Source organism: Undibacterium sp., assembly GCF_030683615.1.
GTDB lineage: Bacteria > Pseudomonadota > Gammaproteobacteria > Burkholderiales > Burkholderiaceae_D > Undibacterium > Undibacterium umbellatum.
Genome location: NZ_JAUXQE010000008.1, coordinates 1 through 57,671, shown reverse-complemented (window position 1 = coordinate 57,671; position 57,671 = coordinate 1). Strand labels below are relative to the sequence as shown.

Sequence of the window (57,671 nt, the reverse complement as noted above, 5' to 3'; positions counted from 1 at the left end):
GTACCAACTGCGCACTGTCATTATGCATGACCCATTGCTCGCTCTGGCCTTCCTTGCCGATCAGGAAGACATGATCCAGCTGCTGCGCATCGCGATACAGACACAGGCTTTCCAGTGAAAAATCTGGCGATGCCACGCTGGTCTGCAAACGCATTTTCCCGGTTTTCACATCTGCCACATAGGCATAGGTTTTTTGCGTATCGGCATCCATGAATACCGCCAGCATGCCATCTGGATGAGGGCGTGCGTCCAGGTGCTTTGCCCGCAGGCTGATTTTGCTGCGTTCCTTGCCAGCGGCGTCAAGCAGGCGAAGACCTTGTTTGTCGAGCAGGAGCCAGCCACCATCTGGTAGCGCGACAATTTCCGGCGCGCGACCGGCGACAGCGGGTGGCAGGCTGGCTGCCGAAGCGGATGTTCCGCAGGAAAAAGCTGTCAGAAAAGCCAGGCTGGATATCAGATATTTTGTTTTCATCATTTTCAATTTCATCAGAATACACTGGCTTTCAAGCTGATTTTATAAGTGCGGCCATACTGTTCGTATTGGGCATTGTATTGGTGTGATCCCTGATAGACATAGTATTTTTCATTGTTCAGGTTTGCCGCTTCAAAGATCAACTGGAAGCGTTTGTTGATCTGATATGCCAGAGAAAAATCCAGCTGCTTTTGGGCGTCAACAATACGGTCCTGATCAGCGCGTAAAATATCCGTTCCCAGTTCCAGCAGATAAGGAGATTTATAGTTGACTGCCAGGCGCGTACTGACGCGGCCGTGTTCGTAGCCCAGCATCAGATTCATGACCTGGTCAGACTGGCCCGGCAGATTGATGGAACGGCTGCGGAACTTGCCCAGGGCTGCATCATAGCGCGCTATGTCAGCACTTGAGCGGGTGAAGCTGGCATTTGCGCCAACGATCAGATATTTCCAGGGGGCTGGCAACATGCGCAGTGGCTGTGAGTAAGCCAGTTCTATGCCCTTGACCTTGGCGCTATCACCATTCGCATAAGTGACAGCACTGGTATAGCCTTGCCATGCGCCAGATCCGGCCAGATTGGTGGTGTAGGTGAAGTTCTTGATATCCTTATTGAACAGATAAGCCGACACGCTGCCATCATGGTCCAGTATTTTTTCTACACCGAAATCAAGATTGCTGGCTTTCAGCGGTTTCAGGTCCGGATTGCCGATGACAGCTTCAGTGGTACTGGTGAGATTGATGCCTGGTGCCAACTGGCTGAAGTTGGCGCGCACGACCGCATTTGTCCATGCAGCACGCACACTGGTTTTTTTATCCAGGTCATAACGCAGATGCAGGGATGGCAGCCAGTCTGAATAACTGCGCTGGCGATTGATGGCTTGCAGGCTGGTGCCGCCGGTCACTTTTGTACCAGCTGCGTCAAACTGTGTGCGTTCTACCCGGGCGCCAGCCAATATGTGTAGGGCATCAGTATCAAAACTGTTCTGCAGATAGGCTGCATCGATATTTTCGTTGATCTTGTAATCATTGATAGCAGATTCCAACGCCAGGCGAGCTGCATTCCTGTCCAGACCTGCGACGCGTGCGCGTACCAGATCAGCGCTGATGGCAGTGCCGATATTACCCAGTGGATAATCGAGAGCCTGGTTTTGCACAAAGCCTGTCATGGAGGTGGAACCCGGGCCCCAATAATTGCCACTGCTGGTTTTGTTGCTGTTATACGTCCATTGATTGGTGTCATTGGTTTTTTCCCGGCGGCTGGCCTTGGCACCGAATTTCAGATTCGATTCAAACTGCTCGAAATGGAATTTGCGTGCAAGATCAAATTTGAGGTGTTGCTCAGTATCTTTGGAAAAACGTTGTTGCAGGCTGATGGCATTGAGGCTGTAATTGGCCGCATCATACAGGCTGGCCGGACCGATGATCCTGGGCACTTCACCGTCGATAAAGCCGACGCCAGCAAAATTGGCATTGCCACGGAAGCGGCCATCGTTCAAGGCTTCTGGCGTATCTTCGCTGGCGCGGCTGGAAGCTGCTGTCAGATCGAGTTTCCATTCCTGGAATTTTTGTTCCGTACCCAGTACGAGAGAGCTGATGGTTTGAGTGTATTTACGCTGGCGGATACGGCGTTCTGCCCTGGCGGTAGTGCTTGCACCTTCTGTCAAAGTACCGCTGGAAAAATTACCCAGGGTGATGCGGTCGCGTACTTCGTCATCGCTGAAATCACTCAGGAAGCCGTGCAGGAAATAAGTTTGTGTGCTTGTAGGCTTGTAATCAAGATTCAGGGCGTAGGCATGACGTTCACGCACGGGCAGGTAATCGCGAAGTTCAAATCCGCCCAGCTTGCCGTTTTCCCAGGCACCACCGGTTTCTGCATTATCCGAGCCAAAACTGCGTTTCTCTGCGCTGATACCTGCAGCGATACCCAGCTTGCCGCCAGCAAAGCGGTCCGCCCACAAGAGACCGGCATTCGGGCTGGTTTTGCCTGTGACCTGGTCATAGCTGGCACCAGTATTCAATGTCAGGAATTTGCCCGGCAAATCAAAGGCGGTCAGGCTTTTGACCTCGACTGCACCACCGAGTGAACTGGCATCCTGTTCCGGGCGCAAGGTCTTGGTCACTTCCAGAGAACGTATCATCCCGGCTGGCAAGACATCCAGGGCCACAGCACGACGGCTGGCTTCGGGGGATGGCACCAGAGCACCGTTGATGCTCACGCTGTTGAGATCAGCGCCGAGGCCTCGCACCGAGATATAGCGGCCTTCACCCTGGTCACGCTGGACGGCGATGCCCGGCAGGCGGGCCAGTGCTTCAGCCGCATTTTTATCCGGCAAGCCGCCGATGTCATCGCTGCTGACTACGCTGACGATATTGTCAGCTTTTTCCTGCATTTCCAGTGCCTTGCGCAAGCTGGTGCGCTGACCGGTGATTGTGACAGTACTGGCATCACTGACGGTCACATTAGGGCCTTGGGCATGGGCACTCAGCATGGCCGAAATGCCCAGCATGATAATGGAGAGTTGAGGGATAGGTTTTTTCTTCAGGGTTTTCATGGATACGATTTCCGCAGGTAGTGAATGGCAAAAGAGTGGGCGGATTCTAGGGGACGTATATGTCGGTTCTGTGACAGATGGGAGCCGGATTTGCTCTTGCACAGGAATAATGAGATGAATGACGAGGATATGAGCTGAAATGACTTTTGCGTTTGGCGATAAATAGCTGATAACTGGTTTTTTGAAAAACAGACCAAAAAGCTCGCCACAGAGGCACAGAGGAAGGAAAAGAGGATACTCAAGACGAATTCATCCATTTTGGCAAAGAATTTTTCCTCTCTCTTGCTTTTCTATGTGTCTCTGTGTTGAGAGGTCTTTTGTGTTTTTAACATAAGCCGGTGAAAAAATGAGCCGTTTGCACCCCCGTTGTTTTCCATCCATAGGCCATATCAAAAAACACCCATGTCATCTTCTTGTCACGCACGTCAATTAGTCTCGCGCGACCTGACCTTTGGATGTGAATGCAATGTTAAAAAATTCCATGTTGCGCCTGCATAGAAATTTCATTATCTCTGCCTGCCTGGCACTGTGTGCCTTTATTTTTTTATATGCCTATATGGGCACGCCCAAGCCCTTGATTAGATGGAAGTGGATGGACATCGTTGGAGAGGGTGGTACTGCCATGATGGCTGGACTGTGGCTGCTGCTCATGCTCAGTAGCCGCCCCAGAGGACTGCTGACGCGCTTGTTCGCCTTTGGCCTGGCCGCCATCATGCTGGGTTCATGGGCGGATTGCCTGGATGAATTCTTTGTTATTCCCAAGGAAGATATTTGGGCTCACCTACTGGAATCCATGCTGGTATTTACCGGTATGCTGATCGTCACGGCTGGCATGTATTACTGGCGTGAAGAACAGTTTGCACTCAATGAGCACTTGCAAAAACGTGAACGCCTGTTTCGCGATCACCGTGCTTTTGATCGTGTGACCCAACTCAGCAATGCCGATTATTTGCGCCTGCAAATCAAGCTAGAGATGGACAATCATCCAGGCTTGCCTTGTGCTCTGGTGTTGCTGGACATAGATCAGTTTCATCTTATCAATCGTCAATATGGCCAGCATGAAGGCGATAAGGTCTTGCTGGCAGTCAGTCATATGCTCTTGCTGAACCTGCACAATAAGGATGTGCTTTGCCGCTATGCCGGAGACAGATTTGCTCTGGTCTTGCATGACCGCAGCCTGGAAGAGGCGCAGGCACTGGCTGTGCATCTATGCCATATGGTCAGGCAGATGCGGTATTGCGCGCAAGAGCAGACGCTGGAAATCAGCATGCGCCATGCCTGCACCATGGCAGATGACGTGCCTGATACCCTGCTGTCCAGACTGAGCCGAGCGCTTGAGAGCAGTGCACATGCCAGTGTCGAGCCGCCATTGCCAGCGGGAGCACTGTAATGCGTTTTCATCAGGCAGCCGATACCTGCCTGCCAGCGGAGTATCATGCTGCCCAGATACTGTCCTATGCGCGTGACCGCGAACTTGATGATGACCTGATCCTGCGGGGCAGCGATTTGATAGCCGAGCATATCACCCAGGGTCTATGCCGCATCAGCCCGCAGCAATACCTGCAACTACTGGGCAATGCCTTGCAAGCATTGCGTAGTGCAGACAGTAGTTTCATGCTTGGTCAGCAAATGTTGCCAGGACATTTTGGCAGCGTCAGTCACGCATTATTACAGGCGCAAAACTTGCGTCAGGCGCTGGATATTTTGTGCATGCATGCCACTCGTTTGTGTCCTTTGCTCAAACCCCGATATAGTGCAGGACAGGATTACAGTATTTTGTACTGGATGGACAGTTATGGCGCACCGAGCTTGCGTCCAGCCATTGTGGAAATGCATATGACAGCGGTAGTTGCCATGTGCCGCTGGCTGAGCGGCAGGCGCTTGCCGTGGCGGTTTTGCTTCAACCGCAGTGCTGCCCGTCATACCGAGCAACATGAAGTACATCTGGGCGGGGAGCTGCGTTTTAATTGCCATCTGGATGCCATGCTGATCGCCTCGGAATATCTGGATTTGCCCTGGCCACGTGGTAATGCACTGGCAGCAAACCTCGCTCTGCAACAAGCCAGGCAAGAAGCCTTGTTGATGGATGAAACACCTAGTCTGCTGAATGCTGTCTACGATTATCTGTTGGCCCATATACGTTGCAGCCCCAGTCTGGAACAACTGGCAGCGGCATTTGGCGTCAGCCCGGCCAGCATGAAACGTTATCTTGCCAGACAGGGTACGCATTTCCAGGCAGAGCTTGATCAGGTGCGCACCCATGTTGCTCTCTACTTATTCCAGAGCCTCCAATATGACAATGAAGCCGTCGCTCACCATCTGGGGTTTCATGATGCGAATAATTTCCGTCGCTCTTTCAAACGCTGGACGGGGGTAACACCGAGCTTATTGAAAGAGAAACTGGCAGATGATTTCCCCGGTTTAAGTTTGCATGCCTTGGGGTAATTGCAACTTGTTATTGTGCCCTGACTAGTGAGGCGATATAGTCCAGCCTATCGCTTAAAGATGGGAACTGGGTACCTCACTCAATGCATGCAGAGTTAAAAAAGCTGAAAATCCTCGTTGTTGAAGACAATCTGACGATAGCACGGCAGGTCACGGCTTTCCTTGAGGGCTTGTCATGGTCATGTGATTTTGCGCATGAGGGGAAATTGGCAGTCCATCTGGCTCAGGAAAATGTTTATGACGTAGTTTTACTGGATTTGAATTTACCCGACATGGATGGACTGGAAGTTTGTCGCCAGATGAAAGCGACTGCTGTTTGCAATATGCCTGTGCTGATGCTGACTGCGCGAGACGCGTTTGAAGACAAGGCAAACGGTTTTGCAGGTGGCGCTGATGATTACCTGACCAAACCTTTCGATTTGCGTGAACTGGCTTTGCGTTGCCAGGCATTGGCCCGTCGTCAGCAATTACACGTCCACAAGCAAATCAATCTGGGACCGCTGTTATTATTGCCACGTGAAATGCAGGCCAGGTACCAGGGGCAGGCACTGGGTTTGACGCAAATCGGCTTCAAAATTCTATTGATGCTGGTACAGCAATACCCGCGCGCAGTGTCCCGCTCCGTGTTGTTGCAGGCTATCTGGGGTGATGCCATCCCAGAGAGTGATGCGCTGAAGTCACATATATACAGCCTGCGCAAGCAATTGGAAGGGGTGAGTGGCCGCAAGATGTTGGCTACCATACACCAGATAGGCTATCAATTACAACTCGATGAGAATGACTGACAGTATCCAGCGCCGCTTGTTCATGATACTGGGCAGTTTCACGGCCCTGATTTGCATCGCCTATACCCTGATTGCGCTCTTGCTTGCCTATGTCACAGAAGACATGGTGCTGGAGAGTATGCTGGCGCAACAAGCCAAAGTGATGATCAGGAGCAGCACCAGTCATGAGACATTGCCCAGGCCAGACATGGATTTCATGCAATTGTATACTTCCGTCGATGCCATGCCAGCAGCCGTTAGCCAAGAAGTAAGAGAATCGCACGTAACAGGTGGCAAGAAACTGGAGATTTTTGGCAAGGATGGTAAACATTATCATGTGCTAAGGCTACAACTTGGTTCTGAACAGGAAGTGTATTTGCTCGCTGAAGTAAGTCCATTTCTGGTTGTCAGCCATTTGTCGACAAGAGTGGCAGGAATGATGTCGGCAGTCGCGCTGCTGATGCTGGTTGCAGCCTTGCTTCTGGCTTATTTTTTGGTGCGGCGCATTGCCTTGCCCTTGCAACAACTGGCTGAGGAAGTGAGCGCGACACCGGCAAAAGAGATACCGAATTTTAAAGCTAGCCTGCGCAGAGATGAAATCGGCTTCCTGGCCAAAAAGCTGGAAGACAGCCTGCATGCAAGGCACACTGCGCTTTTGCGTGAAACCAATTTCACTCGTGACTTAAGTCATGAGTTGCGTACCCCCATTACTATTCTCAATAATCTGCTGCTTGCTGGCCAGGGGCGCATTCTCGCTGAGGAAGATGCGTTGGTGGCGCGACAATCTGTCGATGATTTAATGCACACCTTGGACATTTTGCTGGCCTTAGCCAGGGCGGAAAACATGCTGCCCATCAAGCTAGACTTGATTGCATGCATAGAACAAAGTCTGCTCTTTGTACACTACAGTACGCCTGCCAAGCGTCATGAAGTGACGCTGGATTTACCCGCGCAATGGCTAGTGCTGGGCAACCCGCATTTGATTGGACTGCTGCTCAATAACCTGTTCAACAATGCCATGACGCATGGCGATGGGCAAGCCGCCATACACGTGTTCTTTGAACATCCCAAGCTCATACTCAGCAATGCAATCAGATCTGACAGACATAGTCATACTGCAGGCTTTGGTCATGGACGTAACCTGATGGAAAGAATCACTAGCGCCTTGGGTTGGGAAATTCGCTTTGAACACTCAGTAGACAAATTTCAAGTGGAAATCATTCCCCGGCAGGCAATACCTGGAAGCTGAATGCAAAAAAAGGCTGGCAATTTCACTTTGATTTCACCTTCTCTGAGCCAGACTGCAGGTCTTGGTAATTACAATTTGTCTACAGGTGAAGGTCAAAAATGAAAAAAATACTGAGTTTTATATTGCTGCTTGCACTGACTTTTTCCGCGCATGCTCAAGTGAAATCCTTGCAGTATAAAGAAGAAAAAAGAAGATATATCGTCTACATCCCGCCAGCTTATCATGAGGATATCAACAGGAAATTTCCTGTCGTCTTCAATTTTCATGGTGGCGGTATGACGATGGCAGAGCAGATGTTGTACACGCAAATGAACAAGACCGCAGACAAGCATGGCTTTATCGTCGTCTATCCGCAAGGTATCAAGCAAGACTGGAATGTCGGCTTTGGCATGAGCTATAAAGAGGGTAGTGACGATATCGGCTTTGTTGACGCACTTTTACAGCATATCCAGAAAGAGTATCGCACTGACACTGGCAAAGTGTATGCAACAGGATTATCACGCGGAGGTTTCTTTTGTTATCGGATCGCGGTAGAACTGGCGCACAGGTTTGCAGCCATCGCGGCGGTAGGAGCTACTCTGCCTGAACCGGTAATGCAACATCATAATGACAAGAAAAAAATTGGGGTTATGCTCACCCTCGGCACTGCTGACAAGGTCGTCTTGTTTGAAGGCAAAAAGGATAGCTATTTATCTGCCAAAGATACTTTTCATTACTGGCGCAAGCATAATCAAATTCCAGATACTGCCACGAGGTCACGCAAGCCAGTGGTAGACACTGCCGATATAAGTGAAGTCAGCATACTGGAAACTGTGGAAGATCAAGCCCATGCCAGGCACAAGACAATGCTGCTGACAATACAAGAAGGAGGCCATACCTGGGCAGGCGCAGACTCATTCAATATTGGCCTGCCGATAGGGAAAACTTCTCAGCAAATCAATTTGAATGAGTCTATATGGCAATTTTTCAGGCTACATGCCCTGGATTAAGCTCATAAGCTCACTTGTCGATTCGTTCCACATATTGATTTTGCGGGGGATTACCACGGTTTTGGCCAGCCCCCATCGTTGCAACACCAAGCAATAGCTTGATGAGGACAAATACTACAAACAAGGTAATCACCAAAGGAATGAGGGCGATGAACAGGGCCAGGGCGATACAAATGATCAGTATTTTTGGCAAAGGCGTGCGCAGCAAGCGCATGCCGAATTTTTGCCCAATTTGGCGAAATTCTTGTGAAACCTGCCTGAATACTGAGTACAGGTATTGGCTGGTGCTGCTTTTCATGTGTTGCTCCTGAGGGTGGTGCGTGCCTGAAATAAGGAATAGTTGTCATTATCGGCATGACAGTCAACATAGTCTACGGTAATTTTAAAACGATATTGCCGATAATTGCGTCAATATTGTTTTTTCCTTATTTGACCAGCTGTGCCTCATAAAACTTCAGTGACTCTGGAAATTTGATGCAGGTTTTGTAAGTGCGTGTGTCTCCAAGCTCACGTTTATCCACTTCTTCAAGTTTTTTCCAGACAGCAGCGATGGCAGCAGGCAGATCCTTTGTCGATGTACCTTTATCATTGATGAAGTGCTGTTCTAATGTGCTGATGGAGCGGGACAGTATCGCAGCATGTTGATTGCGCCATTTTGTTTGCTGTGAAATTGCTTGTACATGCAATGTATTTTCGCAATATTCACTTTCGCTTTTGGCCGTCTGGAAGTACATGAGATTCCTGTAGGCGTCCTTTTCGTTCATCGCATTTGCGCTGCTGCTGACAGCCGCAAGTGAAAAAAGTAAAAGCAGGGGTAGTAAAGTCTGCGTCATTTCTTTTATGAGAAAGATGAGTATTGGTCAAGACGGTATTATATGAATCTGGATAAGGCTGAGCCACGGTAATCACACGCAGGCATTACCACTTGATTTTAGATCAATTTTTCCGAGTGTCAATAAAACGGCTGAGAAACCTTCCTCAGCCGCATTTTGTTACTTAGTCCATTTATTTTGCCTTGCCCAGGTGCTGCAAGAAGTATGCTTCATATTTCTTGTGCCAGGTCTTTGCTTTGACCACACCACCCATGGCATGTTCGCCATCAGGATCCAGGAAAAGGTCGACCAGGGTTTCCTTGCCGTTTTCCAGCAATGAACGATAAACATTTACCGTATCCTGGTACAGCACATTCGGGTCTTGCATGCCATGCACCAGCAACAGCGGCTTTTTCAAGCCCGCCGTTAAAGGCAGGAGCGAGTATTTACGCAAGTTTGGCTTGCTGCGCTCGGTCTTGCCTATGGTACGGCCGCTATACCAGCTATTATAGTTTTCCCACTCCGTCGGGCCAGCACCTGCGATGCCAGCGGCAAAAGTATCCGGGCTGGTGTACATGGTGTACTGGGTCTGGAAGCCGCCAAAACTCCAGCCTGTCAAACCTATGCGCTTGCCATCAACGCCCAGGTTTTTTTGCATGTATTTGGTCAGGTCTTCGAGGTCTTCTGTCTGTGGTTTACCTACCTGTTCCCAGTTGGCACCGCTAAACTTGCGGCCATAATTGGAATGGCCACGCGGATCCACTGCTACGGTGACATAGCCATGCTTGGCAGCCATATACATGCCGAACATGTAGGCAGTTTGCTGGAAGCTGTCCGTCTCGACAATATGCCTGTCATTCAAGGGGCCGCCATAGGTGTAGACGATGGCAGGGCGGCGGTCGGATGAACTCAGGTTGGCTGGTTTGAAGACGTAAGCCTGTATCTTGTCGCCATGGCGATTGGTGTAGCTAAAGCGCTCAGGACGCTGCAGGTCTATCGCATTCCATTGCGGGTCATGGCTTTGCGTCAGTGTGGTGGATTTGGTGTTGGCAATGTCCACCAGTTTTAACTCAGGACGGTTGGACCATTGTCCTGCCATGCTGGCCAGTTTGTCGCCGTTTTCTGTGACTGCGCTGGCGCGATGAAAATCACCAGGCTGTCCAATGGCCTTCATGTCGCCAGTTGCCAGGTCGACCTTGTAGGCATTCATGGCAGCGAAATCATCCTTGTTGGCGAGCACGAACATGGATTTGCTGTCTTCGCTAAAGCCTATGATGTTGTGGGCTTCAAAATCACCTTTCAATACCTGTCTGGCAGTACCGTTGCTGACATCAATCACATAGGGCTGGCGATAACCTTGTTCGTCAAGCACGGCGATCAATTGTTTACTGTCCGGCGTAAAGCGGGGAGCCAGTACGTTTACAACTTCATGACCGACATTGCCGCGTCTTTCCAATACCATTTGTGGTTTGGCACCTTCTTCCGCCTTGCCTACGTAGATGCGCAACAAGTCTTTTTCACGTTCCCAGGTAGAGAAGGTATAACGACTGCCATCCTTGGCCCAACTGACAGGGCTCATTTCAAACCACACATCGCCTCCGTCATTGGTAAAGACTGGTTGTGGCTGGCGTGCAGAGGCATCGCCAACACGGCGTATATACAAAGCAGTAGCGGGTATCTTGCGCTTGTCATCTGACACTTCGCGATTCACTTTTTTTGCAGTGGCGAAGCGTTCGCTGTAATTCATGATCTCGACTTGGCGCTCAGCAGGCGGAGTTGGCTTGCCACCTTCTGGTTTGGCATCCGGTGCTTCGGCGGAAATTGCCATCCATTGCTTGTCTTCACTCAACACTGTGTTGGCGATGCGGTATTTTTTATCGGCATCGTCAGGATGTATCAGTTCGCGGTTCAACTGGCGGATGGCGCTGCTGCTGAAGCTGGCGTTGAAAAGACGCTTTTCATCCATGTAGATATAGCCATTGTCATCTGCCTGATAGGCGACGATGCGTTCGGTTTTGTCAGTCTGTGTCAGGCGTTCTATCTTGCCGTCAACCGCATTCAGGCGGAATAAGTCACCACGGTACTGGAAGATCAGTTCATTCTTTTTATTTGCCCAGACTATGGCATCAACACCGGGATACAAATCGCTTGGCTTGAGTTTTTCTTTTTCCAGTTTCTTTTTGAGCTCGTCACGCAGTTCCCAGATTTCCTTGGTCTTGTTGTCGTCTTTTGCGTCTTTCTTCTCGTCCTTCTTGTCGCTGTCGTTTTTAGCTACGCTGGCTGCGCCTGTTTTCGCGGCAGCAGCAGCGGCTTTTTCCCTGGCTGCTTCAGCATCAAGTTCCGCTTTCTTGGCAGCGTCCTTGGCTTTTTTCTCGGCCAGTTCACGTTTCACTTCTTCCAGTGCTGCTTCTTCCCACTGCATCAAATTGACTTTTTCACCGCGCAGATAGGCTGCATGTGCTTCTGCCTTGGCCTGGCGTTCAGCTTCTTCTTTTTCTTTTTGTTTGGCTTTTTTATCGAAGCGCTCCCAGTCTTCCGGTGCGTCAAAAGTCTTCATCAGGGCAGGTGAAGTAATGCGCTTGGTTTCACCAGTCAGCGTGTCATGCACATAGAGATCAAAGCCATTTTCACCGAACGGGTTCCAGGTATAGGCCAGATAACGGCCATCCTTGCTGAAATTTATATGACGGGCTGCCTGGCCTGCATAGCCTTTGGCGCGATATACCTGTTCCAGTGTCAGGTCTGCTGGCTTGATTTTGGCGATACTTGCAACAGCAGGTGCGGCATGAGCAGTTTCTTGAGGAAAGAGCAAGTTGGCCGCCCCGCTGAAAGCGAGCGCAATACTGACGGTGAGAATTTTCGGAGACATGATGAAAACCTTGGTTTTAGTTTAATTAGCAGGTATAGGATTGATCAAGAGGTGATGTGCAAATGTCGATGTTAGCAAGCTATCGCCGGAATTAACGCAATTTCCATAGACAAATGCCGTTGAAGACAGTTCCATAGGAAAACAAATTCTATGAAATTCGGTAGAAAATTTGCTTTTGACGTATTTAAGCGAAGATCGCTTAGTTTTTTTGCAGAAATAATCTTCAGGCAGATAGTTTGCGGTATTGCTGAGGGCTGAGTCCCATTCTGGATTTGAAGGCACTGCCCATGTGTGATTGATGAGCAAAACCACAATCTGCGGCGATATCAACTATGGATAAATTGCTATTACCGAGCAATGCCCGTGCCTTTTGCAATCTGCGCTCGGTGATATAAGTATGTGGAGTTGAACCTGTGGCATGTGCAAAGCTGCGCAAGAAACGCAGGAGCGACATATTGGCCATGGCAGCCATGACTTCCAGATTCAAGGCGGTATCAAGTTGATCTTCTATGTAGTCCAATATTTGCGCGTGCACATTTTTGTCTTTGGAGTATTGGCTGCGGGCAGTTGTCCTGGTGTTATGCAGAGTCAACCCTTGTTGTAAAAACAGGCTGGCTTTTTCTTCCAAAAGCAGAGGGTCAGGATAGCTCTGCAAGAGCAGCGAGCGTATTTGCCAGGCCAGCATGACTGCTAGTTTGTCACCATGAAATATTTTTCGTGGCGAAGAGGCTTGAAAGTCTGTTAACAGATCAGGCTCGGTGATATGCATTAACAGGTATTCACCGCCATGCGCAGATTCTGAAAACATCGGCAATCCAGCGCTGCTGATGGCGAAGTCACCCGGCCAGGCATCAAAGTCATGGCGGACATCGCTACCAATGGCATGCACACCTTTCTGACGTGCAAATGCCAGACCGAGACTTGCATGGAACGATGTGCTACTGATGCTGTAAGGCAGGGCTGGTAATAATTCCAGTCTTGCCCACTTTATATCGATGGTATCGATAAGATCCATGCTCATTACAAAAGCTCTCCGCTGAAATTTCTTGATAGCCTGGAAAATGCTCTCTGCTTATTATAGAAGTATTCTATCCCCAGGCCAGAACAGCGGCTTTTAATTTACGCATGGAGTTGCAATGAAAACCATAGGCATGATAGGTGGCATGAGCTGGGAATCAACTATCCCTTATTACAAGCAAATCAATGAAACCATTAAGGAAAAGCTGGGTGGCCTGCATTCAGCAAAAATCATCCTGTATAGCGTAGATTTTCACGAGATCGAAAGACTGCAGCACGCCGGTGACTGGGATGCTGCTGGTGTTATCCTCGCACGAGCAGCGCGCTCACTGGAGTTGGCGGGCGCAGATTTTCTGGTGCTGTGTACGAACACCATGCACAAGCTGGCACATGTTATTGAAACAGCTACGGCGATCCCCTTGTTTCATATCGCTGACCCCACTGCCCAAGCCATCAAGGATGCTGGCTATGACAAAGTGGGATTGCTGGGCACGCGCTTTACCATGGAGCAGGATTTTTACCGCGAGCGTTTGCATAGCAAACATGGTTTGCAAGTTCTGGTGCCAGAGCTGGCTGACCGCGACATTATTCACCAGGTCATTTATGAAGAACTTTGTCTGGGCAAGATCAATGAGGTATCACGCCAGCACTATCGCCGTATCATGGCTAGCCTGAAAGATAGCGGGGTGCAAGCGATCATTCTGGGCTGCACCGAGATCAGCTTGTTGGTCGGACAGGATGATGCGGGTGTGCCGCTGTTTGATACAACGACTATCCATGCACGCAGTGCCGCATTTTGGGCACTGACGTAATTCAGCCTTCAATTGACCTTGCGTACAGCTTCTCTCAGCGCTGGCAAGAGATTTTCTTTGATTGCGGGGTCCGTGCTTTCCCGGACTGAAAAATACAGCGGTAGTAAAAAGGCGCTCACATTATGTCTTTGTGCCAGCCTGGCCTGGGTGTAGGGGCCGGGTTGTATAGTGTTGTCCATGAGTTTGTTGAACCATAGATCCCAGTCGCGCTTGTTGAAACTGGGTGTTCGCGCCAGGTAAAACACGGCTGTCATCAGCCTCACTCCTTCACCATACTGGTAGAAATGGGTGGAGGGCGCAATTTGGGATGCGATGGCAGCCAGCATGGCTTCATGCTGCGCCTTTTCTATGGCTGGGTTCATCGCCAATTGCAGCATCAGGTCAGCGCTATGGGCAATGCCGTGACGCCAGCCATCTTTAGGATCAAAACCGCGATAGTCGCGAAGGTTGCTCAGATAATGGCTACCTGCATTGACGATATCGACTCTCTCTTCTGCACTCAGATAAGGTTTTTTCCTGTCCACCCGTACCAGTTCAGCCAGCGTCAAGATCGCAAACGGCCGCAAGAAACTGGTGGCTTCGTCAGCAGGCGCCTGCACAGCATTCAGCATCTTCACGCGCAAACTTGTCAATGTGGATAGGGTCAGCTTCTCGGCCCGCATCCAGGCTGACAGTCCCTCGAAGGCCATTTCATCACGCAATTCTGCATCCGCCACGCCCAGGCAGTCTGCCGCAGAGAGTGCCAGATTTTGGCGCTTGCCATCATCGTCCAACTTCCAGCCAACAGATTTAGCGGTTTTTAATTCGTGCTTGCTTGCTTCATCACAATCGGCAAGTGCCACTGTGGAAATGAATAGGAGAGGGAGCAGGCTAAAAGTAGAGATCAGGCGGTGCATAAGTGCTATCCATCATGGAAAGAAAAGATTGCCAAGTGTGCCATGCCAACTTTTTCTTGTCATGCGCCACAAAAAACTTGCGCAAAAAATATTGAGTTGGTGTTATAGTTAACTACAACACTAATTTACTTGAGTGATGGCGCTATAAAAGTATCAATCTCGCTGTCCAGGGTATTCACAGGAAGGTGCAAGCATGAGTGTTAACTGGAATGATCAGACGCCGATCTATCGGCAGTTGAAACAGAGGGTGCTGGGCATGATGCTGGATGGCTTGTTAAAGCCAGGCGATGCCTTGCCCTCAGTCAGACAGGTGGCGGCTGAGTATCAACTCAATCCGATCACGGTATTGAAGGCCTATCAGGAATTGGTAGATGAAGAACTCGTCGAAAAACGGAGAGGTGTAGGCATGTATATGACCGAATCAGCACTCGATAAATTGCTGGCGAATGAACGTCAGCGTTTTATTGAAGAAGAATGGCCAGCCATGCTGGAGCGCATACGCAGGCTGGGGTTGGATGTGCAGCAATTGCCGGGTCTGATGACGACAGGGGGAGACAAATGATCAGCGTCACCGATACAGTAACCAGCAGCGTAATTTCCGCCCGTAGCATCAGCAAACAATATGGCAAACAACGGGTACTTGACGACGTCAGCTTCGAGATTGCTCCTGGTCGTATAGTAGGTTTGATAGGACCGAATGGCTCGGGTAAAACCACCACCCTCAAAGCGATACTGGGTCTGGGCAATTTTGATGGCGAGATGCAGGTGTTAGGCCTGGACCCGCGTACCCAGCGAGATGCGTTGATGAATGAGGTCTGCTTTATCGCCGATGTCGCCATTTTGCCGCGCTGGATCAAGGTGAAGCAGGCGATGGATTTCGTTGCCGGAGTACACCCCAAATTCAACCGTGCCAAAGCCGAGAAATACCTTGCCAATACCAAGCTGTCGCCAGACATGAAGCTCAAGTCCATGTCCAAGGGCATGGTAGTGCAATTACATCTGGCGCTGATCATGGCCATCGACGCGAAACTGCTGGTACTGGATGAGCCAACATTGGGTCTGGATATTCTGTACCGCAAACAGTTCTATCAAAATTTGCTGGAAGATTATTTTGATGAAAACAAAACCATCATCATCACTACGCATCAGGTAGAAGAAGTTGAACATATTCTCAGTGACGTGATTTTTATTGATGATGGAAAAATCGTGCTGGAAACCAGCATGGAGCAAATGGCCGAACGTTTTGTCGAAGTCTTGGTGGCACCGGAAAATATGGAAAAAGCCCTGGCATTGCAACCTATGGATCAACGGGCAGTATTCGGCAAAGTGGTGATGCTGTTCGATGGCGTTGCGCAGGAGATGCTGGCCAATATAGGTGAAACACGCATACCCGGCGTGGCTGATTTGTTTGTCGCCAGCATGAAAGGAGTCGCTAAATGAAAGCCATGATCAGTCTTTTGAAGCGTGAATTTTGGGAGCATAAGGGCATGTTTCTGTGGACGCCCTTATGTGTGGCTGCAGTCATCATATTTGTGTTTATCTTGCCTTTCCTGAAAGGGCACGCATTATTTGGTGCCCGAATCTTAGGACGGGTAGCAAAATTTAAAGAAGACATTCCAAGAGTCAGTGAGCTTTTGGCAAGCATGTATTTGCTTTTCTCTGGCCCCTTGCTGGTAGTAATGGCCATCATTATTTTCTTTTACTGCCTGGGTGCTTTATTTGATGACCGGAGGGATCGTAGTATTTTGTTCTGGAAGTCTTTGCCTGTCTCAGACTTTCAAACGGTATTGTCCAAGTTGATCACCGCCAGCCTGATTGTCCCGGTGATATTTATCATGTGTGCCATCGCCATGTCTTTTGTCATGTTGATGATAGTCGGCATCGCATTGTCTAGCCAGGGTGTGTATGTATTTCAGGATCTGTTCTTGAATGGAAAATTGTATCTGGCACCCTTGCAGTTATTGGGTACCTTACCAGTGTATATCTTATGGGCTTTGCCAAGTATAGGCTGGTTGATGCTGGTGTCCAGTTGGGCGCATTCCAGAGTATTTTTGTGGGCGGTTGGCATACCATTGCTCTTGGTGTTTTTGGTGGGTATGCTGGATTTATTGCTGGGGCAAAACAGTGATATGAAGTGGTTCAGTGATTTGATTGTTGGACGTGCATTGGGGGGAGTATTTCCAGGTGTATGGATAGAGTTTGCGCATATCCCGCTTACCAGCTTCACCCGGCCTGCAGGTGCTGGAGTAGATTTCGGCAAGGTGCTGTCTGTATCCTGGCAAACGTTGCTTAGTCTGCAGTTATGGCTGGGTGTTGTAGCCGCAGCAGGGATGTTTTATATGACCGTGCGTTTGCGCCGCTGGCGCGAAGAGGCTTGATGCAAGAAATACAGGGATTGCGGCAATAGGCGCAATCCCTGTGTTTCACCTTGATGGCCGCACCACCAGCGCCACACCTGCCAGCGCGATTACCATTCCCAGAATCGCCGTCATTGTCAGCTTCTCGCCAAACATCAACCAGGCCATGGCAGCTGTGACGGCAGGAACCAGATACATATAGCTGGTGACCTTGGTGGCTTCACCATGCCGTATCATGATAAACAGCACCGAGATGCCAACACCAGACAGGACAAATACCGACCAGGCCATGGCAGCGAAGAACTGCGGCGTCCAGATGATGGTCTGGGTTTCCAGCGCCAGCGCAAATGGCAATGTCACCAGTAATGAAGCCGCAAACTGTATGACTTGCCCGGTCCTGACATCAAAGCTGGGGCAGGTTTTTTTCTGGTACAACGTACCTATGGTCATCGCAATCAACGCCATGACTGCCAGGGCTACGCTGCTGACAGACAAACCGATGACAGAGATTTTATTGGCGACCACCAGTGCCACGCCGCAAATGCCCAATGCCAGTCCAGCCCATTGTTTGCCGTAGATGCGCTCACCGATGATGGGGCCGAGGAAAGCAGTAAAGATAGGCTGGGTATTGGCAATTAGTGCGGCGACACCGGCTGGCATGCCGAGCTTGACGGCGCACCAGATGCCACCCAGGTACATGGCTTGCATCAAGATACCTGCGATGGCGATCGGCAGCCAGAAGCGGCGCTCAGGCCAGGGTGCGCGCATGCTTAGTGCAAGTATCAACATGAATATAATCACACCCAGATAGCGCAGGCATAAAAAAGTCAATGGCTCAGCATAGGGCAGTCCATATTTGGCAACGACATAACCGGATGCCCATATAAAAATGAAGATGGCGGGGAGAAAGCGTAATAGAGGAGAGGCTTTGGTTTGCATGCTGTTTAAAGAGTAGGGCGGTAGAGCATAGGGGGAAATTCCTGATGCTCATTTGAGCCATGATCTTCGCATAAACAGCTTGAGTGATGGATGAAAAAAAACCTGCGGTGCATATGCGTGCGCAGGTTTTTTTCATCTGTGATGTGTATGTCTTGATGCGCCTTGCATCAAGACAAGCTGGCTCAGCCCAGGTTTGCTGTCGCAAATTCCCAGTTGACCAGTGCCCAGAATGCTTCCAGGTATTTTGGACGTGCATTGCGGTAGTCGATATAGTAAGCGTGTTCCCACAGATCACAAGTCAGCAATGGCGTGTCTTCTGTTGTCAGTGGTGTGGCTGCATTGGATGTATTGACGATATCCAGTGTGCCATCAGCCTTTTTGACCAGCCATGTCCATGAAGAACCGAAGTTACCTACGCACGACTTGGTGAACGCGTCCTTGAATGCATCGAAAGAACCCCATTTGGCATTGATGGCATCGGCCAGTTTGCCGCTTGGTACGCCGCCGCCGTTAGGTTTCAGGCCATTCCAGTAGAAAGTGTGGTTCCAGATCTGTGCTGAGTTATTGAAAATGCCGCCAGAAGATTTCTTGACGATTTCTTCCAGCGTGGAGTTTTCAAACTCTGTACCCTTGATCAGGTTGTTCAGATTGGTCACATAGGTTTGATGATGCTTGCCATAGTGAAATTCCAGCGTCTCCTGGGAGATATGTGGAGCCAAAGCATCCAGTGCATAAGGCAGTGCCGGTAAGGTATGTTCCATATCGCGTCCTTTTATCGTGAGTTTATCATTTCCGGCAATCCGGAAAAGCCAGACCAGCATTGTAAGCTGTTGTACAAAAGCTTGCACGCGGGCTGATGCAAATTACCAGCAATTAGATATATATGCGAAAAATGATGAGAGGCTTATGGCAGTCAGCTTGCATTCGGATCAATCCAGCTTGGTTTGTACGCTGCTGATACCAACTTCAGCAGTGCCGGATGCCAGTCTGACTTGTAGCAGGGATTGCGGCTTGAGTTCCGCCGTATTGCGCAGGGCCTTGCCTTTGTGGTCGCTGAGGATGGCATAGCCACGTTCCAGCGTGCGCTGAGGGTTGAGTAGCTCCAGTTGACCGCGCAAGGCAGATAACTGTTGTTGACGCCCTTCCTGGTGGCGTCTGCGTGCTTGTTGCAGGCGTCTTTGCATGTCGGCTAGCATTAGCCTTGGCTTGGCCAGATCCGGTTTATGGGCTTGCCAGCTTTGTGTCAATTGCATCAGTTCATGTCTGGCCTGAAGTATCGGCAGGCTGGCACTGTGGCTGAGATTGCGGGCCAGGTTTGCCAATTGCAGGCGCCTGGCCGCGATGGCCGCCTTGGGACTGAGCAGGCGGCGGCTTTGCCAGTCGAGTGTCTGGGCCTGGTCATCCAGTTGCCTGTGCATGCAGCGGCTGAGTATTTGTACCTGGCGTTGTAATAACTGTAGCCAGGCATCTCTCGGTGCTGCGGCCAGTTCTGCCGCTGCTGTCGGGGTGGCGGCTCGCAGGTCGGCGGCAAAATCTGCGATAGTAAAGTCGGTTTCATGGCCTATACCAGCTATAACAGGCATAGGGCAGTTGACGATAGTACGGGCCACGACTTCTTCATTAAAGGCCCACAGGTCTTCCATACTGCCACCACCACGGCAGACCAGCAAGACATCACATTCTTCGCGGGCAGCGGCAGAGGCTATCGCCTGAGCAATTTTCATCCCCGCACCTTCGCCCTGTACCGGTGTGGGATAGAGGATGATATGCACATGCGGCGCACGTCTGTGCAGGGCGATCAGAATGTCGCGCAGGGCGGCTGCCTGCGGGCTGGTGACTATCCCTATTGTTTTGACAAAGGCAGGCAGGGGGCGCTTGCGTTCTGGATCAAACAAGCCTTCCTGCGTTAATTGTGCCTTCAAACGCAAGAATGCTTCATACAGGTTGCCAACGCCCGCTCGGCGTATGGCTTCTACACTCAATTGATAGTCACCACGCGGCGCATACAGGGTAACCAGGGCACGCACTTCTACCTTGTCTCCCTCTTTAGGCTGGAAGTCAGCATATTGCGCGCGGCCACGAAACATCACGGCCCTGACCTGGGCACCGCTATCTTTTAAGGTGAAATACCAATGTCCAGACGCGGCGCGGGTAAAGTTGGAAATCTCGCCAGAAACCCAGGTCAATGGCAGGTTGCGCTCTAAAAGCTGAGCAACGGCCTGGTTCAGCGCCGTAACTGTCATCACGGGAGGCGTGTTTACTGGAGTGGTATATGGCGATTCAGGATTCATAAAGCATGGCGGAGGAAAATCTGTCCACAGAAGCGTGGAATGGTCATTAGCATGTCATTTTGCCTCTTATATGTCAAAAGAAATGAAAGTTTACTATCTAAGTCTTTGATTTTTAATAAAAAACAACTTGCAAAAGAATGAGGCAAAATGAAAATTCCCTTTCAAATCAAGGACATTGCAGTGTATCTGGGAGCTTGTGCACAAACTTATCCACAGAAATTGTGATTAAGCTGTTGAAAACTTTGGTCTTCCACAAGCTACGTGCTTTTGCCTAAAATAATGGCATATGGGTAATTCTTATTAAAATCAGATACTTAGCATATTTCTCTGCGCTTTTGCACAAGCTTGTCCACACATTTTGTGCAGAATAAGCGCTAGTTCACAGAATAAATGATCAAAAAAGCAAAACGCCAACCGTGATTGTTAATAAGTGTGGTTTGCCACTTTTTTAGGCGTGAAAAAAATAATTAATAAAATCAGTGGCTTAGTAACATCCCCCATACTTTTTCACATAGTTGTCCACATATTTTGTGCAAAAGCCTGAATGCAAGGGGTTTTTTGTTTTTGAATATTATTTTAAAGATAATTTATCTGTGGAAAAAATGTATCGCAGCACAAAAGCGCGCATTTGCCTGTTTTTCTGGCAGTTCCACTTATTTATTAAAAATCAGTGACTTATGCCGCTTATTTACGGTAATGCACAATCTTGTCCACATATTTTGTGTAAAACAACGGGTTTCTTTTTCTGTAGAATTTTCTGATGAAATTTTGTGCAAAAAAGCCTCAAACTGCCTGCTTGCCTAAAATTTTTGCATCGCCATAATCTTCTTTAAAATCAGTAACTTGTCATTGTATGCAAGACTTTTGCACATACTTGTCCACAAATTATGTGTGGAAAAGACGGCGGAGAAATGAAGAAAATGCAGTTTTATCCACAAAATGGCTGTGCCTAAATCTTTGGCAGGGATGAAAAAATTAAATAAATCATAGACTTGCGTATATTCGATGGACTTATCCACAAGCTTGCGCACAGATTTTGTGCAAAACAGTGAATATCCTGAATTACTTTGTTTGTGAATCGCTGCGTGCTTTCGCCGAAAATCGGGCCTTGAAACATTTTGTACCTAGTTTTTTGCGTTGCGCTCTTGCCCACAGGCAGACAACGCGCTACATTGCGGGCTTGGATTTAGGAACCTTCAAGGAGTTATTTTGTTCGCCATCATTCAAGCCGCAGGCTGGCCAATATATTTTTTATTGATTGCCTCAGTTATTGCGCTGACATTAATCATAGAACGCAGTCTTTCTTTGCGCCGTAACCGCATCTTGCCCCCCACTCTGGTTGACGAAGTCATCCGTGTTTATCAGGCTGGCAAAGTCAAGCCAGAAGTCATAGAGCAACTGGCAGGCAATTCGCCACTGGGTAAAGTATTGGCTGCTGGTTTGCGCAATGTGAATGCGCCGCGTGAAGTCATGAAAGAATCCATAGAAGAAGCTGGTAGCGCAGTGGCGCATGAACTTGAACGTTTCCTGACTACCCTGGGTACGATTGCGTCCCTGGCACCTTTGATGGGTTTGTTTGGTACTGTTGTCGGTATGATAGAAATTTTCGGTTCGCAAAATGCGACCGGTGCCAACCCGGCACAACTGGCGCATGGTATTTCTGTGGCCTTGTATAACACGGGCTTTGGTTTGATGATCGCCATGCCTGCGATGGTGTTCTGGCGTCATTTCCGCGCTCTGGTGGATAGCATCGTTGTCGATATGGAGCAGCAAGCTATCAAGTTTGTTGATGTCGTCCACAGCGCCAGGAAGTAGTCATGAATTTTCGTAAAGGAAGGGGCAGGGAAGAGCCAGAGATCAACCTGATCCCGTTTATCGACGTCTTGCTGGTGATCCTGATTTTCCTGATGGTGACGACGACATATAGCCGTTTCACCGAATTGCAAATTACCTTGCCAACTGCAGATGCAGAAAAAGCCCAGGACAAGCCGAATCAGATAGATATCGGCATCGATGCCCAGGGTCGCTACAAGATCAACAGTCAAGCGGTGTCTTTCCTTGATACCCTGACACTGGCAGAAGACCTGAAAAAAGCGGCAGCCGCGCTGGAAGCTGGCAAGACTGGTGCGCAGCCGGATCCTGTGATCATCATCAACGCTGACCGTGCGACCAGTCACCAATCCGTGATTGATGTGTTGGAAGCGGCGCGTATTGCTGGGATGGCCAAAGTCACATTTGCTGCGCAGGCTACTGCAAAGTGACAGCCTGGAATGTGAACTGAGTACTGTTACAGTGACAGACAAAAAGCGGGGAGTGTGTAACTCCCCGTTTCCTTTTTTTAGAACGAAAAGAGAGCGACAAGAGAGTGACATGCGGGCAGTATTAGAAAAAATCTTGTTAAATGCCTGGCAAAAGCGTGGGTTGCTGGCTTGCCTGCTGTGGCCAGTGTCCAAACTATTCCAGCTTATCATCACTTTCCGTTTCGGATTGTTTGTGATGGGCTATAAAGCGCAGACACAAATGCCTGTGCCAGTTGTAGTCGTTGGCAATATCTTTATAGGCGGCACTGGCAAGACACCGCTGGTGATCTGGCTGGTGCAGCAATTACAGCATGCAGGCTGGCATCCTGCTGTCATTTCCCGCGGTTATGGCGTGCAGGCTGATAGTGTGATCCTGCTCGACGCCGCATCGCTGCCGCAGCAGGTGGGTGATGAGCCTGTGTTGATTGCAGCCAGGGCGCAATGCCCGGTAGCTGTCGGGCGTGACCGGGTGGCAGTGGCCCGCTGTGTGCTTGCGGCTAACCCGGAAGTGGATGTCATCATTGCTGATGATGGTTTGCAGCATTACGCTTTGGGACGTAATGTGGAACTGGTGCTGTTTGATCAGCGCGGCGCTGGTAATGGCTGGCTGTTGCCAGCGGGGCCTTTGCGTGAGCCTGTAGGAAGAAGGCGTGACTTTACTATCTGCAATCTGGCGGGGCAAGAAGTGGCATTCCCAGCTTCGCTGCCTGCGGATACTGTGCGCATGCATTTGCAGGCAGGCCAGGCATATCGCCTGAATGACGATAGGCAGCAGCGTTCATTGTTTGAATTTCAGGGGCAAAGCTTGCTGGCAGCGGCAGGCATAGGCAATCCACAACGGTTTTTCACTATGCTGGCAACACAGGGTTTGCAATGTCAGACCCTGGTTTTTCCTGATCACCATCCCTTTGATGCACAGAGTTTTAAGGGGGTAGATGTCGATTGCATTCTGATTACCGAAAAGGATGCAGTAAAATGTAGGCAAATCCCGGCTTTACTGGACGATGCCCGCATCTGGGTGGTGCCAGTCGAAGCTCAACTCGATGCAGCTTTTGCCGCATCCATGATACAAATGATTTCGGAGAAAAAGCATGGACGCACGTCTGCTTGATGTGTTGGTTTGCCCTTTGTGCAAAGGACAATTGGTCTACCAAAAAGCCAGTCAGGAATTGATTTGCTATGGCGATAAACTGGCTTACCAGATACGAGATGATATCCCCATCATGTGGGCAGATCAGGCTCGCGCGCTGAGCAATGAAGAAATCGACGCCAGACCTAAGGCTTAGCGTTTTATGAGTTTTATCGCCATTATCCCGGCTCGGCTGGCTTCCAGCCGTTTACCGAATAAACCCCTGGCAGACATAGGCGGCAAGCCCATGGTGGTGCGCACGGCGGAACAGGCCTTATTGTCTGGTGCCAGTGCCATCATGGTAGCCACTGACCATACCGACATCGTCGCAGCCTGTAAGGCCCACGGAGTGCCAGTATGTATGACCAGGGCCGATCACCCATCCGGTACCGACCGCATTGCCGAAGTCGCCGCCAGCATGAACCTGACTGACGATGCCGTTGTCGTCAATGTGCAAGGTGACGAGCCGCTGATAGATCCAACCCTGATCGCTGCGACAGCGGCACTGGTGAATGCAGATGTGCCTATGGCGACCGCTGCTCATCCTATCCATGCTGTAGAAGACGGTTTTAATCCGAATGTCGTCAAGGTGGTATTGGACAAACATGGCCGCGCCCTGTATTTTTCACGCGCCATCATACCCTGGCACAGGGATGGATTTACCGTCAGCCGCGAACAGTTTCCGCCCGCTTATGCGCCTTTGCGTCATATCGGTTTGTATGCCTACCGCAACGATTTCTTAAAAAAATATCCGCAACTCGCTGTTTCTCCATTGGAACAAATTGAGGCTCTGGAGCAATTAAGGGTTTTGTGGCACGGCTATGCAATCGCAGTTCATGTTACTGGCTCCAGCCCTGCGCCAGGAGTTGATACGGCAGAAGATCTGGAACGTGTCCGGCAGTTTTTTATGGATAAGAAATAAAAAAACGGGCAAATCCCCAAGTTTTCGTGGCAAAGCATCAAGATATGCGAAAATTGTGGTAAGTTTCGTGAAAAGAAACTGTGTTATCAAGCTAAATAAGAAAAGCAAAAAAAGAGCCGTGCCTGCCATGAAACCACTGGCTGTCATGTTTTGATAATACAGGCACAAAAAATTCAAACTCGTCTTAGGAAATTTAACATGCGTCTTATTTTGTTGGGAGCGCCGGGAGCCGGCAAAGGTACACAAGCCAATTACATCAAAGAAAAATACAATATCCCGCAAATCTCTACTGGTGATATGTTGCGTGCTGCAATTGCCGCTGGCACGGCTTTGGGTCTGGAAGCAAAAAAAGTCATGGACACCGGTGGTTTGGTATCTGATGACATTATCATCGGTCTGGTCAAAGACAGGCTGACACAGCCAGATTGTGCCAATGGTTATTTGTTCGACGGTTTCCCACGTACAACGCCACAAGCAGATGCGATGAAGGATGCTGGCGTCACAATAGACTATGTACTGGAAATCAATGTGCCGGATGAAGCGATTGTCGATCGTATGAGTGGTCGCCGCGTCCATCCTGGTTCTGGCCGTACTTATCATGTCAAATTCAATCCGCCAAAAGTCGAAGGCAAGGATGATGTGACTGGCGAAGAGCTGGTACAACGGCCTGACGACAAGGAAGAAACCGTCAAGAAGCGTTTGTCTGTGTATCACGAACAGACTGAAATCCTGTTGACTTATTATGGTGACTGGGCCAAGTCTGGCAAACCAGGGGCACCTAAATATCGCAAGATCGCTGGTGTCGGACCGGTAGAGTCCATCCGCGATAGCGCATTTGCGGCGCTGTCTGAATAAGTAAGTAAAAAGCGGACTGCATTGTCCGCTTTTTTTTATGGCTAGCCCCAGCCAGATTTCTCCAAAAATATGGGCTACGTAAAAGTTTCGCAGTGTGCAGGATTCATTTTTGTCATTTGGTGCAAGGCAGTCTGGTACTGAAGTCTGGAAAATGAAGAATTGTCGTTGTTTCACTTTGTCGTTAAAAAAATGCATGTGCCCACAAGGCCGACATGCCTATAACATTGGAGGAGTCAACATGACAGCAAGTCTTTGGTTTGTCATCGCATGTGGCGTCATCGCCGTACTATATGGTTTGATTTCGCGTAGTTGGATCCTGAAACAGGATGCCGGTAACGCGCGTATGCAGGAAATTGCCACCGCCATTCAGCAAGGCGCTGCCGCTTATCTGGCGCGACAGTACCGCACCATCGCCATCGTTGGCGCGGTGCTGTTCATCGTCGTAGCTATAATCCCTGGCCTGGGTTTGATCACTGCCATCGGTTTTCTGATCGGTGCAGTTCTCTCGGGTGCCTGCGGTTTCATCGGCATGAATGTGTCAGTCAGAGCAAATGTCAGAACTGCGCAAGCTGCAACCAAGGGTATGAATGAAGCGCTGGACGTGGCTTTCCGTGGCGGTGCCATCACCGGCATGCTGGTGGTCGGACTTGGTTTGCTGGGCGTAACTATCTTCTATTTGGTATTGGTATGCAATGCTGCTGGCGGCACGCTGACACAGCATGATGTCATCAAGCCCCTCATCGGTCTGGCCTTTGGCGCTTCGCTTATTTCCATCTTCGCCCGACTTGGTGGTGGTATCTTTACCAAGGGCGCTGACGTTGGTGCCGATCTGGTTGGCAAGGTGGAAGCCGGTATTCCTGAAGATGATCCGCGTAACCCCGCCGTGATCGCAGATAATGTGGGTGACAATGTCGGTGACTGCGCCGGTATGGCTGCGGATTTGTTTGAAACCTATGTAGTGACCCTGATTGCTACCATGTTGCTGGGGGCGCTGGTGATTACCAGTGATGTCACTGCCGCGATTGTCTATCCCCTATTGCTGGGGGCTGTTTCCATCTTGGCTTCGATTGTCGGCTGTTCCATGGTGAAAGCCAAGCCGGGCAAGAAAATCATGTCCGCGCTGTACACAGGTTTGTGGTGGGCAGCCGGCTTGTCGCTGGTCGGTTTTGCCATCGTCACCTGGCAAGTCTGGCCTGATGAAGCCATGCGCATGAAGATGATGGGCTCATCGCTGGTGGGTATCGTCCTCACTGGCCTGATGGTGTATATCACTGAATATTACACAGGCACAGACTTCAAGCCGGTACAGCACGTGGCCCAGGCATCGACCACAGGTCACGGTACCAATATCATTGCCGGTCTGGGCGTGTCGATGAAGTCGACTGCCTGGCCAGTGCTTGCGGTGTGTGCATCCATCCTCGTTTCTTATCAACTCGCCGGTTTGTACGGCATCGCGATTGCCGCAACTTCCATGTTGTCGATGGCGGGTATTATCGTCGCCCTCGATGCCTATGGGCCTATTACGGACAATGCCGGTGGTATTGCTGAAATGTCGGAAATGCCTGCTTCAGTGCGTGCGATTACTGATCCTCTGGATGCAGTCGGTAATACCACCAAGGCTGTGACCAAGGGTTATGCGATAGGCTCCGCCGGTCTGGCTGCTCTGGTGTTGTTTGCTGATTACACCCATGCGCTTGATTCTGTCGGCAAGAGCACTTCGTTTGATTTGTCGAATCCACAAGTTATCGTCGGCCTGTTTATCGGTGGTTTGATTCCCTACCTGTTCGGCGCGATGGCTATGGAGGCCGTGGGTCGTGCTGCCGGTGCCGTGGTGGTGGAAGTACGTCGCCAGTTCAAGGAAATCAAGGGCATCATGGATGGCACAGGCAAGCCTGAGTATGACAAGGCTGTTGACATGCTGACGACATCTGCCATCAAGGAAATGATCATTCCTTCGCTGTTGCCTGTTATCGTGCCTATTCTGGTGGGCATGTTGTTGGGGCCAGCTGCGTTGGGTGGCTTGTTGATGGGCACTATCGTGACTGGTTTGTTTGTCGCTATATCCATGACTACCGGTGGTGGTGCCTGGGACAATGCCAAGAAATATATAGAAGATGGTCATTTCGGTGGTAAGGGGTCAGAAGCGCACAAGGCTGCCGTGACCGGCGATACTGTTGGCGATCCCTACAAGGATACGGCTGGCCCAGCTATTAATCCCCTGATTAAGATCATCAATATTGTCGCCTTGCTGTTGGTGCCTATCTTGCCTGCGGTTGGCACGAATGAAGCCGCCAAGCATGTCACGCCAACGATGCCGGTAGTGCAATCGGCAACACCAGCGGCATCTGCATCAGCGTCGGTACCGGTGTTGGTACCTGCACCGGCGTCCGCTTCAGTATCTGCTCCTGTGGTAGTGCCTGGGTCACCGGGAATGCAAGAAGCCACACCTGCCAGTAAGTAATTGCTTTTGCAGGGTTTGGTCTCTGGTTCGAAAAGTGGTGGCAATTATTGCTGCCACTTTTTTTACTTTTGGCTTTGTACAATTGTTCGCTACAATAGGGTTATGTGACGTTAACGTAAACGTAACCGACATTGAGCGGTGATTCGCTAACTGCATTTAGTGTTGACGACCGATTCATCTTTAAACTTGGAGAGACAAACATGCAAATTCAAAATCATGTATTTATTATTACTGGTGGTGCTTCCGGCCTGGGTGCGGCGACTGCAAGAATGATCGTTGCCAACGGCGGCAAGGTGGTGCTGGCCGATGTACAGGTAGACGCCGGTGAGGCACTGGCGGCTGAGTTGGGTGGCAAGTTTGTCAAGTGTGATGTGACTTCCGAGGCCGATGGCAAGGCTGTCGTTGAAGCCGCTGCTACACTGGGTACGTTGCGTGGTCTGGTGAATTGCGCCGGTGTTGCACCGGCGATCAAGACGGTAGGCAAGGACGGCCCGCATCCATTGGACGTATTCCAGCGCGTGGTCAACATTAACCTGATTGGCACTTTCAATATGTGCCGTCTGGCAGCAGATGCGATGGGCAAGACCGAAGCTGCTGAACATGGTGAACGCGGTGTCATCATCAACACAGCATCTGTTGCTGCCTATGACGGCCAGATTGGCCAGGCTGCCTATGCTTCTTCCAAAGCAGCGGTAGTTGGTTTGACCCTGCCTATGGCACGTGATTTGTCACGTAGCGGCATTCGCGTCATGACGATTGCTCCAGGCATCTTTGAAACCCCGATGTTGCTGGGCATGCCGCAAGAAGTGCAGGATGCTTTGGGCAAAATGGTTCCGTTTCCTCCGCGTCTCGGTAAACCGGATGAGTATGCGAATCTGGCCAAGGCGATTATTGAGAATGTGATGTTGAATGGGGAAACAATTCGCCTAGACGGCGCCATTCGCATGCAACCCAAATGAAACGTTGATAAAGCTACTGCGCGACGCAATTTTGAGCCTGCGATGCTCACCGTACTAAAGTACGGTTGCGCTTCTTAACTCAAACTTGCGTCGCTCGCTACGCTTTCTCAACGCTTCATGCGACAGTCGTGTGTAGAGAAGACAAAGCTACTACGATTCAGTATGTTTAAGTATGGCTGTTGTATTTGTCGAGTCTGGACTTTTCACTGTGCCGTGCAGCATGACAAATTGCTAGGGGGCTACTACACTAGGGCAGATATGGATTTGCCCTTTTTTTATGCCTACACTAACGAGTAATAATGCGGGAACCGGATTGATCTTGACGGGTGGGGGGGCGCGTGCGGCCTATCAGGTTGGGGTGCTTCACGAAATCTCGGCTATCCTTGTCGAGTCTGGCTGGCATCCTGCCAGCAATCCTTTTGGCATTATCTGCGGTACTTCGGCAGGTGCGATCAATGCTACCTCGCTGGCTTGCGGGGCCGATAATTTTTCTGATGCAGTCGGGCGCATGCTGCACATATGGGAAAATTTTGAGGCGGCGCAAGTGTACCGGGCTGACTCGCTCGGTGTCATGCGCAGTGGGGCGCGCTGGCTGACACTATGGTCATTTGGGTGGCTGTTGAATAAATGGCGCAAGGCACCGCCGAATTCGCTGCTTGATAATTCTCCGCTGGAAGCGCTGTTAACCCGCATGCTGGACTTGGGTAGCCTGGATGCCGCGTTCAGCAATGGTAGCCTGCATGCACTGGCGGTCACTGCATCTTCCTACACTGCTGGTCAGCATCTGACATTTTACCAGACTCTGGCTGATGTCGAGCCCTGGGTCAGGAGTCAGCGCCTGGCGCAGCGTGATTTTATCGGTGTTCAGCATTTGCTGGCGTCCTCTGCCATTCCTTTTATCTTCCCGGCCGTGCCGCTGAACTGGGGTGGACGTATGGAATATTGCGGCGATGGGTCCATGCGGCAGCTTGCGCCCATATCACCGGCCATCCACTTGGGGGCGCAAAAGGTATTGATTGTTGGTGCGGGTCGTCTGACTGAGCCGCCGAGTATTAATACTGAAACTGCACGTTATCCCAGCCTGGCGCAAATTGCCGGTCATGCCTTGTCCAGTATCTTCCTCGATAGTCTTGCAGTGGATATTGAGAGACTGATGCGCATCAACAAGACCCTGTCCATGTTGCCACCAGAACTGCTGGAAAAAACTCCTTTGCGGCCAGTGGATTTGTTGGTCATCGCGCCTTCTGAAAGGCTGGATGAAATCGCCAGCCGTCATACAAATAGTCTGCCTCTGCCTGTACGTACAATGCTGGGTGGTATTGGAGCTACCGAAGCACGTGGTTCAGCACTGGCCTCCTATCTTTTGTTTGAATCCACCTATACCAAGGAGTTGATTGCTCTCGGGCGGCGCGATACCCGTGCCAGAATGGACGATGTCTTACGTTTCTTCGGTGTTGATTGCTCAATACGAACTGCCTGATTGCCAGGCAATAGCGGCTGCAGGAGTCCTTGCCTGAAACGTGAAACGAGCAGGTGTATATACATTGTAACATCTGCAACAATGGTTGATTCATCATCGACAAACCGTTAATCTATGCCGTGTTTAAGCGTGTGCTGATAGACAAAATAATGATAAATCCAACATTTTTCAAGAAATGGCTGGTATTCCTGGCGCTTGCTTTTCTGGCTGTAAGCAGTTTTGCTAAAGACACTATAGGTCTGGGCCAGATTGCTGTTGCCGAATTGCCTAAAGAAGCGCAAACCACCTTGAAGTTGATCAGGCAAGGCGGGCCATTTCCTTATGAAAAGGATGGTGTGGTGTTCGGCAATTATGAGTCCAGGTTGCCAAAGCAAAAGCGCGGTTACTATCATGAATACACGGTAAAAACACCGCGCGCCCGTAATCGGGGCATGCGCCGCATTATCGCCGGAGCAGACCCGCAGACATCGGGTGAATACTATTACACCGAAGACCATTACGAGAGTTTTCGCAGAATTAAAGAGTAAATATGATCTCAGCAATTGAGGGAGAAATGGAATTGTTGGCAACGGTAGCGCCTAACGTGGTGCAATCCATCCGTGCTTTCCGTGTGCCGGATCTGCAAGCAGAAGCGTCCCGGCTGGGTCAGCATTTTTTGTATGCCTATTGCCTGGAAGCGGCCACCAAACAGCAAGTGCTGGGCAAAATTGCCTTGTCTTTCGGTTTTCCCAGGCCTATGTGCCGTAATCTGGATGCATTGTCAGATTGCCTGACTGATATGATTTATAAAGCAGGCCCGCAGCCTGGCTTTCTTATTGTGATCGAGCAATTGCCAAATACGCAAAAATTTGACAAGGAAGCGCGCGAAAATTTGCTGGACGTTTTTAGGGATGCCGCAGATTTCTGGGCAGAGAGAAAAGTCGCTTTTCGTGTGTTTTACTCTTTCGAATAGTATTTTAATGGTATTTTAATAGCCTGTATAATAGGTGCCGGTAAGTAATTACCGGCATTTTTATTTGGGGCTAGACCCCTGTCAGCGGTACAATGCCGCCATGAAAAAGATTGTTATCCTCATTTCTGGTCGTGGCAGCAATATGCAAGCCATCGTTGAAGCTGCTGCAAAGCAGCAATGGCCTGCGCAAATCGCGGCTGTCATCAGTAACCGGGCCGATGCAGGCGGCCTGGAATATGCCGCCAGTCGTGGTATTCCAACGGCCATCGTAGTCAGCAAGCAATTTGTCACGCGTGAGGCATTTGATGCTGCCTTGCAGGCAAAGATTGATGAATTTACCCCTGATCTGGTCGTTTTAGCTGGTTTCATGCGCATACTGACAGCAGGTTTTGTTGAACACTATGCGGGCAGGATGCTGAATATTCATCCATCCCTGTTGCCCAGCTTTGTCGGTTTGGCAACGCATCAGCAGGCAATTGATGCGGGCGTCAAAGTCCACGGCGTGACCGTGCATTTTGTCACTGCAGAGCTGGATCACGGCCCCATCGTCGCGCAGGCTGTTGTGCCAGTATTGGATGATGATACCGAAGACACTTTGTCGCGCCGTGTACTTGAGCAAGAGCATCAGATTTATCCACGTGCCGTATTGCAATTCGTTGAAGGCAAATTGCGTATAGAAGGCAATCGTGTCCAAATCAGTAATTAATAGAGTTATTTAGTCAGCATTAGCAAACTCGCGTGGGCGGTTTTGCGTCAGCACTACATAGTAAAACAGAGTAACAAGGCCCGTCCGGGCCACATCAGCATATTAGAAGGAAGCAGCATGAGATTACCTCCCGCCATACTCGTCAATACCGAAGAAGTATTACGTGAGATTTTACGTTTTACCGGCCCGGCAGATGGCACTTTGTCGCGTTATTTTCGTGATCACCCACGCCTGGGCTCACGTGAACGCGGTGTAGTTGCGGAGGCTGTCTATGGCTTGCTGCGCAATAAATCGGTGTACACCAATTTTTCTGAGTCCGGCATTGGTTCGCCTATGCGCCGCCTGAGTTTGTTGGGTCTGGCGGATGCTGTTGGCGTAGATTCTCTCGGCGGTTTGACAGAAGATGAAACCGCCTGGCTGCAACGCGTCATGGAAATTGACCGCACCCACTTGCCATTGATGATGAAGGCCAACCTGCCAGAATGGCTGTGGACAAAATTGCTGGAGCGGTTTGGTGAAGAAGACGCACTGGCGCTGGCCATGTCGCTGAACACGCCAGCACCGCTGGATTTGCGCGTCAACACCATCAAAGGTGATCGCGAAACCGTCATCACGACACTGGCACTGGCGCCTATCATCGCTGAGCCTACGCCATATTCAAGCACTGGTTTGCGCGTACGCAAAAAACCATCCATCCAGAATCTGCCTTTGTTCAAGGATGGCACGATAGAAGTGCAGGATGAGGGCAGCCAGTTGCTGGCCCAACTGGTTGGTGCCAAGCGTGGTGAAATGGTAGCAGACTTTTGCGCCGGTGCCGGTGGCAAGACGCTGGCGCTGGGCGCATTGATGCGCAATACCGGCCGTCTGTATGCTTTCGATATTTCTGAAAAACGCCTGGCTAAATTGAAACCACGCATGGCGCGCAGTGGCTTGTCGAATGTGCATCCAGTCGTCATCGCGCATGAAAAAGACGCCAAGATCAAACGTCTGGCAGGCAAGCTTGACCGCGTATTGGTGGATGCGCCTTGCAGTGGCCTGGGTACCTTGCGCCGCAATCCTGATGTCAAATGGCGTCAGACACCAACTGGTGTAGCCGAGCTGAACGTCAAGCAGGCTTCCATCCTGGCCAGTGCTGCGCGCATGGTGAAACCAGGCGGTCGTCTGGTGTATGCAACTTGCAGTATTCTCGATGAAGAAAATGAAGGTATCGTTCAAGCTTTCCTGGCCGAACATGCTGACTATGCACTGGTGCCTGCCTCGCAGGTATTGGCAGAGCAAAAAGTGGATCTGCAAATGGGCGACTATCTGAAGCTTTACCCGCATTTGCATCAGACAGATGGTTTCTTTGCAGCGATACTGGAACGTAAAAAGGTAGTAGCGCCTGTTGTGGCAGAGTTGCCAGTGGTTACTGAAGACGAATAATTCCAGTCTGATTCCATTACCCATTTTTTGTCTTTGAGCACGCACTATCACTACACCCTATGAGTACGCCTTTACTTGCCAGTTTATTGTCTGACTTATCGAAGGATTTAGGCCAGCCTGATTTTTACTGGCAAGTAGGGGTAGTCATCTTGTGTTTTGGCCTGGCCTGGGTGTTGTCACGCGCCCTCAGGCGCAGCGTCAGTACCACTGACGCCGATTCTGGCGTCGTCAGGCTGGGTGTAGAAAGTTTTACCCGTGTACTTTCGCCAGCCCTGGCCCTGATTTTTATTCTGATTGCAAAAATGATTTTAGGTAAATGGCAGCATACGCATTTGCTGTCCTTGCTATTTCCGATTATTGGTTCATTGGCGTTAATCCGCTTTGGTTTTTATGTTGTTCGCCAGACCTTTGCCCGCGACGGCTCCATAGGTAGTTTCCTCGCTGTATTTGAAAAACTGTTCGCCGGTCTGGTGTGGATGGGTGTGGTCTTGCATTTCACAGGTCTGGGGCAAGAATTGCTTACTGCGCTGGATGAGGTTGTTTTGCCGATAGGTAAAAACAAAGTATCCATACTGACCATACTCCAGGCCATGGCTTCTGTTGTCATCACTCTGGTGGTGGCTATGTGGGCCAGTGCGGCACTGGAAAGCCGCCTGATGCTTTTGCCAAATGCACATACTTCTTTGAAAGTGGTATTGTCTCGTGTCGGCAGGGCTGTGCTGATTTTGCTGGCCATCCTTATCAGCCTGACCCTGGTAGGCCTGGACTTGACAGTGTTGTCTGTGTTTGGTGGTGCTCTTGGTGTAGGCCTGGGTTTTGGTCTGCAAAAAATCACCAGCAGCTATGTGTCGGGTTTTATCATACTGCTGGATCGCAGCATGTCCATAGGTGACATGATTACGGTCGATAAATTCAGTGGACGGGTAACGCAAATCAATACCCGCTACACGGTTTTGCAGGGACAGGACGGTGGCGAAGCGGTCATCCCGAATGAAATGCTGGTGTCCACCCCTGTGCAGAATTACTCACTGAGCGACCGGACTGTCGCAATGTGGACAGATTTGACTGTGGGCTATGAAGCTGATCTGAGTATGATATTGCCTCTGCTGGGAGAAGCTGCAGCTACAGTAGATCGCGTTTGTGCAGACCCGGCACCCGCAGCTTACTTGATGAAGTTTGGAGCTGATGGATTTGATCTGCGGGTAGGCTTCTGGATTGCCGACCCGGAAAACGGGCGCTCCAGCGTGATGTCTGCCGTTAATCTTGCTCTGTGGCAGGTTTTGCAGGAGCAACAGGTGAATTTACCCTATGCGCACAGGGTTGTGACCTTAATTAACAGTCCAGTCAAAGAAACTTGAAGCTAGGCAATAATTTTAGTTTTAAAATTGGTGGAAACATTCTAAAACGGCGTACAATGCCGTCCCATGTCTATACTGATTATAGTTGATATCGGTTTTGCGAAATCAACCGAGATGTCGTCAATAACAATGGAGTACATGTCATTTTGAGCACTTTTATCGATACCGTAGTTGATTTTCTGTCCAATGGCCTGACCCGCGCCACTGGCTGGCAAGTCTTCATCTTCACTATGGTCGTGACACATATCACGATTGCCAGTGTGACCATCTTCCTGCATCGCTGTCAGGCACATCGCGCCCTGGAGTTGCATGCCATCCCCAGTCATTTTTTCCGTTTCTGGCTGTGGCTGACGACAGGCCAGGTGACTAAGGAATGGGCGGCGATACATCGCAAGCACCATGCTAAATGTGAAACTGAAGAAGATCCGCATAGCCCGGTGACACGCGGTATCAAAAAAGTCTTGTTCGAAGGCGCCGAGCTGTACCGTGCAGAATGTAAAAACATGGAAACCATGGAAAAATATGGCCATGGTACCCCTGACGACTGGATGGAGCGGAATGTCTATACCCGCTTTAGCTGGCAGGGCGTGGCGCTGATGCTGATAATCGACCTGATGTTGTTCGGCGTGATTGGCGCTACCGTCTGGGCAGTGCAAATGGCGTGGATACCTATTACTGCTGCTGGCATTATCAATGGCATAGGTCACTACTGGGGTTATCGCAATTATGACTGTACCGATGCTTCACGCAATATTTTGCCGATTGGTATCTTGATTGGTGGCGAAGAGCTGCATAACAACCACCATACCTTCGGTACTTCGGCCAAGCTTTCCTCCAAATGGTATGAGTTTGATATAGGCTGGCTGTACATACGCAGTATGGAAATTGTCGGTTTGGCCAAGGTCAAGAAAGTGGCACCAGAACCCAAATTCAAGGAAATCAAGGCTGCAGTCGATCTGGAAACCCTGCAGGCTGTTATCACCAATCGTTATGACGTTATGGCCAAATATGCCAAGTCCCTGCGCCGCACATGGCGCGACGAGGTTGCCAATCTGCGTGAAAAAGCCATGTTTGAAGCACACATGCTGAAGACCACCAAGAAGCTGTTGCAACGTGAGCCGAACAAGCTGGAAGCGCCGCAACAGCAGCAGTTATCAGAAGTCCTGGCCCATAGCCGCGCCCTGAAGACCATGCATGATATGCGTGTGGAACTGGGCCTGATCTGGGAGCGTTCTACCGTCAGCCGTGAACAACTGGTTCAGCAATTGCAGGACTGGTGTGTGCGCGCTGAAGCATCAGGCATCCAAACTCTGCGAGAGTTTTCGCTCAGGCTGCGTACTTACGCTTGATTGTTTACTTACTGCATCTCGAAACGGCACTTTGGTGCCGTTTTTTGTTTGCCACAATGTATTTTGAGCCTAGCTGTGGCTTGCGCATGCATGATGGTTAAACATTGTGACTGCTGGAAAAATTCTGCTTACCTGATCAATTAATTGTTTTCGGGTCACCTATTTATTGATACAGTAAAGTGAGTGCTGGTGCTGAGACTTATTGGATGCGCACGCAAGTGCTTGAAAATAACAGAAGAGGATTAAATGCTTGCCAGTGCCAATATAAAAAGTCGCATACTGTTAGTTGACGACGATGAGTTCACACTCACTCTTCTTAGCAGGATTCTTGAAAAAGCTGATTATGAGATCTTTCAGGCTGAATGCGGTGAAGATGCATTGAATATCATCTTGATGCAAGAGCCCGATATTGCCCTGCTTGATATTAATATGCCCGGCATGTCGGGCCTTGATCTGGCGAATCATTTACGCCTGGAAACTGGCATTCCATTTATGTTTCTGTCTGCCACTTCAGATGCTGAGATCGTCAAGCAGGCAGTTGAGTACGGCGCGGTCGGCTACATGGTGAAGCCAGTGGATGTATTGAACATCGTCCCCACGGTTGAGGCAAGTCTTGCGCGCGCCAAAGAAATCAAACAATTGAAGAAAAGTGAACTTAATCTCACATCTGCTCTGGCATCTGGTCGTGAAACCAGCATGGCGGTCGGCTTGTTGATGACCAAATTTCAGTCAGACCGGCAAGTTGCGTTTGATGTTTTGCGTAATCATGCCCGCTCTAACCGTCGGCCTATCCATGAGGTTGCAAGTGAGCTCTTACAGGCAGAAGAAGCCATCAACCAATTTAAAAAACTGTTTAGTGCCAAATAAATCTGGCAGCATTAAAAAGATGGTTAAATCTTGTTTCACTTGATTGCCGGATAGAAAATTTCAGCTACTATTCTCTTCAGGTAAACCTACATAAAGTTAGTTCACCTGTCCTATAACCACTTCCCCGTTATGGGATGTCTCATAAAATGCCGTCTGTCGTCGCCCTATAGCTGCGACAAGCTGACGGTTTAATCGGCCCAGAACCGCCGTCTTTCCCTAAACTCATCGTTTCTTGTTTTTCGCTGGCGATTGTCCAAGCGTCTGCACGAACCTTGTTTTGTCTTGCGCACCATAGCGTGTGGAGACCAAAAGGAACAGATATGTTGATGGTAATTACACAACAGGCTCCTGTCAATTTTCCTGGCCCTTGTAGCGTGTTTCTTTGCTTTGGGTCAGGTATTCGCGAGTTTGGTATTGAATCCGATAAATGCTCGGCGACTCCTATCAATTTGGCTCAATGAGCGTAACAAAACGACGCGAGTTTAGAGTGATATTTGCGCTTGAAAAACACTTTATCTTATCTGGTGAAAAGTTTGTCGAATGGAATAATTTGTATGCCAGCATGCATAAAAATGATTGGCGAAAAGGATGACCATGAAACCTAAAGTATTGATCGTTGACGATAATGCTGTGAACCTGTTGCTGCTGGCGACGCTGACAGAATCAGTCAGTGGTGAAGCGGCGATCAGTTTTGATGACCCGATTAAAGCTTGTGACTGGTGTCGGTCAAATACGCCGGATCTCATTCTGGTTGACTATATGATGCCGGGATTGAACGGACATGATTTTATTCGCAGTGTCAGGAAGTTGACGCATTGTATGGATGTCCCAATCGTCATGGTGACCACAGAAAACGAGAAGGCGGTCAGGCATGAGGCCTTGTCATTAGGGGCAACCGAATTTCTTGCCAAGCCAGTGGATATACCTGAATGCCGTAGCCGTGTACGCAATTTACTCGCCTTGCGACACTCTCAGAATTTGATCAAGGACAAGGCCAAGTTGTTGGAGCATGAGGTGCAACTGGCGACAGCTGCCATCGTCGAAAGGGAAAGGGAATTGATCGTGAGGCTGTCGAAGGCCGCCGAATTCCGGGATCCTGAAACCGGAGCTCATGTGCAGAGAATGGCACACTACTCCCGGATTATTGCAAAGAAAATGGGGCTATCTGCTGAATTTCAACAGCTCTTGCTTGATGCAGCACCTATGCATGACGTGGGCAAACTAGGGATTCCAGACCATATCTTGTTGAAACCAGGGAGGCTGGATGACGATGAAATGCGCATCATGCGGCGGCACGCAGAAATTGGGTCTGTGATTCTGGCCGGCAGTTCTGCGCCTTTAATAAGACTCGGTGAGGAAATTGCCAGAACCCATCATGAAAAATATGATGGAACCGGATATCCAAATAATCTGGTTGGAGAAAATATCCCTCTTTCAGGCCGCATAGTGGCAGTCGCAGACGTGTTTGACGCCTTGACTTCAGCACGCCCCTACAAAAAAGCCTGGTCTGACGAGGATGCGTTGCAGTTTTTGCGTGACAACTCGGGCAGACATTTTTGCCCTGTTTGCGTCACAGCATTTATCGAGGCCTGGGATGAAGTCATGGAAGTGAAAGTGCGCTTGAAGGATTGATGCAAGCGAATGTTTCGGATATGGATTTTTATTGTCAGGTATGCGCGCACTGAGTAATTAGAGCTGCGTGCCTTAGTGGATAAAACAAATGAAAACAGCCAGAAAACAATTTCGCCATCAGTTAATACTGATGTTTGCCCTGACGCTACTGTTGACCTGGAGCTTTGTCGCCTATGAGCTGTTTCGCAGCCGTGCTCAATACTTGCAAGAAGCAAACGTTCGTACTTATGTGCAATCACAGGTGTTTGCCGAATATTCACAGTCCGTAGTCCGGCGTATCAATGAAGTATTGCTGGACATGCGCAATGACTGGCATGGTAACTGGGCAGAATTTGCCGAAATAGTACGCCGTCGTCAGGAAATCTTGCAGGACATCTCTTTCCAGGTAGCGGTCATCGACAAAGACGGTATGATGCAATTTTCAAATCTGTCGAAGCCGAACGAAAAGGTGGATTTGAGCCATCGTGAACATTTTCGTGTGCACCATGACAGCCCTGAGATTGACTCGCTGTTTATCAGCAAACCTCTGAAGGGCAAAGTATCCGGCAAGTGGTCACTGCAGTTTACTCGCCCGATTTTTAGGCAGGGCAGGTTCGATGGTGTACTGGTGGTTTCTGTCAGCCCCGATCAATTTACTGCATTGGCAAAAAAACTTACAGTGTCAGGAGGCGGTGCAGTGACTGTGTTGCGTGACGGTGGTGAGGTAATGGCGCGTTATCCAGCCATGGAATCCATGCTGGGTAAAGTCATTGACATTAGTTTCCTTTCCTTGTCGTCAACGCCCAGCCTGGCAGGAAATTATCGACGAGTTGCTCTAGTTGACGGTGTTGAAAGGATTTATGGATATACCAGGATCCCAGAGTATCAGTTAAGCTTCGTCGTCGGTGAGTCTGTAAAAAAAGTATTGGAGCCATATGAGGCGCACAGGAATATGGTACTGGGTACCGCAGTTGTCATCAACTTATGCGCCTTTTTCCTTTTTGGTCTTTTGTTTAAGGCATTGAACGCCAGGGAGGGTATGCAGCAGAAATTAGTCGAGCGTGAAGCCATTTTGCGGCAGTCGCAAGAAGTTGGGCACATTGGCAGCTACTCGCTGGATATCGAGAGTAAGACTTTCGATTGTTCCGACACCATGGATACGATCTTTGGCTTGCCGCCAGATTTTGAAAAAACATACGCCAACTGGTTACAAATGATTTCTCCTGGAGACAGAGAAATCGTGAGTACGGCTATGTCCGAAGCGATAGCGCAGCACACCAGATTCAGTTATGAGTACAAGATCATCAGGCCATTTGATGGTCGTGAATGCTGGATACAGGTGGCAGGCGAAATCAAGCAAGGCGACGCGGACAAGTCGAAACATCTGGTTGGCATTGTTGTCGATATCACCGAGCGCAGGCAACATGAAGAAGAATTGCTGACTGCAAAAGAAATGGCAGAGGCCGCCAACGTTGCAAAGAGTCTATTCCTCGCATCCATGTCGCATGAAATCCGTACACCAATGAATGGCATTTTGGGTATGACTGAGCTGGCGCTCGATACCAGCTTGAATCGCGAACAGCGACAATATCTCAATTTGATCAAGTCATCTGCCGATTCGTTGTTGACCATCATCGATGATATTCTCGACTCGTCCAAGATTGAAGCAGGCAAACTGGTATTGGAAAACGTGGTTTTTGATCTTCCCAGGATGCTTGATGATGCATTAAGGACTCTGGTCATTCCTGCGGAGCAAAAGGGCCTGGAGTTAGTAGCTGACACCGATGTCGACGGTAATAACAACCTCATCGGCGACTCTGTTCGCATACGGCAAATTTTGTTTAATGTCGTCGGTAATGCAATCAAATTCACTGAGCGTGGTGAGGTCGTTGTTCACGTTAGGCAGGAGACTTTGCCTGGCGGAGATGTGCAACTGCATTTTAAAGTCACCGATACCGGCATTGGGATTCCGCAAGACAAGATTACCAGCATCTTTGATTCATTTTCACAGGCCGACAATTCCATCACCAGGAAATATGGCGGAACGGGTTTAGGGCTGTCAATTTCATCTCGCCTTGTGAAGATGATGCAGGGACGTATTTGGGCGGAGAGTGAATTGGGACACGGCAGTACTTTTCACTTTGTGATACGCCTGATGAGGGATGGAGAAAACTCCCCATCGCAGAGCATTATCTTACCGCAGCGTAAGGTGCTGATTGTGGATGACAGCAACGCTAATCGTCAATTTCTGGCTGATTCTTTGCGTAAAATGGGCACACACTCCATCTGCGTTGAAACTGGCCAGGAAGCACTGGAAGAAATGCAGCGCGCCCAACTTTCCGGCAATGCTTATGATTTGGTCTTGCTGGATGCACACATGGCTGGAATGGATGGATTTTTAGTGCAAAAGAAAATGGCGGACTACACGCCAACGCTTTCACCCAAAGTGATCATGATGGTGTCTGCTGGCATACGTGGTGATGCTGACCGTTGTCGCATGGCTGGTATTGAATGGTATTTGAATAAGCCTATTCGCTTGCCCGAGTTGAGAGCTGCGCTTCTCAGTGCATTTGAACTAAATAGAGCCACTATCGCTAAACCATCGCCACTTGCAGACGGTGCAGCTTTGTCTGGGAAGAGACTCTTAATCCTGCTTGCAGAAGATAATTTGGTCAATCAGCAACTTGCAGTCAAACTTCTCGAGAAAGCTGGCCATAGTGTGAGGGTTTGTGATAATGGCAAAGATGCAGTCAGTTTAGCAGTAACAGAAAAATTTGATCTCGTGCTGATGGATATCCAAATGCCGGTGATGGATGGCATGGAGGCAAGTATGGCCATACGTGCGCATGAAGCGCAGAATGGCGGTCATTTACCGATTATCGCGATGACGGCCAACGTCATGGAAGGAGATCGCGAACGTTGCCTGGCTTCCGGTATGGATGATTATTTATCCAAACCTATACAAACGACGAAGCTGATGCAAAGCATTTCCTCTGTATGCAGAGATAGCGTTACCAAGCTTACTGATACTGATCGGCAAGAAGAATTCCTCCAAGCTTTGCCTGAATTTGACTATGCACGTGCGCTGGAAAAGACCGATACTGAGGTGTTGGATATTGTCGGCGCTTTGGCTCTGAGCAATATTCCTGCTCAACTTGCCGAGATCAGCCTCGCTTTGAAAGCTCGTCAATTACCTGATCTTCAAAGAGCTGCCCATACATTAAAAGGTGTTATAGGATACTTTGGTGCTACACCTATCATTGAATACGCCAGGAGAATCGAACAGTGTGCCAGAGAGGGACAATTGGAGATGGCCAGCCAGCATTTTCAATTAATGGAAATGGAAACAGGAAAATTTCTCGCGTATTTGCTTCACAAATTGGAAGCGCGCAAGTGTGAATGAAATGTAGCTGATATTTACATTCAGGCATAAAAAAACCCTGCAATGCAGGGTTTTTTTTCTACAGAACGCAAATCAGAATTACTTGATTTTGGTTTCTTTGTAGATGACGTGCTTACGTGCTTTAGGATCGAACTTCATGATCTCCATTTTTTCAGGCATAGTGCGCTTGTTTTTGGAGGTTGTATAGAAGTGACCTGTACCAGCAGTCGATTCCAGCTTGATTTTGTCGCGACCAGATTTAGCCATGATATTTTCCTAACAATAGTTTAGCTTAAACTTTTTCGCCGCGAGCACGCATGTCAGTCAAAACGGCATCGATGCCAATTTTGTCGATGACGCGCAGACCAGCATTGGACAAGCGCAGAGAAACCCAACGGTTTTCTGATTCTACGAAAAAGCGACGATTTTGCAGATTAGGCAAAAAGCGGCGTTTTGTTTTGTTGTTAGCGTGGGAAACGTTGTTGCCAACCATTGGCCCCTTCCCAGTCACTTGGCAGACACGTGCCATGTTTAACTCCTTAGACGATTCCGAAATTGGAAAAACGCAAGTATAAACAAAATCTCATGAAATATCAACGACTTGCGAAAAACAAATGTGTCTTATATAAAAAATTAATTTAACAATTTGATTTTCTAATTTTTTTCCAGGTAAACACTGGCGTAAACTCCAGTTTACGCGACACCAGGTCAGCGCCATGGATTTGCTACGTGCAGCAAAACTTCCATGCTGAGGATGACAAATATTCAAATCAGCCCATGCTCAGCAAATGAGTACACATGGGGATTGGCAACGATAAAATGGTCCAGCACGCGCACATCTACCAATGCCAGAGCCTGCTTAAGAGTCTGTGTGAGACTGATATCAGCCTGACTAGGCTCGCATGAGCCAGAAGGGTGGTTGTGGGCCAGGATGATGGCAGCAGCATTTTGATGCAAGGCAGACTTGACGACCTCACGAGGGTAAACGCTGGCGTGATTCAGTGTACCGCGGAACAATTCCTCTGACTTGATCAGGCGGTTCTTAACATCCAGGTACAAAATAGCAAAAGATTCATGCGGTTTATTTCCTATCATCAGTTGCAGGTAGTTTTTGACAGCCTGAGGTGAGGACAATGAAGCGTTTTCCTGTAATTCTTCTGAAATCGCCCGTTTGGCCAGCTCCAGCACTGCGTGTAATTGTGCATATTTGGCTGATCCTAAGCCATGCAAGGAAGAAAAATCCTTAAGGCTGGCAGCAAACAGGCCAGAAAGAGAGCCAAAGCGACTGATCATGTCGCGTCCCAGATCGACGGCGCTTTTACCTGTGACACCAGTGCGTAAGAAGACTGCCAGCAATTCTGCATCCGAGAGCGCACTTGCCCCGTATTTAATTAGTCGCTCTCGCGGGCGCTGGTCTTCCGGCCATTCGTTGATTGCCATCTAAGTTTTCTCCATAGAATGCTGTCCTTGCCTCTTAATAAGTTAAAGCTGGCTTACAATATCAAATTCTCAGCCTTCTTCTCTCTGCATCATATTATGTCTGCCAATGCTATCCCAACTGTGACACCAAACGCTTACCTGACCCTGCATTATCGCCTTGCAACACTGGATGGTGAAGATATACTCAGTACCTTTAAAGAGCGCCCTGCAACTTTGCAACTGGGTACCGGGCAACTGGCTCCCGAACTGGAGGCTTCTTTGCTGGGTTTGGAAGAGGGATCGCATACCACTCAGGAACTGGTACCTGAAAAAGCCTTTGGTCCGCGCAACCCCGATTTGATACAAAGAGTGTCGCTGGCTACACTAAAAGAAAACTCAGCTTTTGGCGAGCAATATGTGATTGGCGACCTGGTCGAATTTGCTGCACCTGCTGGTGGCAAGTTCGCCGGCATCTTGCGAGCACTGGATGAGGAGGGGGCCTTGTTTGATTTTAATCATCCTCTGGCCGGACAAACCGTGCTGTTTGAAACAAAAATTATCGGAATTCTTTAATCAAAGCTTATGGACAAAGAAATCTTACTAGCCCAACCGCGTGGATTTTGCGCTGGTGTTGACCGTGCCATTGAAATAGTCGAGCGCGCCCTGCAACAGTTTGGCGCACCGATTTATGTCAGACATGAAATTGTGCACAATGCCTATGTCGTCAATGACTTAAAAACCAAGGGCGCGATCTTTATTGAAGAACTGGAAGATGTCCCGCCTGGCAATACCTTGATATTTTCTGCACATGGCGTTTCACAAGGCGTACGCCAGGATGCCGAAGCACGCGGCCTGACAATTTTTGATGCGACCTGTCCGCTAGTCACCAAGGTACATATCGAGGTGGCGAAGATGCGCAAGGAAGGGCGGGAAATCATTATGATAGGCCACCATGGTCATCCTGAGGTAGAGGGCACGATGGGGCAGGCAGAAGAGGGCATGTACCTCGTTGAAACAGTCGCTGATGTCGCCAGCCTGCAAGTGAAAAACGCTGACATGCTGGCCTATGTATCGCAGACGACATTGTCGGTTGACGACACTGCAGAAATTATAGATGCTTTAAAAGCGCGCTTTCCTTCAATTAGTGAACCAAAAAAGGGAGATATTTGTTACGCTACCACCAATCGTCAGGAGGCCGTGAAGTTCATGGCGCCACAAGTGGATCTGGTCTTGGTGGTTGGTAGTCCGAATAGTTCGAATTCCAATCGCTTGCGCGAAGTGGCAGAAAAAAAAGGTGTGACCGCCTATATGGTCGACAATGCCAGTCAGATCAAACCTGAATGGTTGGAAAACAGTCTGCGTATCGGCGTTACCGCCGGTGCCTCCGCGCCGGAAGTGCTGGTGCAGGAGGTCATCAGCTGTTTGCGTCAACTGGGCGCGCGCAGTATCAGGGTGCTGGACGGTGTGGAGGAGGCAGTGACTTTTCCCATGCCCAAGGGGCTTGCTGCAGCGAAGATTTGACGTTTGTTGCTCTCTTAAGTAAGTGAATTTGATTAAAAATTTGTTTTGGCTGTTGTTTTCGATATTTTATTTTGCAAATACGTGTTTAAGATTGCGGCACAATCAAGTTCGGTATTTGCCGGATTTGGCAAAACGTGTATTCTGGTATTCGGCACTTGTGGAAAGTACGTAGCTTGCGGTGGCTTTTTTACCACTGGAAGAAGAGACAAACTATGTATAATCCCGCCGACTTTACTGGGATAACCTTTAAGTCAAAATATATTACAAAAACTTTTACCAAAAGTTGCTGAGGAGAGTTCTACTATGTGTATCAATTACGCCATTACTGCTTCTACTTTGATGACGCGCCTGTTTGGCTAGCGCGCGTTCGAATTCCGGCGGCACCCAGTCTGGGTGCCGCTTTCCTTATCAGGAATGATTTTTGCTGGAACATGCCTGTTGTTGCCTGGTACTACCTGGTGGCAAGATGGCAAACAGTCCATCTCCTGGTTTTTTCAGAAATTCGTTTCGTTCTTAAAGTGAGAAGCAAAATATGGATACCTTTATCCAACAAATAATTAATGGTCTGGTGCTGGGCAGCATGTATGCGCTGGTCGCACTTGGTTACACCATGGTCTATGGTGTACTCAATCTGATTAACTTTGCGCATGGCGACGTACTGATGGTTGGTGCGATGGCGGGTCTGAGTATCATCAAAGTATTGCAAGTCGTAGCGCCTGATTTGCCAGGCATCATCAAACTCATCATTGCAATTATGGGGGCCATCCCGGTCTGTATCGCAGTGAACCTATTGATAGAACGCGTCGCTTACCGACGATTACGGAATGCACCGCGTCTGGCTCCCCTGATTACGGCGATTGGTGTGTCCATTCTGGTACAGACTTTTGCCATGATGATCTGGGGCCGTAGTCCTATCTCTTTCCCTTCCGTGATGTCCTTCGTCCCTGTGCAAATCGGTGGAGCCGTGATTTCCCAAACCCAGATTGTTTTGCTGGTACTGGCGACGCTGGCGATGGTTGGCCTGGTCTTGCTGGTGGAAAAAACCAAGATGGGTCGTGCTATGCGTGCTACCGCTGAAAATCCACGTGTCGCCGGTTTGATGGGGGTGGATTCCAACAAGGTGATTGTCGCTACCTTTGCGATTGGCGCTGCACTGGCTGCCATCGCTGGTGTGATGTGGGCAGCCAACTATTCATCTGCACAGTTTGCCATGGGCTTCGTACCTGGCCTGAAAGCCTTCTCGGCGGCGGTGCTGGGTGGTATCGGTAATATTTATGGCGCGATGGTAGGTGGTATCGTGCTGGGTCTGATTGAAAGTCTGGGTGCCGGTTATATCGGTGACCTGACTGGTGGTGTGTTAGGTAGTCACTACCAGGATATCTTTGCTTTCGTCGTTTTGATTATCGTACTGACCTTGCGTCCATCCGGCATCATGGGTGAGCGTGTTGCTGACCGTGCGTAAGGAGAAAATCAATGTCAACCATATTTGATGTAAAAGCTAATCCGACTAAAGCTTATGCCAGTTTTGCTGTGCTGGGTGTAGTCATGGTCTTGTTCCCGTTCGTGGCGGCAAACTTTGGTAATTCCTGGGTCAGGATTATCGACTTCGCGCTCTTGTATATCATGCTGGCGCTTGGTTTGAATATTGTAGTCGGTTTCGCCGGTCTGCTGGATCTGGGGTATATCGCTTTCTATGCAGTTGGTGCTTATCTGGCAGCGATTTTTGGCTCGCAACAGTTTGCGGTGATTCTGGAATCCTTTGTCAATAATTACCCGGTTATTGGTGAATTCCTGGTTGCTGTTTGCGGCCCTGAAATTACCAAGAACGGCATTCACTTGTCCGTTTGGGTGATCGTGCCACTTGCCGCAGCGGTGGCAGGGTTGTTTGGCGCCTTGCTGGGTGCCCCGACCTTGAAACTGCGTGGTGATTATCTGGCGATCGTGACCCTGGGTTTTGGTGAAATTATCCGTATTTTCATGAACAACATGAATGCGCCGATCAATTTTACAAATGGTCCTCAAGGGATCAACATGATTGACCATATCCGTATCTTTGGTGTATCGCTGGGTGGTGAAGAAGGGTCGAATGCGACCGTGCATTTCCTCGGCATGAGCATGCCTTCGGTAAACGCCTATTACTTCCTGTTCCTGTTCCTGTGTATCGCGATTGTGATCGTCTCCCTGCGCTTGCAGGATTCCCGTCTGGGCCGTGCCTGGGTGGCAATACGTGAAGATGAAATTGCAGCAAAGGCCATGGGTATCAATACCCGTAACGTCAAACTGCTTGCGTTCTCCATGGGTGCTTCTTTTGGTGGTGTTTCCGGAGCCATGTTTGCCAGCTTCCAGGGCTTTGTTTCTCCAGAATCTTTCTCCCTGATGGAGTCGATCGTTATTCTGGCGATGGTGGTTCTGGGGGGGATTGGCCATATTCCTGGCGTTATTCTTGGTGCCGTATTGCTGGCTGCATTGCCGGAAGTATTGCGTCATGTGGTTGAACCAGTGCAAAACCTGATTTTTGGTAAAGTCTGGATTGAAGCTGAAGTTTTGCGTCAGTTGTTGTACGGCTTCGCCATGGTTGCCATCATGCTTAATCGCCCTGCTGGCTTGTGGCCCGCACCGAAGCATGAAGATCGTATGGCCAAGAATAACGAAGCGGCAGCTTAAGGAAGATCAAGATGACTGAACAGACTATCTTAAAAATCGAAGGTGCGAATAAGCGTTTTGGTGGCTTGCAGGCGCTGTCAAATGTCGGTATCAATATCAAGAAAGGCCAGATCTATGGCCTGATAGGGCCTAACGGTGCAGGCAAGACAACTTTTTTCAATGTCATTACTGGTTTGTACCAGCCTGATACGGGAACTTTTGAACTCGATGGCAAGCCATACTCGCCATCAGCACCGCATGAAGTGGCCAAAGCTGGGATAGCCAGGACTTTCCAGAACATCCGTTTATTTGGTGAAATGACTGCACTGGAAAATGTCATGGTCGGCCGCCATATCCGTACTCATCAGGGCGTGTTTGGTGCGGTCTTCCGTCATCCGGCTGCTCGGAAAGAAGAAGCGGATATCCGCAAGCGTGCACAAGAGCTGCTGGATTTCGTCGGCATAGGCCAGTTTGCCAGCCGCACGTCCAAGTTCCTGTCCTACGGTGATCAACGCCGCTTGGAAATTGCCCGCGCACTGGCAACTGATCCAAAATTGCTGGCACTCGATGAGCCTGCTGCCGGTATGAACGCGACCGAGAAACTTGCCTTGCGTGAGTTGCTGGTCAAGATCAAGGCTGAAGGCAAGACAATTTTGCTCATTGAGCATGACGTCAAGTTGATGATGGGCTTATGTGACAGGATGACTGTTCTGGACTATGGCAAACCAATTGCGGAAGGCTTGCCTGCAGACATACAAAAAAATCCGGCAGTTATCGAAGCGTATTTGGGAGGTGGTCACTAATGGCTGAGAACGTATTAAAGATAAGCAATCTGAAAGTTGCTTACGGCGGCATCAAGGCCGTTAAAGGTATAGACCTGGAAGTCAACAAGGGTGAACTGATCACCCTGATTGGTGCCAATGGTGCTGGCAAGACGACGACACTCAAAGCCATCACGGGCACGCTGCCAGCTTGCAAAGTGGAAGGCGAGATCGTTTATCTTGGGGCTTCCATCCGTAATGTCAATTCCTTTGAGATGGTGAAAAACCATCTGGCTATGGTGCCCGAAGGTCGTGGTGTTTTTACCCGCATGACGATTTTGGAAAACCTGATGATGGGTGCCTATATCCGCAATGATAAAGCAGGTATCAATGCCGATATTGAAAAATGGTTTACGGTTTTCCCTCGACTGAAAGAACGTGCTTCTCAATTGGCCGGTACATTGTCTGGTGGTGAGCAACAGATGCTGGCAATGGCACGCGCACTGATGAGTCATCCCAATCTGCTGTTGCTGGATGAACCATCCATGGGCTTGTCTCCTATCATGGTAGAAAAGATTTTTGAAGTAGTGCGTAATGTTTCAGCCCAGGGCATCACCGTCCTGCTGGTTGAGCAAAATGCCAAACTGGCTTTGCAAGCAGCTCATCGTGGCTATGTCATGGATTCTGGTGCCATCACCATGAGCGGCAATGCCAAAGACATGTTGAATGATCCTAAAGTCCAGGCAGCTTATCTGGGCGAAGGCTAATCTGATTTACGAAGTAAGGTAAGCCCTCTGCACGGCATCCGTGTGCCAGGGCATTTCAAATACCTGCAAGTAATTGCAGGTATTTTTTTGTCTACTGTACCAGGACGGCGCACGTTGCGATGAGGATGACTCTGGTCAGCACATCAATTAGGAACAAGGCCCCGGTTTTTTAAACAGGGGCCTTGTTTATTTGACTTCGATGCAAGCATGAAAGGTGCTATTGAAGCACCAGCGGCTACTTACTTCTTGGCGATTTTTGGTGTGGCAGCTTTGGTCGCAGTTGAAACGGCATTGTTCAGATTGGCTTCCAGTGCCTCTACAGCTTGCTTGGTGGATTTGCTGATGTGATCATAGCTGGCATTCGCATTGTCTATCGATGTTTTGAAGAAAGACACAAATTGCTCTGAACCAGCGGGGGCATTTTTGGACACTTCATCGATCAAAGACAAAATCTTGCGATTGGTTTCGGCAATTTGCGCTTCTGCTGCATGAGTAAACTCAGCTTGTGTACTAGAGGCAATATTGGACAAGTGACGGCTGTAAGCCAATACCTTCTCAGCTGTAGGCTGTGCCTGTGCTGCAGACAAGTTGAAAAATTCTTGCGGATCTTTAGCTGCCAGCAATTGCTTGGTCGCGGCAGAGCTTTCTTCCAGTGAAGACTTGGCGGCATTCAAATTCAATTCGATGAATTTTTCGACGCCTTCAAATGCCTTGCCTGTCAAGCTTGTGAACAAGGCAAGTTGTGCATCGAAATTGGCTTTGGTTGCGGCGGAAAGTTGTTCAGGTGCAGTAAACATGGAAATCTCCTAAGAAGGAAAGTGAAATACAAGAAACCTGGCGAATGCTAAGTGAGAAGTTGCAGCGCTAAACTTAATTAATGAACCATGAATTTGTGCGGTGCAATAAGTCATATTCTATTGGATCGTCAAGTGATGTCAAGACAAACTTGTGCGTCGCAATATAATAATATTGCGTTTCAAAAATAATTGTTACAAATACGCAAACAGGAAAATAGAAATGAATAAAAACACTTTTCCTTGGGCAATTATGTATGGCAATTATGACCAGAAAATGAAGTGAGCCGTCTATGTTAGACTTTCACGTTGAGGTTTGCTCTTGGGCAGTTCATTTTCTTAATAAAGCATAGGGCTAGTAAAAGATGGCAATAGCGGCAAAGCAAAGAAAAGACTTTAAGCATTTTCATGCAATTACCACACGCTGGATGGATAACGATGCTTACGGGCATGTCAATAATGTTGTGTATTACAGTTGGTTTGACACCGTTGTGAATCAGTTCCTGATTATCAATGGCGTGCTGGATATAGAAAATAGCCCTGTCATTGGCCTGGTGATTGAAACACAGTGTAATTACCTCGCATCGGTTGCATTCCCCGATGTGATCGAAGCGGGGGTCAGTGTCAGCAAGCTGGGTAATTCCAGCGTGCGTTATGAAGTTGGAATCTTTAAAAATGGAGAAGACAAGGCAGCCGCGCAAGGTCATTTCGTTCACGTCTATGTGGATAGAGAGAATCGTCGCCCGACAGCCATTCCTGTGCCCATGCGCCAGTTATTGCAAACCATAGAGGTTTAAGCACATGACGACATCGATAACTCAACAGGTGGTGGATGATGCCATCACTTCTCGCCGCTCTATCCGTGCATTTTTGCCAAAGCTGGTTGCCCGTGAAGATATCCAGAAAATACTCGAAGTAGCGGCTCGCTCCCCATCGGGCAGTAACACCCAGCCATGGAAAGTTTACGTGCTGACCGGAGCGAAGCTGCATGCGCTGTCACATGCCATCCTGGCAGCCCATAATAGCGAGGGGCAGGGTGGGCATGAGCAAGAATATAACTATTATCCTGTCGAATGGGTGACACCTTATCTTGAACGCCGTCGGAAGGTGGGCTGGGACTTGTATGCCTTACTGGGTTTGGGACGTGAAAACAAGGCTGGCATGCATGCCCAGCATGGCCGCAATTACGCTTTCTTTAATGCACCAGTTGGTTTGATATTCACCATAGACAGGGTAATGGAACAAGGCTCCTGGCTGGACTATGGCATGTTTTTACAAAGCATTATGGTGGCTGCACGTGGTCGCGGTCTCGATACTTGCCCACAAGCAGCATTTACCCAGTTTCACAAAATCATCGCAGATCACTTGCAACTTCCAGCAAACGAAATGCTGGTTTGCGGCATGTCGCTTGGGTACGCTGATCACAGCAAAGTTGAAAATACTCTCGTTACAGAGCGTGCTGCTCTGGCAGACTTCGTCCATTTTTTGGATGAGTAAATAATTTACTTGCTATGTGCAGGCGTGAGATGCGTAAATTTGGTCGACAATTTAACAAATATTTGCAAATTTATTTAAGGCGCTGAATGAATAAGCATCCGTAACTCCTTATTTTCCTTGCGGAATTTCCGAATTTTGCTACACTGCACTATCTTTTTGGCATATTTAATCTGGAGTCCTTAATGGTGAAATTTGCCCGACATGCAGTGGTTTTTTCATTCATCGCGCTCTTGCCCATGGCTAGTGTGTTGGCTGCCAATCACGCAAATAAGCATAGCCCGAAAAAGCAAACTGTCCATGGTAAGTCGCATGCGGCATCCCCCAAGAAAATTGTCATCAAAACGGCATCTGGCAAGCTGGCCAAGCGTACTGTCATGGTAAATGGCAAACGTAAAGTGGTTGCCGAGCGTGTGGCTCAGGTCCGCGAAGTGCCGGACAGGCCCAGCATCGGTGACACTGTAGGTCTGAAGAATACACAAGACCCGCTCGAGTTGAAGTCAAATGTTGCCTACGTAGTCGATCAGGACAGCTCCAAAGTCTTGTTTGAAAAAAATTCCGACGTTTCTCTGCCGATTGCTTCGATTACCAAATTGATGACCAGCCTGGTTGTGGTAGAGGCCCATCAAGACATGGACGAGCAGATTGAAGTCACCAATGATGATATCGACAAGGAAAAAAATACCAGTTCACGCTTGAAAATAGGAGCGAAGCTATCGCGCTCGGACATGCTGCATATCGCGCTAATGAGCTCGGAAAACCGCGCCGCTTCGGCATTGGGCCGTAGTTATCCTGGTGGCTTGCCTGCGTTTGTCGCCGCCATGAACACCAAGGCCAAGCAATTAGGAATGTCAGATACTTATTATGTTGATTCCAGTGGCCTTTCCAGCCAAAACCGCGCCAGCGCGCGTGACTTGGTTAAATTGGTCAACGCCGCCTATCAGCATCCGGTGATAAGGCAGTATTCGACTGACTCCAAATACATTGTTGCGCCTGGGGGCAAGCCATTGGAGTACGGCACGTCAAACAAACTGGTCATTAATCCAGCCTGGGAAATTGGCTTGCAAAAGACAGGTTATATCGCGGAAGCGGGCAGGTGCCTGGTCATGCAAGCCATGATTGAAGGCCGCAATATTGTCATGGTCTTCCTTGACTCCAAGGGCAAGTACTCACGTCTGGCCGATGCTGATCGCATGAAAAAATGGCTTGAGACGATCAAACCGAGAGCCTGATCAGAAACTGGTAGCAGCCAACCAACAAAGCTGCATCTGGAATAGAAAATATAATTTCCAGCATACCCGCCTTACTGGCGGGTTTTTTTTGGCCAGTTCACTTAAGTCATTCCAACTCAAACCAATTCCTGACCGCAGACACTGCTTACGAAGCTCTTACGATGATTGATTACAATTAATTATTTAATGCATGGATTAGAAGTGGCAACAGTGACCGATAGTTCTAGATTGGGTTGATGGAGAGTCTGTATATAAGCAGTTATGTAATGCAATGTTGAAAATTTTTAGTTAATTAAGGTGAGTGGAGCAACAGCATTCGCAAAACTGCTGATTCATTTGTCTGTGCCTGGCCCTGATTTTTTTCACCAGCAAAGTGGCATTTCATTCTTGAGTTTGAAAGCTTAATTCAGCTTGAAGTTTATTTTCTGAGTGGCGACTTACCCATCATGCAATATGCAAGGGCGAAACAATAGGGCTACTACTCCACGGAAATCACAGGCAAGTTTAACCATAGTTAACTCTTTGCATGCCTGCACTAGTGAGTAATTAGCATTTTTCGAGTAGTGTCTTGCTCTTTGTTTATTTTTTTCATCAAAGAACTTTCTAAAACCATAGCAAATGGTCAGTAAGAAAACAAGAGAGTTCAATGTTCTTAGTGCGTCGCTGTCGTGTAGCAACTATTCAATAGCTTGCTCCGTTTTTGGGGAAGCTTCATTCTCACCACTTTATGTCTTACTTGCTTTAAATAATGACAACACCAACTTATCATTTTATCTCTGGTTTGCCGCGTTCAGGCTCTACCCTGCTGGCAGCCTTATTGCTGCAGAATCCACGCTTTCATGCCGGAATGACTAGTCCTGTCGGTACTTTGTATACCAGCATCCTGCATCAGTTTGGTGCCGGTACGGAATTTGGCCCCGTCATTACCAAGGCTGAGCGCAAGCGTTTGGTGCGTGGTTTGTTTGATTCTTACTATGCAGAGCATACTGAAAAGAGTGTGGTATTCGATACCAATCGCATGTGGACTGCCCATTTGCCTATGCTGATGGACCAGTTTCCTGGCTCCAAAGTAATTGCCTGTGTGCGCAATGTCGCCTGGATAATGGACAGCATAGAACGCAAATATGCGGCAGACCCCTACGAAATAACACGCCTGTTTAATGACGACAACGAACGCGCTACTGTGTATAGCCGGGTAGAGACACTGGCACAGCGCAATCGCATGGTGGGCTACCCGTGGGCTGCATTAAAGAGCGCCTTCTATAGCGAGCACGCTGCCTCCATGCTGCTCATCGATTATGACTTGCTGGCGCAAGCGCCGCAAAAAGTGCTGCCTCTGATTTATGACTTTATCGGAGCCGAAGCATTCGAGCATGATTTCCAGAATATCCAATATGACGCGCCTGAGTTTGATGCTCCCTTAGGTATGCGGGGTCTGCACAAAGTCAGGCCGGCTGTCAGCTTCGAGACCCGCGACACCATACTGCCTCCCGATTTGTTTCAGCAATACAGCCAGCTATCGTTCTGGAAAGACACGACAGGTAGCCGCGCCAATGTAATTACCGCCAAATTTGTTCCGAATACTATTGAAAACTGAAGATGACACCAATCAATTCCCTCAACACTGCCAATTCCGATACAAATTCATCTTCCAGTTTTTCATACAGCCTGACACCGGACACAATACTGCATATACAGTCTACGCCAGCAATAGCTAGCGCCAGTGCAACAAATATTGCTCCTGCTCCACCCCTGACCGCTGCACATGAAGTAGTGTTTGTAGACACTACGCTGCAAAACTGGCAAAGCCTGATTGGTAAGCTCAAACCAGGCACTGAAGTCATTACGCTTGATCCGCTCAAGAATGGCGTCCAGCAAATGGCTGATGCGCTGCAAGGCAAGGCGGATATCACTGCCGTTCATATTGTCTCGCATGGCGGCGAAGGTTATCTGGTAGTCGGCAATACCATGCTGTCTTCGTATAACCTTGCTGACTATCAGTCCAGCCTGGCGACCATACAAAAGGCAATGGCACCTGGGGCTGATATTTTGCTGTATGGCTGTGATGTTGCCAAAGGTGATTTCGGCACCAGTTTTGTCAGTCAACTGGCAAAAGTGACGGGTACGGATGTCGCAGCATCCACGAACGACACTGGCGTACATGGCGACTGGGCATTGGAGTACCATAGCGGAACTGTGGAAACCACAGTGATCGCAGCCCAGCAATATCAATATGATTTGGCAACCGTCACTGTCACCAACTTGAATGACAGTGGCGCAGGTTCATTGCGTGATGCGGTTTTAAACGCGACTGGCAACAATGCTGGCGATACCATCGTATTTGATCCAGCCCTGTTCGCCAGTGGCGCTGGCACCATTACCCTGACCAGCGGAGCGCTCGAAGTTGGTGGCACCAGTGATTCGGATGCATTCAGTATTATTGGACCTGGCAGCAATTTATTGACCATCAGTGGTAACAATAGCTCGCAAATTTTTCGGGCGGATAATTATGCTGCGGCCAATACTTCAGCACTGAATATTTCAGGTATGACGCTGAGCAATGCCAGCAATACCACAGCAACCGGGTACGCTCTTTCCCGTGGAGGCGGTGCCATTATCGTGGCGAGTACCGGTGCCGTGGTCATCGATCATGTGGTCATAAAGAATTCCAGTTCTTCCGGCTATGGCGGCGGCCTTTCTTCATACGGTAACTACAATAGTAGCATTACCGTTAGCAATTCAAGTTTCCAGTCCAACACCACCACTGGCGCTGGTGGCGGCATTCATCTAGCTGCCAAATCGGTCACACTGCTGAATAGCACTTTTGAAGGCAATACTGCTGTAACCAACGGTGGTGGTGTCGCACTCGGGATCATTGGGGCGGGTAATTTCACGGTCACCAATAACACCTTTTCCAATAACACCAGTGGCGCAAGCAATGTGGTGGCAGGTAAAGGTGGTGGATTGCAGATTTCGTCCTTCTCTGGAAGTACTGGCAGCATCATCAATAACACCATTGTCAGCAACCATTTCATCGGCAAATCAACGCTCAATACAGACTTGGTATCTGCAGATGGTGGGGGTCTGCACGTAGAAGGATCGCCTGGTGTGATTACCCTGTCGAACAATCTGATTGCGAACAATACAAGTACCGGTGCAGCTGGCAATAATGGCGCTGATCTGGTCCTGGGGCGCAACCTGACTGTCAATGGAGCCAATAATATTTTTGGTACTACGGCCGGTACCTACACCTCATCCATGAGTGGTGGTAATACCATCAATAACCTGACCGGCACCATTTCCACAGTCCCAAGCATGGGTGCACTGGCCTACAATGGCGGCCCGGTAAAGACTATTTCGATCGCTGGCGGCAGCAGTGCCGTAGGTGCCGGTACCACAAGCGGCGCGCCGACTACCGATGCGCGCGGAGTTAACCGTGGTGGGTCCATTGACATTGGTGCCTATGAATCTTCCGATAACGGCAGCTTTAACTTTACCGGGGTGGTGTCTCCGGCAAATGGCATCGTTGATGTACCCACCAACTATGACCTGGTGATTGATTTCGGCACGGCAGTCACAGCGGTTGCCAGCAAAAATATTGTCATTTATCGGCAGTCAGACAATGCAGTGCTGGAAACCATCGCTGCCACCGATACCAGCAAGGTGACATTCAGCAGCGGTACGGGCGGTGCCAATAGCAAGGTTACGATTAATCCTGCTGCCAATTTCCTTGGCAAGACTGGCTACTATGTATTGATAGACAGCGGTTCGTTCCTGGACAGTAGCAGCAAGTCATTTACCGGCATCACTTCCAATTCCACCTGGTCCTTTACTTCTGCCGGTTTGCCATCCACCATTACTAGCGCCACCTATGACGCCAGTATCGGCATACTGTCGGTTACCGGAACCAATATGGCGAACGGCGATACGATTGATGTTTCCAAGCTGTCGCTAACAGGGCAGGGTGGTTCGTATACGCTCACTTCGGCGAATGTAACCACAAGCAGCCCAACTGCATTCTCGGTGGCTCTGAATGCGGCCGACAAACTCGCGGTGAATGGCGTACTGAACAAAAACGGTACGACGGCGGTTGATACCACGACTTTTAATCTGGCAGCAGCCTCAGGATGGGATGCGTCTCAAGGATCATTGGCAGATGCTACAAATGCAGTGACCGTATCCAACGTCACAGCCCCAACGATTACCTCGGCCACCTACGATGGCACCACCCACGTCTTCACCATCACCGGCACCAACCTCGTCAAGACCATCGGTGCCACGAACGATGTGAACATCTCGACCCTGACCATCACTGGCGAAGGCGGTGCCACTCGTACGCTCTCGACCACCGGCAACGTCGAAGTCAACTCCGCCACCAGCTTTACCTTCACCCTGGCTGGTGCCGATATTGTCGCAGTCGATAACTTGCTCAATAAAAACGGCACATCCTCTGCCAGCAGTTCTACCACCTATAACATCGCCGCTGCCGACGACTGGAACAGCGCCATCACCGGTGGCAACATCCAGGATTTAACTGGTAACGGCATCACCGTCTCCAATGCTGCACCAAGTATTCTGAGTTCCACCTACGATGCCGCAACCGGCATCCTCAGCGTGTCTGCCGTCAATATCGTCGGCGGAGACACCATTGATGTCTCCAAACTGTCCATCACTGGTCAGGCTGGTTCCTACACATTAACCACCCCCAATGTCACCGCCAGCAGCTCGACCGCCTTCGCTGTCACGCTCAACGCTGCCGACAAGTTAGCCATCAACGGCATTTTGAACAACAATGGCACCACTGCCGTTGATACCACCACCTT

At 49.3% G+C, this 57,671-nt stretch carries 52 protein-coding genes (1 of these 52 running past the window's edge); 38 read left to right on the top strand and 14 right to left on the bottom strand.

What is annotated here, in order from left to right:
- On the bottom strand, nucleotides 1-475 hold the 5' end (the start) of the coding sequence (locus Q8K39_RS05350; RefSeq protein ID WP_305258601.1) for a phytase. It extends 1,385 nt beyond the left edge of the window; only the first 475 of its 1,860 coding nucleotides appear in the window; it begins with the start codon at nucleotides 473-475; its stop codon lies beyond the left edge, outside the window.
- Nucleotides 476-486: 11 nt separating this feature from the next.
- The gene (locus Q8K39_RS05345) at nucleotides 487-3,024 is read right to left on the bottom strand and encodes a TonB-dependent receptor (protein WP_305258600.1); all 2,538 of its coding nucleotides are present in this window, start codon (nucleotides 3,022-3,024) and stop codon (nucleotides 487-489) included.
- Nucleotides 3,025-3,490: 466 nt separating this feature from the next.
- On the opposite strand from Q8K39_RS05345, the gene Q8K39_RS05340 reads away from it, so the two are divergent.
- The 5 genes from Q8K39_RS05340 to Q8K39_RS05320 all read left to right on the top strand — a co-directional run bounded on the left by Q8K39_RS05340 (nucleotide 3,491) and on the right by Q8K39_RS05320 (nucleotide 8,471).
- Nucleotides 3,491-4,414 (top strand): GGDEF domain-containing protein, encoded by a 924-nt coding sequence (locus Q8K39_RS05340; protein ID WP_230413914.1) that lies wholly within the window; start codon nucleotides 3,491-3,493, stop codon nucleotides 4,412-4,414.
- Nucleotides 4,414-5,469, top strand: coding sequence for an AraC family transcriptional regulator (locus tag Q8K39_RS05335; RefSeq protein ID WP_305258599.1), 1,056 nt, complete (start codon nucleotides 4,414-4,416; stop codon nucleotides 5,467-5,469). The genes Q8K39_RS05340 and Q8K39_RS05335 overlap by 1 nt, the downstream gene beginning before the upstream one ends.
- An 83-nt stretch (nucleotides 5,470-5,552) precedes the next feature.
- Nucleotides 5,553-6,254: a response regulator transcription factor gene (locus Q8K39_RS05330; protein WP_305258598.1), complete on the top strand. Its 702-nt coding sequence runs from the start codon at nucleotides 5,553-5,555 to the stop codon at nucleotides 6,252-6,254.
- The gene (locus Q8K39_RS05325) at nucleotides 6,247-7,482 is read left to right on the top strand and encodes a HAMP domain-containing sensor histidine kinase (protein WP_305258597.1); all 1,236 of its coding nucleotides are present in this window, start codon (nucleotides 6,247-6,249) and stop codon (nucleotides 7,480-7,482) included. The genes Q8K39_RS05330 and Q8K39_RS05325 overlap by 8 nt, the downstream gene beginning before the upstream one ends.
- Before the next feature lie 98 nt (nucleotides 7,483-7,580).
- A complete protein-coding gene (locus Q8K39_RS05320) occupies nucleotides 7,581-8,471 on the top strand; it encodes a PHB depolymerase family esterase (RefSeq protein ID WP_305258596.1) in 891 nt (296 codons plus the stop codon).
- Nucleotides 8,472-8,481: 10 nt separating this feature from the next.
- On the opposite strand, the gene Q8K39_RS05315 is transcribed toward Q8K39_RS05320, so the two are convergent.
- The 4 genes from Q8K39_RS05315 to Q8K39_RS05300 form a co-directional block, all read right to left on the bottom strand.
- Nucleotides 8,482-8,769: a hypothetical protein gene (locus Q8K39_RS05315; protein ID WP_305258595.1), complete on the bottom strand. Its 288-nt coding sequence runs from the start codon at nucleotides 8,767-8,769 to the stop codon at nucleotides 8,482-8,484.
- A gap of 127 nt (nucleotides 8,770-8,896) precedes the next feature.
- Nucleotides 8,897-9,235, bottom strand: a complete 339-nt coding sequence (locus Q8K39_RS05310; RefSeq protein WP_305258594.1) for a hypothetical protein — start codon at nucleotides 9,233-9,235, stop codon at nucleotides 8,897-8,899.
- Nucleotides 9,236-9,476: 241 nt separating this feature from the next.
- Nucleotides 9,477-12,152, bottom strand: coding sequence for a prolyl oligopeptidase family serine peptidase (locus Q8K39_RS05305; protein ID WP_305258593.1), 2,676 nt, complete (start codon nucleotides 12,150-12,152; stop codon nucleotides 9,477-9,479).
- 223 nt (nucleotides 12,153-12,375) lie between these two features.
- Nucleotides 12,376-13,173, bottom strand: coding sequence for an AraC family transcriptional regulator (locus Q8K39_RS05300; RefSeq protein WP_305258592.1), 798 nt, complete (start codon nucleotides 13,171-13,173; stop codon nucleotides 12,376-12,378).
- Between the two features lie 115 nt (nucleotides 13,174-13,288).
- On the opposite strand from Q8K39_RS05300, the gene Q8K39_RS05295 reads away from it, so the two are divergent.
- Nucleotides 13,289-13,981, top strand: coding sequence for an aspartate/glutamate racemase family protein (locus tag Q8K39_RS05295; protein ID WP_305258591.1), 693 nt, complete (start codon nucleotides 13,289-13,291; stop codon nucleotides 13,979-13,981).
- A gap of 8 nt (nucleotides 13,982-13,989) precedes the next feature.
- Here Q8K39_RS05295 and Q8K39_RS05290 read toward each other — a convergent pair whose 3' ends face one another.
- Nucleotides 13,990-14,877: a DUF2785 domain-containing protein gene (locus tag Q8K39_RS05290; protein ID WP_305258590.1), complete on the bottom strand. Its 888-nt coding sequence runs from the start codon at nucleotides 14,875-14,877 to the stop codon at nucleotides 13,990-13,992.
- Between the two features lie 193 nt (nucleotides 14,878-15,070).
- Between Q8K39_RS05290 and Q8K39_RS05285 the strand changes: the two genes are divergently transcribed.
- Genes Q8K39_RS05285 through Q8K39_RS05275 form a run of 3 tightly spaced genes read left to right on the top strand, consistent with a single transcriptional unit; the run spans nucleotide 15,071 to nucleotide 17,255 of the window.
- Nucleotides 15,071-15,439 carry a GntR family transcriptional regulator gene (locus tag Q8K39_RS05285; protein ID WP_186956605.1) on the top strand — a complete coding sequence of 123 codons (369 nt, stop codon included), beginning with the start codon at nucleotides 15,071-15,073 and terminating at the stop codon, nucleotides 15,437-15,439.
- Nucleotides 15,436-16,317 (top strand): ABC transporter ATP-binding protein, encoded by an 882-nt coding sequence (locus Q8K39_RS05280; RefSeq protein WP_305258589.1) that lies wholly within the window; start codon nucleotides 15,436-15,438, stop codon nucleotides 16,315-16,317. Before Q8K39_RS05285 ends, Q8K39_RS05280 begins: the two co-directional genes overlap by 4 nt.
- Entirely contained in the window at nucleotides 16,314-17,255 is a 942-nt protein-coding gene (locus tag Q8K39_RS05275) for a hypothetical protein (RefSeq protein WP_305258588.1), read from the top strand. Before Q8K39_RS05280 ends, Q8K39_RS05275 begins: the two co-directional genes overlap by 4 nt.
- A gap of 45 nt (nucleotides 17,256-17,300) precedes the next feature.
- On the opposite strand, the gene Q8K39_RS05270 is transcribed toward Q8K39_RS05275, so the two are convergent.
- The 3 genes from Q8K39_RS05270 to xseA form a co-directional block, all read right to left on the bottom strand.
- Entirely contained in the window at nucleotides 17,301-18,173 is an 873-nt protein-coding gene (locus tag Q8K39_RS05270) for a DMT family transporter (protein ID WP_305258587.1), read from the bottom strand.
- 182 nt (nucleotides 18,174-18,355) lie between these two features.
- Nucleotides 18,356-18,934 carry a superoxide dismutase [Fe] gene (gene sodB / locus Q8K39_RS05265; protein ID WP_305258586.1) on the bottom strand — a complete coding sequence of 193 codons (579 nt, stop codon included), beginning with the start codon at nucleotides 18,932-18,934 and terminating at the stop codon, nucleotides 18,356-18,358.
- Nucleotides 18,935-19,102: 168 nt separating this feature from the next.
- Nucleotides 19,103-20,464, bottom strand: coding sequence for an exodeoxyribonuclease VII large subunit (gene xseA / locus Q8K39_RS05260; protein WP_305258585.1), 1,362 nt, complete (start codon nucleotides 20,462-20,464; stop codon nucleotides 19,103-19,105).
- Between the two features lie 1,209 nt (nucleotides 20,465-21,673).
- Here xseA and Q8K39_RS05255 point away from each other — a divergent pair.
- From Q8K39_RS05255 to Q8K39_RS05170, 18 genes are all read left to right on the top strand, one after another.
- Nucleotides 21,674-22,279: a MotA/TolQ/ExbB proton channel family protein gene (locus Q8K39_RS05255; protein WP_186956615.1), complete on the top strand. Its 606-nt coding sequence runs from the start codon at nucleotides 21,674-21,676 to the stop codon at nucleotides 22,277-22,279.
- Between the two features lie 2 nt (nucleotides 22,280-22,281).
- On the top strand, nucleotides 22,282-22,725 hold the full coding sequence (locus Q8K39_RS05250; protein ID WP_186956617.1) for a biopolymer transporter ExbD: 444 nt from the start codon (nucleotides 22,282-22,284) through the stop codon (nucleotides 22,723-22,725).
- A 109-nt stretch (nucleotides 22,726-22,834) separates the two neighbouring features.
- A complete protein-coding gene (lpxK, locus tag Q8K39_RS05245) occupies nucleotides 22,835-23,875 on the top strand; it encodes a tetraacyldisaccharide 4'-kinase (protein ID WP_305258584.1) in 1,041 nt (346 codons plus the stop codon).
- Entirely contained in the window at nucleotides 23,856-24,050 is a 195-nt protein-coding gene (locus Q8K39_RS05240) for a Trm112 family protein (RefSeq protein ID WP_186956620.1), read from the top strand. Before lpxK ends, Q8K39_RS05240 begins: the two co-directional genes overlap by 20 nt.
- A gap of 6 nt (nucleotides 24,051-24,056) precedes the next feature.
- Complete coding sequence (gene kdsB / locus Q8K39_RS05235; protein ID WP_305258583.1) at nucleotides 24,057-24,815, top strand: 3-deoxy-manno-octulosonate cytidylyltransferase; 759 nt, start codon at nucleotides 24,057-24,059, stop codon at nucleotides 24,813-24,815.
- A 198-nt stretch (nucleotides 24,816-25,013) separates the two neighbouring features.
- Nucleotides 25,014-25,670 carry an adenylate kinase gene (gene adk, locus Q8K39_RS05230; protein ID WP_186956624.1) on the top strand — a complete coding sequence of 219 codons (657 nt, stop codon included), beginning with the start codon at nucleotides 25,014-25,016 and terminating at the stop codon, nucleotides 25,668-25,670.
- A gap of 238 nt (nucleotides 25,671-25,908) precedes the next feature.
- Complete coding sequence (locus Q8K39_RS05225) at nucleotides 25,909-28,131, top strand: sodium-translocating pyrophosphatase (RefSeq protein WP_305258582.1); 2,223 nt, start codon at nucleotides 25,909-25,911, stop codon at nucleotides 28,129-28,131.
- A 200-nt stretch (nucleotides 28,132-28,331) separates the two neighbouring features.
- Nucleotides 28,332-29,090 (top strand): 3-hydroxyacyl-CoA dehydrogenase, encoded by a 759-nt coding sequence (locus Q8K39_RS05220; protein WP_305258581.1) that lies wholly within the window; start codon nucleotides 28,332-28,334, stop codon nucleotides 29,088-29,090.
- A gap of 277 nt (nucleotides 29,091-29,367) precedes the next feature.
- Nucleotides 29,368-30,570 carry a patatin-like phospholipase family protein gene (locus tag Q8K39_RS05215; protein ID WP_305258580.1) on the top strand — a complete coding sequence of 401 codons (1,203 nt, stop codon included), beginning with the start codon at nucleotides 29,368-29,370 and terminating at the stop codon, nucleotides 30,568-30,570.
- A gap of 152 nt (nucleotides 30,571-30,722) precedes the next feature.
- A complete protein-coding gene (locus tag Q8K39_RS05210; RefSeq protein ID WP_370868566.1) occupies nucleotides 30,723-31,097 on the top strand; it encodes a ribonuclease domain-containing protein in 375 nt (124 codons plus the stop codon).
- A 26-nt stretch (nucleotides 31,098-31,123) separates the two neighbouring features.
- Entirely contained in the window at nucleotides 31,124-31,522 is a 399-nt protein-coding gene (locus tag Q8K39_RS05205) for a barstar family protein (RefSeq protein ID WP_186956673.1), read from the top strand.
- A 100-nt stretch (nucleotides 31,523-31,622) separates the two neighbouring features.
- The gene (gene purN / locus Q8K39_RS05200; protein WP_305258578.1) at nucleotides 31,623-32,228 is read left to right on the top strand and encodes a phosphoribosylglycinamide formyltransferase; all 606 of its coding nucleotides are present in this window, start codon (nucleotides 31,623-31,625) and stop codon (nucleotides 32,226-32,228) included.
- Nucleotides 32,229-32,345: 117 nt separating this feature from the next.
- Nucleotides 32,346-33,650: an RsmB/NOP family class I SAM-dependent RNA methyltransferase gene (locus tag Q8K39_RS05195; RefSeq protein ID WP_305258577.1), complete on the top strand. Its 1,305-nt coding sequence runs from the start codon at nucleotides 32,346-32,348 to the stop codon at nucleotides 33,648-33,650.
- Nucleotides 33,651-33,709: 59 nt separating this feature from the next.
- Entirely contained in the window at nucleotides 33,710-35,008 is a 1,299-nt protein-coding gene (locus Q8K39_RS05190) for a mechanosensitive ion channel family protein (protein ID WP_305258576.1), read from the top strand.
- A gap of 146 nt (nucleotides 35,009-35,154) precedes the next feature.
- Entirely contained in the window at nucleotides 35,155-36,357 is a 1,203-nt protein-coding gene (locus Q8K39_RS05185) for an acyl-CoA desaturase (protein WP_186956644.1), read from the top strand.
- 246 nt (nucleotides 36,358-36,603) lie between these two features.
- The gene (locus Q8K39_RS05180; RefSeq protein ID WP_305258575.1) at nucleotides 36,604-37,224 is read left to right on the top strand and encodes an ANTAR domain-containing response regulator; all 621 of its coding nucleotides are present in this window, start codon (nucleotides 36,604-36,606) and stop codon (nucleotides 37,222-37,224) included.
- A 594-nt stretch (nucleotides 37,225-37,818) separates the two neighbouring features.
- On the top strand, nucleotides 37,819-38,856 hold the full coding sequence (locus Q8K39_RS05175; RefSeq protein WP_305258574.1) for an HD domain-containing phosphohydrolase: 1,038 nt from the start codon (nucleotides 37,819-37,821) through the stop codon (nucleotides 38,854-38,856).
- Nucleotides 38,857-39,154: 298 nt separating this feature from the next.
- Nucleotides 39,155-42,238, top strand: a complete 3,084-nt coding sequence (locus tag Q8K39_RS05170; protein ID WP_305258573.1) for a response regulator — start codon at nucleotides 39,155-39,157, stop codon at nucleotides 42,236-42,238.
- Between the two features lie 78 nt (nucleotides 42,239-42,316).
- Here Q8K39_RS05170 and rpmG read toward each other — a convergent pair whose 3' ends face one another.
- The 3 genes from rpmG to radC form a co-directional block, all read right to left on the bottom strand.
- Nucleotides 42,317-42,484, bottom strand: a complete 168-nt coding sequence (gene rpmG, locus Q8K39_RS05165) for a 50S ribosomal protein L33 (RefSeq protein ID WP_110257750.1) — start codon at nucleotides 42,482-42,484, stop codon at nucleotides 42,317-42,319.
- Nucleotides 42,485-42,509: 25 nt separating this feature from the next.
- The gene (gene rpmB / locus Q8K39_RS05160) at nucleotides 42,510-42,746 is read right to left on the bottom strand and encodes a 50S ribosomal protein L28 (RefSeq protein WP_110257749.1); all 237 of its coding nucleotides are present in this window, start codon (nucleotides 42,744-42,746) and stop codon (nucleotides 42,510-42,512) included.
- Between the two features lie 236 nt (nucleotides 42,747-42,982).
- Nucleotides 42,983-43,657: a DNA repair protein RadC gene (gene radC / locus Q8K39_RS05155; RefSeq protein ID WP_305258572.1), complete on the bottom strand. Its 675-nt coding sequence runs from the start codon at nucleotides 43,655-43,657 to the stop codon at nucleotides 42,983-42,985.
- Nucleotides 43,658-43,753: 96 nt separating this feature from the next.
- Here radC and Q8K39_RS05150 point away from each other — a divergent pair, with 96 nt between their 5' ends.
- The 6 genes from Q8K39_RS05150 to Q8K39_RS05125 all read left to right on the top strand — a co-directional run bounded on the left by Q8K39_RS05150 (nucleotide 43,754) and on the right by Q8K39_RS05125 (nucleotide 49,328).
- Nucleotides 43,754-44,209 (top strand): peptidylprolyl isomerase, encoded by a 456-nt coding sequence (locus Q8K39_RS05150; RefSeq protein ID WP_305258571.1) that lies wholly within the window; start codon nucleotides 43,754-43,756, stop codon nucleotides 44,207-44,209.
- Nucleotides 44,210-44,218: 9 nt separating this feature from the next.
- Nucleotides 44,219-45,157, top strand: coding sequence for a 4-hydroxy-3-methylbut-2-enyl diphosphate reductase (ispH, locus tag Q8K39_RS05145; protein ID WP_186956649.1), 939 nt, complete (start codon nucleotides 44,219-44,221; stop codon nucleotides 45,155-45,157).
- A 532-nt stretch (nucleotides 45,158-45,689) separates the two neighbouring features.
- Nucleotides 45,690-46,619, top strand: a complete 930-nt coding sequence (locus Q8K39_RS05140) for a branched-chain amino acid ABC transporter permease (RefSeq protein WP_186956651.1) — start codon at nucleotides 45,690-45,692, stop codon at nucleotides 46,617-46,619.
- Nucleotides 46,620-46,630: 11 nt separating this feature from the next.
- Nucleotides 46,631-47,821, top strand: coding sequence for an ABC transporter ATP-binding protein (locus Q8K39_RS05135; RefSeq protein WP_305258570.1), 1,191 nt, complete (start codon nucleotides 46,631-46,633; stop codon nucleotides 47,819-47,821).
- A gap of 11 nt (nucleotides 47,822-47,832) precedes the next feature.
- Entirely contained in the window at nucleotides 47,833-48,603 is a 771-nt protein-coding gene (locus Q8K39_RS05130) for an ABC transporter ATP-binding protein (protein ID WP_186956654.1), read from the top strand.
- Complete coding sequence (locus tag Q8K39_RS05125) at nucleotides 48,603-49,328, top strand: ABC transporter ATP-binding protein (RefSeq protein ID WP_305258569.1); 726 nt, start codon at nucleotides 48,603-48,605, stop codon at nucleotides 49,326-49,328. The genes Q8K39_RS05130 and Q8K39_RS05125 overlap by 1 nt, the downstream gene beginning before the upstream one ends.
- A gap of 239 nt (nucleotides 49,329-49,567) precedes the next feature.
- Here Q8K39_RS05125 and Q8K39_RS05120 read toward each other — a convergent pair whose 3' ends face one another.
- Nucleotides 49,568-50,125 carry a phasin family protein gene (locus Q8K39_RS05120; RefSeq protein ID WP_186956658.1) on the bottom strand — a complete coding sequence of 186 codons (558 nt, stop codon included), beginning with the start codon at nucleotides 50,123-50,125 and terminating at the stop codon, nucleotides 49,568-49,570.
- 362 nt (nucleotides 50,126-50,487) lie between these two features.
- On the opposite strand from Q8K39_RS05120, the gene Q8K39_RS05115 reads away from it, so the two are divergent.
- The 5 genes from Q8K39_RS05115 to Q8K39_RS05095 all read left to right on the top strand — a co-directional run.
- Complete coding sequence (locus Q8K39_RS05115) at nucleotides 50,488-50,919, top strand: thioesterase family protein (protein WP_305258568.1); 432 nt, start codon at nucleotides 50,488-50,490, stop codon at nucleotides 50,917-50,919.
- A gap of 4 nt (nucleotides 50,920-50,923) precedes the next feature.
- Nucleotides 50,924-51,619: a nitroreductase gene (locus tag Q8K39_RS05110; RefSeq protein WP_305258567.1), complete on the top strand. Its 696-nt coding sequence runs from the start codon at nucleotides 50,924-50,926 to the stop codon at nucleotides 51,617-51,619.
- Between the two features lie 182 nt (nucleotides 51,620-51,801).
- Nucleotides 51,802-52,848, top strand: a complete 1,047-nt coding sequence (gene pbpG / locus Q8K39_RS05105) for a D-alanyl-D-alanine endopeptidase (protein WP_305258566.1) — start codon at nucleotides 51,802-51,804, stop codon at nucleotides 52,846-52,848.
- Nucleotides 52,849-53,596: 748 nt separating this feature from the next.
- Nucleotides 53,597-54,445: a sulfotransferase gene (locus Q8K39_RS05100; protein ID WP_186956663.1), complete on the top strand. Its 849-nt coding sequence runs from the start codon at nucleotides 53,597-53,599 to the stop codon at nucleotides 54,443-54,445.
- A gap of 2 nt (nucleotides 54,446-54,447) precedes the next feature.
- On the top strand, nucleotides 54,448-57,671 hold a 3,224-nt coding region (locus tag Q8K39_RS05095), incomplete at its 3' end, for a DUF4347 domain-containing protein (RefSeq protein WP_305258565.1).

Excerpts from the sequence above, each read along its gene's own strand:
- Q8K39_RS05345 (WP_305258600.1), bottom strand. The coding sequence starts at position 3,024 with ATGAAAACCCTGAAGAAAAAACCTATCCCTCAACTCTCCATTATCATG.
- Q8K39_RS05340 (WP_230413914.1), top strand. The coding sequence starts at position 3,491 with ATGTTAAAAAATTCCATGTTGCGCCTGCATAGAAATTTCATTATCTCT.
- Q8K39_RS05335 (WP_305258599.1), top strand. The coding sequence starts at position 4,414 with ATGCGTTTTCATCAGGCAGCCGATACCTGCCTGCCAGCGGAGTATCAT.
- Q8K39_RS05330 (WP_305258598.1), top strand. The coding sequence starts at position 5,553 with ATGCATGCAGAGTTAAAAAAGCTGAAAATCCTCGTTGTTGAAGACAAT.
- Q8K39_RS05325 (WP_305258597.1), top strand. The coding sequence starts at position 6,247 with ATGACTGACAGTATCCAGCGCCGCTTGTTCATGATACTGGGCAGTTTC.
- Q8K39_RS05320 (WP_305258596.1), top strand. The coding sequence starts at position 7,581 with ATGAAAAAAATACTGAGTTTTATATTGCTGCTTGCACTGACTTTTTCC.
- Q8K39_RS05315 (WP_305258595.1), bottom strand. The coding sequence starts at position 8,769 with ATGAAAAGCAGCACCAGCCAATACCTGTACTCAGTATTCAGGCAGGTT.
- Q8K39_RS05310 (WP_305258594.1), bottom strand. The coding sequence starts at position 9,235 with ATGAACGAAAAGGACGCCTACAGGAATCTCATGTACTTCCAGACGGCC.
- Q8K39_RS05305 (WP_305258593.1), bottom strand. The coding sequence starts at position 12,152 with ATGTCTCCGAAAATTCTCACCGTCAGTATTGCGCTCGCTTTCAGCGGG.
- Q8K39_RS05300 (WP_305258592.1), bottom strand. The coding sequence starts at position 13,173 with ATGAGCATGGATCTTATCGATACCATCGATATAAAGTGGGCAAGACTG.
- Q8K39_RS05295 (WP_305258591.1), top strand. The coding sequence starts at position 13,289 with ATGAAAACCATAGGCATGATAGGTGGCATGAGCTGGGAATCAACTATC.
- Q8K39_RS05290 (WP_305258590.1), bottom strand. The coding sequence starts at position 14,877 with ATGCACCGCCTGATCTCTACTTTTAGCCTGCTCCCTCTCCTATTCATT.
- Q8K39_RS05285 (WP_186956605.1), top strand. The coding sequence starts at position 15,071 with ATGAGTGTTAACTGGAATGATCAGACGCCGATCTATCGGCAGTTGAAA.
- Q8K39_RS05280 (WP_305258589.1), top strand. The coding sequence starts at position 15,436 with ATGATCAGCGTCACCGATACAGTAACCAGCAGCGTAATTTCCGCCCGT.
- Q8K39_RS05275 (WP_305258588.1), top strand. The coding sequence starts at position 16,314 with ATGAAAGCCATGATCAGTCTTTTGAAGCGTGAATTTTGGGAGCATAAG.
- Q8K39_RS05270 (WP_305258587.1), bottom strand. The coding sequence starts at position 18,173 with ATGCAAACCAAAGCCTCTCCTCTATTACGCTTTCTCCCCGCCATCTTC.
- sodB (WP_305258586.1), bottom strand. The coding sequence starts at position 18,934 with ATGGAACATACCTTACCGGCACTGCCTTATGCACTGGATGCTTTGGCT.
- xseA (WP_305258585.1), bottom strand. The coding sequence starts at position 20,464 with ATGAATCCTGAATCGCCATATACCACTCCAGTAAACACGCCTCCCGTG.
- Q8K39_RS05250 (WP_186956617.1), top strand. The coding sequence starts at position 22,282 with ATGAATTTTCGTAAAGGAAGGGGCAGGGAAGAGCCAGAGATCAACCTG.
- lpxK (WP_305258584.1), top strand. The coding sequence starts at position 22,835 with ATGCGGGCAGTATTAGAAAAAATCTTGTTAAATGCCTGGCAAAAGCGT.
- Q8K39_RS05240 (WP_186956620.1), top strand. The coding sequence starts at position 23,856 with ATGGACGCACGTCTGCTTGATGTGTTGGTTTGCCCTTTGTGCAAAGGA.
- kdsB (WP_305258583.1), top strand. The coding sequence starts at position 24,057 with ATGAGTTTTATCGCCATTATCCCGGCTCGGCTGGCTTCCAGCCGTTTA.
- adk (WP_186956624.1), top strand. The coding sequence starts at position 25,014 with ATGCGTCTTATTTTGTTGGGAGCGCCGGGAGCCGGCAAAGGTACACAA.
- Q8K39_RS05225 (WP_305258582.1), top strand. The coding sequence starts at position 25,909 with ATGACAGCAAGTCTTTGGTTTGTCATCGCATGTGGCGTCATCGCCGTA.
- Q8K39_RS05220 (WP_305258581.1), top strand. The coding sequence starts at position 28,332 with ATGCAAATTCAAAATCATGTATTTATTATTACTGGTGGTGCTTCCGGC.
- Q8K39_RS05215 (WP_305258580.1), top strand. The coding sequence starts at position 29,368 with ATGCCTACACTAACGAGTAATAATGCGGGAACCGGATTGATCTTGACG.
- Q8K39_RS05205 (WP_186956673.1), top strand. The coding sequence starts at position 31,124 with ATGGAATTGTTGGCAACGGTAGCGCCTAACGTGGTGCAATCCATCCGT.
- purN (WP_305258578.1), top strand. The coding sequence starts at position 31,623 with ATGAAAAAGATTGTTATCCTCATTTCTGGTCGTGGCAGCAATATGCAA.
- Q8K39_RS05195 (WP_305258577.1), top strand. The coding sequence starts at position 32,346 with ATGAGATTACCTCCCGCCATACTCGTCAATACCGAAGAAGTATTACGT.
- Q8K39_RS05190 (WP_305258576.1), top strand. The coding sequence starts at position 33,710 with ATGAGTACGCCTTTACTTGCCAGTTTATTGTCTGACTTATCGAAGGAT.
- Q8K39_RS05180 (WP_305258575.1), top strand. The coding sequence starts at position 36,604 with ATGCTTGCCAGTGCCAATATAAAAAGTCGCATACTGTTAGTTGACGAC.
- Q8K39_RS05175 (WP_305258574.1), top strand. The coding sequence starts at position 37,819 with ATGAAACCTAAAGTATTGATCGTTGACGATAATGCTGTGAACCTGTTG.
- Q8K39_RS05170 (WP_305258573.1), top strand. The coding sequence starts at position 39,155 with ATGCGCAATGACTGGCATGGTAACTGGGCAGAATTTGCCGAAATAGTA.
- rpmG (WP_110257750.1), bottom strand. The coding sequence starts at position 42,484 with ATGGCTAAATCTGGTCGCGACAAAATCAAGCTGGAATCGACTGCTGGT.
- rpmB (WP_110257749.1), bottom strand. The coding sequence starts at position 42,746 with ATGGCACGTGTCTGCCAAGTGACTGGGAAGGGGCCAATGGTTGGCAAC.
- radC (WP_305258572.1), bottom strand. The coding sequence starts at position 43,657 with ATGGCAATCAACGAATGGCCGGAAGACCAGCGCCCGCGAGAGCGACTA.
- Q8K39_RS05150 (WP_305258571.1), top strand. The coding sequence starts at position 43,754 with ATGTCTGCCAATGCTATCCCAACTGTGACACCAAACGCTTACCTGACC.
- ispH (WP_186956649.1), top strand. The coding sequence starts at position 44,219 with ATGGACAAAGAAATCTTACTAGCCCAACCGCGTGGATTTTGCGCTGGT.
- Q8K39_RS05140 (WP_186956651.1), top strand. The coding sequence starts at position 45,690 with ATGGATACCTTTATCCAACAAATAATTAATGGTCTGGTGCTGGGCAGC.
- Q8K39_RS05135 (WP_305258570.1), top strand. The coding sequence starts at position 46,631 with ATGTCAACCATATTTGATGTAAAAGCTAATCCGACTAAAGCTTATGCC.
- Q8K39_RS05130 (WP_186956654.1), top strand. The coding sequence starts at position 47,833 with ATGACTGAACAGACTATCTTAAAAATCGAAGGTGCGAATAAGCGTTTT.
- Q8K39_RS05125 (WP_305258569.1), top strand. The coding sequence starts at position 48,603 with ATGGCTGAGAACGTATTAAAGATAAGCAATCTGAAAGTTGCTTACGGC.
- Q8K39_RS05120 (WP_186956658.1), bottom strand. The coding sequence starts at position 50,125 with ATGTTTACTGCACCTGAACAACTTTCCGCCGCAACCAAAGCCAATTTC.
- Q8K39_RS05115 (WP_305258568.1), top strand. The coding sequence starts at position 50,488 with ATGGCAATAGCGGCAAAGCAAAGAAAAGACTTTAAGCATTTTCATGCA.
- Q8K39_RS05110 (WP_305258567.1), top strand. The coding sequence starts at position 50,924 with ATGACGACATCGATAACTCAACAGGTGGTGGATGATGCCATCACTTCT.
- pbpG (WP_305258566.1), top strand. The coding sequence starts at position 51,802 with ATGGTGAAATTTGCCCGACATGCAGTGGTTTTTTCATTCATCGCGCTC.
- Q8K39_RS05100 (WP_186956663.1), top strand. The coding sequence starts at position 53,597 with ATGACAACACCAACTTATCATTTTATCTCTGGTTTGCCGCGTTCAGGC.